Annotated in this window: 54 protein-coding genes, 1 other RNA gene and 2 pseudogenes (1 of these 57 only partly in view); 13 read left to right on the top strand and 44 right to left on the bottom strand. The window is 49.1% G+C overall.

Features of this window, described 5'->3' with window-relative positions:
* Positions 1–2,371 carry the 3' portion of a pullulanase-type alpha-1,6-glucosidase gene (gene pulA, locus IEX02_RS18855; protein WP_188698912.1) on the top strand. It extends 1,670 nt beyond the left edge of the window, so the window shows 2,371 of its 4,041 coding nt (coding positions 1,671–4,041); its start codon lies off the left edge, out of view; it ends in the stop codon at positions 2,369–2,371.
* A 131-nt stretch (positions 2,372–2,502) separates the two neighbouring features.
* Here pulA and dapB read toward each other — a convergent pair whose 3' ends face one another.
* The 6 genes from dapB to grpE form a co-directional block, all read right to left on the bottom strand.
* Positions 2,503–3,306: a 4-hydroxy-tetrahydrodipicolinate reductase gene (gene dapB, locus IEX02_RS18850; RefSeq protein WP_188698910.1), complete on the bottom strand. Its 804-nt coding sequence runs from the start codon at positions 3,304–3,306 to the stop codon at positions 2,503–2,505.
* 121 nt (positions 3,307–3,427) lie between these two features.
* A complete protein-coding gene (locus IEX02_RS18845; protein WP_188698908.1) occupies positions 3,428–4,141 on the bottom strand; it encodes a substrate-binding periplasmic protein in 714 nt (237 codons plus the stop codon).
* 1 nt (position 4,142) lies between these two features.
* Positions 4,143–4,946, bottom strand: coding sequence for a carboxylesterase family protein (locus tag IEX02_RS18840; protein ID WP_188698906.1), 804 nt, complete (start codon positions 4,944–4,946; stop codon positions 4,143–4,145).
* Positions 4,947–5,042: 96 nt separating this feature from the next.
* Positions 5,043–6,173, bottom strand: a complete 1,131-nt coding sequence (gene dnaJ / locus IEX02_RS18835; protein ID WP_188698904.1) for a molecular chaperone DnaJ — start codon at positions 6,171–6,173, stop codon at positions 5,043–5,045.
* Between the two features lie 136 nt (positions 6,174–6,309).
* Complete coding sequence (gene dnaK, locus IEX02_RS18830) at positions 6,310–8,229, bottom strand: molecular chaperone DnaK (RefSeq protein ID WP_188698902.1); 1,920 nt, start codon at positions 8,227–8,229, stop codon at positions 6,310–6,312.
* A 118-nt stretch (positions 8,230–8,347) separates the two neighbouring features.
* A complete protein-coding gene (gene grpE / locus IEX02_RS18825) occupies positions 8,348–8,938 on the bottom strand; it encodes a nucleotide exchange factor GrpE (protein ID WP_188698899.1) in 591 nt (196 codons plus the stop codon).
* Positions 8,939–9,126: 188 nt separating this feature from the next.
* On the opposite strand from grpE, the gene nadK reads away from it, so the two are divergent.
* The 3 genes from nadK (at position 9,127) to IEX02_RS18810 (ending at position 12,371) form a co-directional block, all read left to right on the top strand.
* Complete coding sequence (nadK, locus tag IEX02_RS18820; RefSeq protein ID WP_188698898.1) at positions 9,127–10,008, top strand: NAD(+) kinase; 882 nt, start codon at positions 9,127–9,129, stop codon at positions 10,006–10,008.
* A 109-nt stretch (positions 10,009–10,117) separates the two neighbouring features.
* On the top strand, positions 10,118–11,785 hold the full coding sequence (recN, locus tag IEX02_RS18815; RefSeq protein WP_188698896.1) for a DNA repair protein RecN: 1,668 nt from the start codon (positions 10,118–10,120) through the stop codon (positions 11,783–11,785).
* A gap of 235 nt (positions 11,786–12,020) precedes the next feature.
* Positions 12,021–12,371: an outer membrane protein assembly factor BamE gene (locus IEX02_RS18810; protein WP_188698894.1), complete on the top strand. Its 351-nt coding sequence runs from the start codon at positions 12,021–12,023 to the stop codon at positions 12,369–12,371.
* A 54-nt stretch (positions 12,372–12,425) separates the two neighbouring features.
* On the opposite strand, the gene IEX02_RS18805 is transcribed toward IEX02_RS18810, so the two are convergent.
* On the bottom strand, positions 12,426–12,779 hold the full coding sequence (locus tag IEX02_RS18805; protein WP_188698892.1) for an RnfH family protein: 354 nt from the start codon (positions 12,777–12,779) through the stop codon (positions 12,426–12,428).
* Positions 12,772–13,206, bottom strand: a complete 435-nt coding sequence (locus tag IEX02_RS18800) for a type II toxin-antitoxin system RatA family toxin (RefSeq protein WP_188698891.1) — start codon at positions 13,204–13,206, stop codon at positions 12,772–12,774. The genes IEX02_RS18805 and IEX02_RS18800 overlap by 8 nt, the downstream gene beginning before the upstream one ends.
* Positions 13,207–13,310: 104 nt before the next feature.
* Between IEX02_RS18800 and smpB the strand changes: the two genes are divergently transcribed.
* Positions 13,311–13,790 (top strand): SsrA-binding protein SmpB, encoded by a 480-nt coding sequence (gene smpB, locus IEX02_RS18795; RefSeq protein WP_188698889.1) that lies wholly within the window; start codon positions 13,311–13,313, stop codon positions 13,788–13,790.
* Between the two features lie 99 nt (positions 13,791–13,889).
* Positions 13,890–14,249, top strand: a transfer-messenger RNA (tmRNA) gene (ssrA, locus tag IEX02_RS18790).
* Positions 14,250–14,320: 71 nt separating this feature from the next.
* On the opposite strand, the gene IEX02_RS18785 is transcribed toward ssrA, so the two are convergent.
* The 14 genes and pseudogenes from IEX02_RS18785 to IEX02_RS18725 form a co-directional block, all read right to left on the bottom strand.
* Positions 14,321–14,785, bottom strand: a complete 465-nt coding sequence (locus IEX02_RS18785) for a DUF6491 family protein (protein ID WP_188698887.1) — start codon at positions 14,783–14,785, stop codon at positions 14,321–14,323.
* A gap of 146 nt (positions 14,786–14,931) precedes the next feature.
* Positions 14,932–15,978 carry a protein-glutamate methylesterase/protein-glutamine glutaminase gene (locus IEX02_RS18780; RefSeq protein WP_188698886.1) on the bottom strand — a complete coding sequence of 349 codons (1,047 nt, stop codon included), beginning with the start codon at positions 15,976–15,978 and terminating at the stop codon, positions 14,932–14,934.
* A gap of 9 nt (positions 15,979–15,987) precedes the next feature.
* Positions 15,988–16,602 carry a chemoreceptor glutamine deamidase CheD gene (gene cheD, locus IEX02_RS18775; RefSeq protein ID WP_188698884.1) on the bottom strand — a complete coding sequence of 205 codons (615 nt, stop codon included), beginning with the start codon at positions 16,600–16,602 and terminating at the stop codon, positions 15,988–15,990.
* Positions 16,599–17,423: a CheR family methyltransferase gene (locus tag IEX02_RS18770; protein WP_188698882.1), complete on the bottom strand. Its 825-nt coding sequence runs from the start codon at positions 17,421–17,423 to the stop codon at positions 16,599–16,601. The genes cheD and IEX02_RS18770 overlap by 4 nt, the downstream gene beginning before the upstream one ends.
* Positions 17,424–17,435: 12 nt before the next feature.
* A pseudogene (locus tag IEX02_RS18765) lies at positions 17,436–18,968 on the bottom strand (methyl-accepting chemotaxis protein); the annotation flags it as partial.
* Between the two features lie 42 nt (positions 18,969–19,010).
* Positions 19,011–19,211, bottom strand: a pseudogene (locus tag IEX02_RS20505) (HAMP domain-containing protein); the annotation flags it as partial.
* Between the two features lie 942 nt (positions 19,212–20,153).
* Positions 20,154–20,657, bottom strand: coding sequence for a chemotaxis protein CheW (locus tag IEX02_RS18760; RefSeq protein ID WP_188698881.1), 504 nt, complete (start codon positions 20,655–20,657; stop codon positions 20,154–20,156).
* Positions 20,654–22,516: a chemotaxis protein CheA gene (locus IEX02_RS18755; protein WP_188698879.1), complete on the bottom strand. Its 1,863-nt coding sequence runs from the start codon at positions 22,514–22,516 to the stop codon at positions 20,654–20,656. The genes IEX02_RS18760 and IEX02_RS18755 overlap by 4 nt, the downstream gene beginning before the upstream one ends.
* Before the next feature lie 12 nt (positions 22,517–22,528).
* Positions 22,529–22,897 carry a response regulator gene (locus tag IEX02_RS18750; protein ID WP_188698876.1) on the bottom strand — a complete coding sequence of 123 codons (369 nt, stop codon included), beginning with the start codon at positions 22,895–22,897 and terminating at the stop codon, positions 22,529–22,531.
* 7 nt (positions 22,898–22,904) lie between these two features.
* Positions 22,905–24,599: a fused response regulator/phosphatase gene (locus IEX02_RS18745; protein ID WP_188698874.1), complete on the bottom strand. Its 1,695-nt coding sequence runs from the start codon at positions 24,597–24,599 to the stop codon at positions 22,905–22,907.
* Complete coding sequence (locus IEX02_RS18740) at positions 24,586–24,870, bottom strand: STAS domain-containing protein (RefSeq protein ID WP_188698872.1); 285 nt, start codon at positions 24,868–24,870, stop codon at positions 24,586–24,588. Before IEX02_RS18740 ends, IEX02_RS18745 begins: the two co-directional genes overlap by 14 nt.
* A gap of 26 nt (positions 24,871–24,896) precedes the next feature.
* The gene (locus IEX02_RS20620) at positions 24,897–25,553 is read right to left on the bottom strand and encodes a methyl-accepting chemotaxis protein (RefSeq protein ID WP_229702296.1); all 657 of its coding nucleotides are present in this window, start codon (positions 25,551–25,553) and stop codon (positions 24,897–24,899) included.
* Between the two features lie 560 nt (positions 25,554–26,113).
* A complete protein-coding gene (locus IEX02_RS18730; RefSeq protein ID WP_188698870.1) occupies positions 26,114–27,289 on the bottom strand; it encodes a response regulator transcription factor in 1,176 nt (391 codons plus the stop codon).
* Between the two features lie 11 nt (positions 27,290–27,300).
* The gene (locus IEX02_RS18725) at positions 27,301–29,733 is read right to left on the bottom strand and encodes a hybrid sensor histidine kinase/response regulator (protein ID WP_188698868.1); all 2,433 of its coding nucleotides are present in this window, start codon (positions 29,731–29,733) and stop codon (positions 27,301–27,303) included.
* 164 nt (positions 29,734–29,897) lie between these two features.
* Between IEX02_RS18725 and IEX02_RS18720 the strand changes: the two genes are divergently transcribed.
* Complete coding sequence (locus tag IEX02_RS18720; RefSeq protein ID WP_188698866.1) at positions 29,898–30,962, top strand: sulfite exporter TauE/SafE family protein; 1,065 nt, start codon at positions 29,898–29,900, stop codon at positions 30,960–30,962.
* 135 nt (positions 30,963–31,097) lie between these two features.
* Positions 31,098–31,493 carry a DUF3718 domain-containing protein gene (locus tag IEX02_RS18715; RefSeq protein WP_188698864.1) on the top strand — a complete coding sequence of 132 codons (396 nt, stop codon included), beginning with the start codon at positions 31,098–31,100 and terminating at the stop codon, positions 31,491–31,493.
* A 70-nt stretch (positions 31,494–31,563) separates the two neighbouring features.
* Here the strand turns inward: IEX02_RS18715 and IEX02_RS18710 are convergent, their stop codons facing one another.
* The 11 genes from IEX02_RS18710 to yoaA form a co-directional block, all read right to left on the bottom strand.
* Positions 31,564–32,058, bottom strand: coding sequence for a YcgN family cysteine cluster protein (locus tag IEX02_RS18710; protein ID WP_188698862.1), 495 nt, complete (start codon positions 32,056–32,058; stop codon positions 31,564–31,566).
* On the bottom strand, positions 32,052–32,720 hold the full coding sequence (locus IEX02_RS18705; RefSeq protein WP_188698859.1) for a fumarylacetoacetate hydrolase family protein: 669 nt from the start codon (positions 32,718–32,720) through the stop codon (positions 32,052–32,054). The genes IEX02_RS18710 and IEX02_RS18705 overlap by 7 nt, the downstream gene beginning before the upstream one ends.
* Positions 32,698–33,699 (bottom strand): lytic murein transglycosylase, encoded by a 1,002-nt coding sequence (locus IEX02_RS18700; protein WP_188698857.1) that lies wholly within the window; start codon positions 33,697–33,699, stop codon positions 32,698–32,700. The genes IEX02_RS18705 and IEX02_RS18700 overlap by 23 nt, the downstream gene beginning before the upstream one ends.
* Positions 33,689–33,982 carry a YcgL domain-containing protein gene (locus IEX02_RS18695; protein ID WP_188698993.1) on the bottom strand — a complete coding sequence of 98 codons (294 nt, stop codon included), beginning with the start codon at positions 33,980–33,982 and terminating at the stop codon, positions 33,689–33,691. The genes IEX02_RS18700 and IEX02_RS18695 overlap by 11 nt, the downstream gene beginning before the upstream one ends.
* Positions 33,983–34,026: 44 nt before the next feature.
* On the bottom strand, positions 34,027–35,166 hold the full coding sequence (rnd, locus tag IEX02_RS18690) for a ribonuclease D (RefSeq protein WP_229702292.1): 1,140 nt from the start codon (positions 35,164–35,166) through the stop codon (positions 34,027–34,029).
* A gap of 109 nt (positions 35,167–35,275) precedes the next feature.
* Positions 35,276–36,931: a long-chain-fatty-acid--CoA ligase FadD gene (gene fadD / locus IEX02_RS18685; RefSeq protein WP_188698852.1), complete on the bottom strand. Its 1,656-nt coding sequence runs from the start codon at positions 36,929–36,931 to the stop codon at positions 35,276–35,278.
* Positions 36,932–37,047: 116 nt separating this feature from the next.
* Entirely contained in the window at positions 37,048–37,899 is an 852-nt protein-coding gene (locus IEX02_RS18680; RefSeq protein WP_188698850.1) for an alpha/beta fold hydrolase, read from the bottom strand.
* Between the two features lie 137 nt (positions 37,900–38,036).
* Positions 38,037–38,648 (bottom strand): Slp family lipoprotein, encoded by a 612-nt coding sequence (locus IEX02_RS18675; RefSeq protein WP_188698848.1) that lies wholly within the window; start codon positions 38,646–38,648, stop codon positions 38,037–38,039.
* Between the two features lie 156 nt (positions 38,649–38,804).
* A complete protein-coding gene (locus IEX02_RS18670; RefSeq protein WP_188698846.1) occupies positions 38,805–39,122 on the bottom strand; it encodes a hypothetical protein in 318 nt (105 codons plus the stop codon).
* A 103-nt stretch (positions 39,123–39,225) separates the two neighbouring features.
* A complete protein-coding gene (tsaB, locus tag IEX02_RS18665; RefSeq protein ID WP_188698844.1) occupies positions 39,226–39,912 on the bottom strand; it encodes a tRNA (adenosine(37)-N6)-threonylcarbamoyltransferase complex dimerization subunit type 1 TsaB in 687 nt (228 codons plus the stop codon).
* The gene (gene yoaA, locus IEX02_RS18660; RefSeq protein ID WP_188698842.1) at positions 39,909–41,837 is read right to left on the bottom strand and encodes a DNA repair helicase YoaA; all 1,929 of its coding nucleotides are present in this window, start codon (positions 41,835–41,837) and stop codon (positions 39,909–39,911) included. Before yoaA ends, tsaB begins: the two co-directional genes overlap by 4 nt.
* A 654-nt stretch (positions 41,838–42,491) precedes the next feature.
* Here yoaA and IEX02_RS18655 point away from each other — a divergent pair.
* From IEX02_RS18655 to IEX02_RS18640, 4 genes are all read left to right on the top strand, one after another.
* Positions 42,492–42,884 carry an H-NS family histone-like protein gene (locus IEX02_RS18655; protein WP_188698840.1) on the top strand — a complete coding sequence of 131 codons (393 nt, stop codon included), beginning with the start codon at positions 42,492–42,494 and terminating at the stop codon, positions 42,882–42,884.
* Between the two features lie 197 nt (positions 42,885–43,081).
* On the top strand, positions 43,082–43,999 hold the full coding sequence (locus IEX02_RS18650) for an AAA family ATPase (RefSeq protein WP_188698838.1): 918 nt from the start codon (positions 43,082–43,084) through the stop codon (positions 43,997–43,999).
* 26 nt (positions 44,000–44,025) lie between these two features.
* Entirely contained in the window at positions 44,026–44,964 is a 939-nt protein-coding gene (locus tag IEX02_RS18645; RefSeq protein ID WP_188698835.1) for a DUF58 domain-containing protein, read from the top strand.
* Between the two features lies 1 nt (position 44,965).
* Positions 44,966–46,981 carry a transglutaminase TgpA family protein gene (locus IEX02_RS18640; protein ID WP_188698833.1) on the top strand — a complete coding sequence of 672 codons (2,016 nt, stop codon included), beginning with the start codon at positions 44,966–44,968 and terminating at the stop codon, positions 46,979–46,981.
* Positions 46,982–47,023: 42 nt separating this feature from the next.
* Here the strand turns inward: IEX02_RS18640 and rlmM are convergent, their stop codons facing one another.
* From rlmM to IEX02_RS18620, 4 genes are read right to left on the bottom strand one after another with little or no spacing between them, the layout of a single operon-like run.
* On the bottom strand, positions 47,024–48,085 hold the full coding sequence (gene rlmM, locus IEX02_RS18635; protein ID WP_188698830.1) for a 23S rRNA (cytidine(2498)-2'-O)-methyltransferase RlmM: 1,062 nt from the start codon (positions 48,083–48,085) through the stop codon (positions 47,024–47,026).
* Positions 48,085–48,459 (bottom strand): DUF423 domain-containing protein, encoded by a 375-nt coding sequence (locus IEX02_RS18630; RefSeq protein ID WP_188698827.1) that lies wholly within the window; start codon positions 48,457–48,459, stop codon positions 48,085–48,087. Before IEX02_RS18630 ends, rlmM begins: the two co-directional genes overlap by 1 nt.
* A complete protein-coding gene (locus IEX02_RS18625; protein ID WP_188698823.1) occupies positions 48,456–49,070 on the bottom strand; it encodes an alpha/beta family hydrolase in 615 nt (204 codons plus the stop codon). The genes IEX02_RS18630 and IEX02_RS18625 overlap by 4 nt, the downstream gene beginning before the upstream one ends.
* Positions 49,057–49,965 carry a transcriptional regulator GcvA gene (locus IEX02_RS18620; RefSeq protein ID WP_188698821.1) on the bottom strand — a complete coding sequence of 303 codons (909 nt, stop codon included), beginning with the start codon at positions 49,963–49,965 and terminating at the stop codon, positions 49,057–49,059. The genes IEX02_RS18625 and IEX02_RS18620 overlap by 14 nt, the downstream gene beginning before the upstream one ends.
* A gap of 204 nt (positions 49,966–50,169) precedes the next feature.
* Between IEX02_RS18620 and IEX02_RS18615 the strand changes: the two genes are divergently transcribed.
* The gene (locus IEX02_RS18615) at positions 50,170–50,436 is read left to right on the top strand and encodes a hypothetical protein (protein ID WP_188698817.1); all 267 of its coding nucleotides are present in this window, start codon (positions 50,170–50,172) and stop codon (positions 50,434–50,436) included.
* Between the two features lie 132 nt (positions 50,437–50,568).
* On the opposite strand, the gene kdsA is transcribed toward IEX02_RS18615, so the two are convergent.
* The 7 genes from kdsA to prfA form a co-directional block, all read right to left on the bottom strand.
* On the bottom strand, positions 50,569–51,420 hold the full coding sequence (gene kdsA / locus IEX02_RS18610; protein WP_188698815.1) for a 3-deoxy-8-phosphooctulonate synthase: 852 nt from the start codon (positions 51,418–51,420) through the stop codon (positions 50,569–50,571).
* Positions 51,417–52,664: a DUF819 family protein gene (locus IEX02_RS18605; protein WP_188698812.1), complete on the bottom strand. Its 1,248-nt coding sequence runs from the start codon at positions 52,662–52,664 to the stop codon at positions 51,417–51,419. The genes kdsA and IEX02_RS18605 overlap by 4 nt, the downstream gene beginning before the upstream one ends.
* A gap of 33 nt (positions 52,665–52,697) precedes the next feature.
* Positions 52,698–53,516, bottom strand: coding sequence for a SirB1 family protein (locus IEX02_RS18600; RefSeq protein WP_188698808.1), 819 nt, complete (start codon positions 53,514–53,516; stop codon positions 52,698–52,700).
* 48 nt (positions 53,517–53,564) lie between these two features.
* Positions 53,565–53,942 carry a SirB2 family protein gene (locus IEX02_RS18595; RefSeq protein ID WP_188698805.1) on the bottom strand — a complete coding sequence of 126 codons (378 nt, stop codon included), beginning with the start codon at positions 53,940–53,942 and terminating at the stop codon, positions 53,565–53,567.
* Between the two features lie 144 nt (positions 53,943–54,086).
* Positions 54,087–55,646 carry a DUF3369 domain-containing protein gene (locus tag IEX02_RS18590; protein ID WP_188698991.1) on the bottom strand — a complete coding sequence of 520 codons (1,560 nt, stop codon included), beginning with the start codon at positions 55,644–55,646 and terminating at the stop codon, positions 54,087–54,089.
* 88 nt (positions 55,647–55,734) lie between these two features.
* Complete coding sequence (gene prmC / locus IEX02_RS18585) at positions 55,735–56,589, bottom strand: peptide chain release factor N(5)-glutamine methyltransferase (RefSeq protein ID WP_188698802.1); 855 nt, start codon at positions 56,587–56,589, stop codon at positions 55,735–55,737.
* Positions 56,579–57,667, bottom strand: a complete 1,089-nt coding sequence (gene prfA / locus IEX02_RS18580) for a peptide chain release factor 1 (RefSeq protein WP_188698800.1) — start codon at positions 57,665–57,667, stop codon at positions 56,579–56,581. Before prfA ends, prmC begins: the two co-directional genes overlap by 11 nt.
* Between the last annotated feature and the right edge of the window lie 4 nt (positions 57,668–57,671).

Genomic DNA, 57,671 nt, shown 5'->3' with positions numbered 1-57,671 from the left:
TGATATAGCGTCGATTCAGGAAGATACTAATCAACGAGTGGACATCAGCGATACCGTTGGCAGGCTATGTCAGTTTAATCCCGGCGCACCGGTTTGCGGGGTGGAAAACCCCACGACTCTATTGCTGGATGTCTTTGCCGGTTATACACCCGACAGCGCTGACGCACAGGCCTTAGTAGACGCGATGCGTGCCCTGGATGGCTTTAACTGGGGGTATGATCCACAGCATTTTGCGGCGCCGGAAGGCAGCTATGCCAGCGATCCTGACGGCGCGGCCCGTATTCTTGAAATGCGCGCCATGAACCAGGCCTTGCATAATATAGGACTGCGTGTGGTGCTGGATGTAGTTTACAACCACACGGCATCATCTGGCTTAAATGACAATTCGGTACTGGATAAGCTAGTACCAGGCTACTACCAACGTTTGAACGAACTCAGCGGACAAATAGAAAACTCCACCTGCTGTGAAAACACGGCCACCGAAATGACCATGATGGCCAAGTTAATGAATGACTCATTGGTGGTATTTGCCCAGCAGTTTGGTTTTGACGGTTTTCGCTTTGATCTTATGGGGCATATTCCCAGACAGGCTATTCTCAGCGCCCGCGAGGCGGTCAGAACCGTGGACCCCGACAGCTATTTTTATGGTGAAGGGTGGAACTTCGGCGAAGTCGTCAATAACAGGCGCTTTGAACAAGCCTCACAACTGGCGATGGCTGGCACCGAGGTAGGAACTTTCTCAGACCGTCAGCGAGACGCCGTGCGCAGTGGCGAGTTATTCACAGCGGGTGGCAGCTTGCACCAACAAGACACCACCCGTATAGGTCTTGTTGGCAACATCGGCAGTTTTGCCTTTGTGGCGGCCAGCGGCAACTATATGTCTGCCTATGACTACCAATGGAACGGCCAGCCTGCGGGGTATGCCAATGACCCGGCCGACACCGTTAACTACGTATCCAAGCATGACAACGAAACACTGTGGGATAAGCTGCAACTGGTTCTGCCCACCCAGTTGACTGCACAAGAGCGTGTACGTATACAGGCTCAGGCCCTGAGCTATCCACTGCTAAGCCAGGGCATACCTTTTCTGCATTTTGGCTCCGAATTGCTGCGCTCTAAGTCCATTGATCGCAATACTTACGATTCGGGAGATTGGTTTAATCGGGTTGATGTCAGCATGCAGGATAATAACTGGAATATAGGCCTGCCCCGCGAGGCCGATAACCAGCATAACTGGCCGGCTATCAGTGCAGCCAGTGCCAACCCCAACAGCCTGGTAGGCCCGACTGAAATTGCTTTTAGCGCCGCTTTATTTGAAGAGTTTGTGCAAATCCGCGCCAATAGTCCGCTGTTTCGTCTTACCGATGCTCAGCAAGTGCGTCAGCGGATTAAATTTCATAATACCGGGCCCCAGCAAGCTCAGGGGTTGATTGTAATGAGTCTGGATGACGGCCTGGGACTGACAGATCTGGATCCTGCCTATGATGCGCTGGTAGTCGTATTTAACAGCAGTGACAACCTCAAGGCATTTACTATTGATGAAGCAAATGGTTTTGTACTGCATCACGTTCAGCAAAGCTCAGCAGACACGCTCGTGCAGCAAGCGTCATTTGATACTCATAGTTTCCAGGTACCAGCCCGCACTACTGCCGTATTCGTCAAACCCCAGCAAGGTCAGCAAGGCTATGGTTTAAGCGCCCTCCCCCCTTATGGAGAGCAGCCTATCTATCTACGTGGCGACATCAATAGCTGGGATACCTCTTTGCCGTTTAGCTACCAAGGCGATAATAGCTATAGATTAGATGTCGTTCTGGATGCCGGTCAGTTTGAGTTTAAGCTGGCCGACGAGCACTACAGCACAGTCAATCTTGGCGGCGGCTTTAGCGTCACCTTGGGTGCTGCCCAGACGCTCTATCAACAAGGCAATAATCTTGCTGTGACTATTCCCCAGCCAGGCCAGTATCGCTTTGCCTTGCTTGCAACCACGCCCGATACTCCCTCCCTTACCATCATGCCCGATGATCCATCCGTCATCCCGGCCCCTTATGGTAATCACCAACTATATCTACGAGGCAGTCTGAACGATTGGGGGACGACTATGCCACTGGCATACATTGGTGGTGGCATATACGAAGCCTTGCTAAATCTGCCTGGCGGATCGCACCAAATAAAAATAGCGGACGCAGACTGGGGAGCAAACGGCGGTCCGAATCTGGGTGGCGCCTGGCAAATTACCTCAGGAGACACTGTGGCTCTGCAGCCTGGCAGTAGTGATAACCTAACACTGATATTGCCCTATAGCGGTAACGTGCGGGTTACCCTGAATGCTAACAATCAAAACGCACCGCTGTTGAGTATCAGTATGCTTTAAATGACGACAAGCAATACGCCCAGTTGAGTTAAACCTTAACTGGGCGTCAAGATAGCAAGAAAACACGCAAACTAACGAGCCCCGGTTGATAACGACGACGTGGGAGTCATGTCAGCCTGACATGACAGACTCTACCCTTCCAATCCCAAAACCTGCTGCATATTATATAAACCAGCGGGTTTATCTTTAAGCCATAACGCGGCGCGCACCGCCCCTTTAGCGAAGGTCAAACGGCTGCTGGCTTTATGGGTAAGTTCAATTCGCTCGCCAATATCAGCGAACATGGCTGTATGCTCACCCACCACATCGCCAGCGCGGATGGTGGCAAAGCCGATTTGCTGCTGCGGTCTGACACCCGTATGGCCCTCACGACCATATACGGCGCATTGATTCAAATCCCAGTTAAGTTCGTCGGCAATAGCTTCGCCCATGGCCATGGCAGTGCCGGATGGTGCATCGAGTTTGTTACGGTGATGCGCTTCCCAGATTTCAATGTCGCAGCTATGACCCATTACTCTGGCCGTTTGCTTTAATAAGTTCAGCATCAGGTTAACGCCTACGCTGTAGTTAGCAGCAAACACAACGGGGATCTGCTTGGCGGCTTGCTGCAAAACATCAAACTGCTGAGGATTTAATCCTGTGGTGCCTATGACAACCGGCTTGTTCTGAGCAACACACCAACTCAGGTTGGCTTCAAGAGCACCTGGCAGGGTGAAATCAATCATCACATCAATGTTCGCGGCTTGCTCGTCGGGTCTGTCACTGACCGCCAGGCCCAATTTACCGACACCGGCCAGTTCCCCAACATCCATGCCCAGCCAGTCAGAGCCACTGCGTACCAGTGCCGCGCTTAATTTTGCCTCAGGTGCCTGCTGCACCGCCTCAATCAATACCCTGCCCATACGGCCGTTGGCACCAAATATCCCCACATTCATGCTATTTCAATCCGATTCTGTTACCTGGCGAGGATTGTGCCTTAATTTAAGCCGCTAGTCAGCCATCTAAACGTCCACAGTGATTTATTGGCGAATTGGCAAGATGCAGCGCTGCTCTTGCTCATGGCCGGGGGCTATGCATCAAGAGCTTGATATCACCCCGCGCCTGCATACGCATAAGATGCTGATTAAAAGCTTTAATAATCTCGGGATCCCAAGCAGCAGCAGGATAAACCTGACTGGCAAATATGGGGTGAATACGAATTTTCCCTTCACCATACATTTTACGGCTGTAGTATTCCAACACCAGCCTATCGCCCACCACCACATCCACCTTGCCACTAAATAGCAAGTCGAACTGACGATCCCTGTCGACCATTTCCAGGTAATTCTGCGACTCAAGCACATTGGCAAAGGGTTGCCCCAACACATCTATGGCTTTTTGATAGGCCACTACCCGTTTGTCGCTTAAATCGTCCAGTTGTTCGATAGCCAGACCGGCACTGCTCAGGCTGGCGGCAACATCTTGGATTTCCATATACGGCAAACTTTTATGGGCGCCCGGAATATCAAAAGCAATAGGGCTAGCGAAATCCAACTCCCGCTGTTTAAACTTTTGCAGCATACGTTCATGGGAAAAAAGCTCAATCTGCACCTGATAGCCGGCTGCAGACAGGGCCTGATAGACGATATCGTGGTCAATCCCCTGCAAGCTACCCTGCTCATCCGCATAGGCCCAGGGGGCAGAGAAATTCAGTCCCACCCTAACCACTCGTTCGGCAGCAGCAAGGCTGCAACCCCAGCAACACAATATCAGTATGAGTCCAATTCGCACCTTATTGCTCCTGAACCGCGCCCTTGGCTGGCAAGGTATGAGAAAACAACCAAGCCAATAAGTCTGGTTCGGCAAAAGCCGGGTTCCAACTGTTATGCCCGACCTCTGGATACCAGGTCACTTTGGCCTGACCGCCAGACCTACGAATAGCCTCATACATGGTTTGGGTATAGGCAGGACTGACAACCTGATCCTGCTCACCATGGAACAGCCACACCGGCATACCTTTGCGATACTGAGAGGTCAATGCGGCGTCTCCCGCCCCACATATCACCAACGCTGCGGCAAACATAGCTGGTTTATGATACAGCAGCTCCAGAGTACCCATTCCCCCCATAGATAAACCACCTGCATATACCCGCGTTTTATCCACGTAGGGCCTGGCAGACCATTCTTCCATCAGAGCAATAGTTGCTGCTAACGCTTCGGTAGGTTTTGGATTGGCAGAAAAAACCGCGGTCAGCGGCTGCGTGCTGCGATCGAGCTTAACATTGGCCCAATACTGCGCCTTGGGCGCTTGGGGGAAAATCACAATAGCGGGATAATTGGCTCTCACCTTATCTTCAGCGAACAAGGTCGCTCCATGGGTCAGTTGTAAGCTGTTGTCACTGCCTCGCTCTCCTGCACCATGTAAGAACAGTATCAGAGGATAACGTTTATGCGGATCAAAGTGTTCAGGAAACAAAACACGATAAGGTAACTCACTGTTATTATGCTGAAAAACCAGACTTTGATACAACCTATGTTCCTGCCCATGCAACCCATAGCTCACTAACATCAAAATACTGACAACAAGTGCGCGCATGCTCATCCCTTGATTATTTTTTGGCTCATTCAAGCATGATGCTGCAGATAAAAAAAGCCCCGCATTATTCGCGGGGCTTTTTGATAACCAACAATCTTAATTGGTTAAGTCGTCAAAGAACTTCTTCACGCCGTCAAAGAAGCCTTTTTCCTTGGGACGGTATTTGGCAGCTTCCTCACCCGTGCCCATGGATTTATCCAACTCCTCAAGCAACTCTTTCTGACGGCTAGTCAGGTTAACTGGTGTTTCAACCACAACCTTGCACATCAAGTCACCCACCGAGCCACTGCGTACCGACTTCACGCCTTTGCCACGCAGTCGGAACATACGCCCGGTTTGGGTCTCGGGTGAAATTTTGAGTTTGACCTTTCCGTCCAGGGTCGGCACCTCAATTTCGCCCCCCAAGGCCGCACGGGTAAAGCTGATAGGCACTTCACAATACAGATTGTTGCCATCGCGAACAAAAATCGGGTGGTCTTTAATATGTACTTGTACATACAGATCGCCCGCCGGTCCGCCCATTTCTCCTGCTTCACCTTCGCCGCTCAGACGAATGCGATCACCGGTATCCACGCCTGCTGGCACTTTCACCGACAAGGTTTTGGTCTTTTCTACGCGACCATGGCCGTGACATTTACGGCATGGGTCGGCAATGATCTTGCCGCGTCCGGAACAAGTAGGACAGGTTTGCTGCACGGCAAAAAAGCCCTGACGCATCTGTACCTGCCCCTGACCATGACAAGTAGGACAAGTGGTAGGCGTCGTGCCTTTCTTAGCACCAGAGCCATCACACTCATCACAACCCACCAAGGTGGGTACTTTGATCTCTACGTTCTTGCCTCGGACCGCATCTTCCAGAGACATTTCCAGGTTATACCTGAGATCTGAGCCCTGGCGTGCGCGCGATTGACGGCGTCCACCACCAAAAATATCCCCGAAAACATCACCAAAGATATCGCCGAAATCGGCATGGCCGCCATGACCGCCGCCGCCACGATTAGGATCAACCCCGGCATGGCCGAATCTGTCATAGGCTGCGCGTTTTTGCTCATCGGTCAGGACCTCATAGGCTTCCTGAATTTCCTTGAACTTCTCTTCTAATGCCTTATCGCCCTGAGTACGGTCAGGGTGATATTTCATGGCCAATCGCTTATAGGCCTTTTTTATGTCGCGTTCGGCGGCGTCTTTCGCCACCCCCAGCACTTCGTAATAGTCTCGTTTGGACATATTGCTTATTAGCTCCCGAATACAGCTAAATGGGGTCAGAGTAAAATTAACAAATTGTCAGTGGCTGACGGATAATTTTACTCTGACCCCACTTAAGCGTGGCCGCATTTCGCGGCCACGTTAACAGGACACAAGATTACTTCTTGTCGTCTTTGACTTCTTCGAACTCGGCGTCCACAACATCGTCATCCGTGGCTTTGGCAGAACCCTGTTCACCAGCGTCACCCTGCTGTTGCGCAGCTTTGGCTTGCGCCACTTCCATCAGCTTGGCAGAGGCTTCAATTAATGCTTGAGTCTTAGCATCAATCTCTTCCTTGTCAGAGCCTTTAATGGCTGCTTCAAGTGCAGAACAGGCTTCCTCTACCTTAGCCTTGTCATCAGCGCCTAAGGCATCACCGGCTTCTTCCACCTGCTTACGGGTAGCATGCACCAGACCATCAGCCTGGTTGCGGGTTTGTACCAGTTCTTCAAACTTCTTGTCTGCTTCAGCGTTGGCTTCAGCGTCCTGAACCATATTGTTGATTTCGTCTTCCGACAAACCACTGGAAGCCTGAATAGTGATCTTCTGCTCTTTACCTGTGTCTTTGTCTTTGGCAGACACGTGCAAGATACCATCCGCATCGATATCAAAAGTTACTTCGATTTGCGGCTGACCACGCATGGCCGCACGAATACCTTCCAGGTTGAACTGACCCAGTGATTTGTTACCAGAGGCTTGCTTACGCTCGCCTTGCAGTACGTGTACCGTTACTGCAGACTGGTTATCTTCAGCAGTTGAGAACACCTGCGACTTTTTAGTCGGAATAGTGGTGTTTTTCTCAATCAACTTGGTCATCACACCGCCCATGGTTTCAATACCCAGAGACAAAGGTGTTACGTCCAACAGCAGTACGTCTTTCACGTCACCCGCCAAGACACCACCTTGAATGGCTGCACCTACAGCTACGGCTTCATCGGGGTTAACGTCTTTACGCGGTTCTTTACCAAAGAACTCGGTCACGTATTTCTGTACCAGTGGCATACGAGTCTGACCACCTACCAGGATGATATCGTGGATATCGCCCACAGACAGGTCTGCATCAGCCAGCGCTTGCTTTACAGGCTCCAGAGAAGCCTTAACCATATCTTCAACCAAAGACTCCAGCTTGGCACGAGTTACCTTGATGGTCAGGTGCTTAGGACCTGAAGCATCGGCCGTAATATAAGGCAGGTTCACTTCGGTTTGCTGCGCAGAAGAAAGCTCAATCTTGGCTTTTTCACCGGCTTCTTTCAGACGCTGCATGGCCAGAGGATCTTTACGCAAATCCATACCCTGGTCTTTCTTGAACTCTTCAACCAGGTAAGTGATCAAGCGGTTATCAAAGTCTTCACCACCTAAGTGGGTATCACCGTTGGTAGCCAGTACTTCAAAGGTGTGCTCACCTTCTACTTCGTCAATCTCGATAATGGAGATATCGAAAGTACCACCACCTAAATCATAAACCGCAACCACATTGTCACCTTTCTTACGGTCCATACCGTAAGCCAGTGCCGCGGCTGTGGGTTCGTTAATGATACGCTTGACTTCCAGACCGGCGATACGACCAGCATCTTTAGTGGCCTGACGCTGAGAATCGTTGAAGTAGGCCGGCACGGTGATAACCGCTGCAGTTACTTCTTCGCCCAGATAGTCCTCGGCGGTCTTTTTCATCTTTTTCAGCACTTCAGCAGAAATCTGCGGGGGTGCCATCTTCTTGTCATTCACATCAACCCAGGCGTCACCATTATCCGCCTTGATAATGCCGAACGGCATAATGTCGATATCGCGCTGTACTTCTTTATCTTCCCAACGGCGACCAATTAAACGCTTGATAGCGAACAGGGTGTTTCTGGGGTTTGTAACCGCCTGACGCTTGGCAGGTTGACCTACCAAGGTTTCACCGTCTTTAGTGAAGGCGATAATGGAGGGGGTAGTACGATCCCCTTCCGCATTTTCAATCACACGAGGTTTGTCACCGTCCAACACGGCAACACATGAGTTAGTTGTACCCAAATCAATACCAATGATTCTACCCATGACTTTACTCCGAAAATTCGTTTAAAAACTGATGCTTTCTTTGTGGGGATCGGCGCGATTGTTTTCAACAAGCGGGCGAAAAAAATTCCCCAAATAAAGTGTGTTTATTAGCTGTGGCTTATGCCTGAACGTCTACGCCATCTTCCGGTGCACGGGACACCATCACCATAGCCGGACGTAACAAACGACCATTAAGTTCATAACCTTTCTGCATCACTGCCATGACCGAGTTGGGCTCTAGCTCTGCACTTTCCTGCATGCTCATGGCCTGATGTAACTCAGGGTTGAACTGTTCGCCTTGTGGGTCGATAACCTTCATGCCAAATTTTTCAATGGTGGCAATAAAGGACTTATGCGTAATAGCAACACCTTCAACCAGTGATTTCACCGCCTCATTAGAGGCGTCAGCCACTTGCAGGGCTCGCTCCAGGTTATCAATCACGGTTAGCAGTTCACCGGCAAATCGCTCCAAGGCGAACTTTCTTGCTTTGTCGACTTCGGCTTCCGCGCGCTTGCGGGCATTTTCCATGTCTGCTCTGGCACGCAGTACAGAGTCTTTCTGTTCAGAAAGCGTAGATTCCGCTTGTACCAGGGCACTTTCTAACTCGGCAATCCGCTGCTGTTCAGGTGTCAACTCAGTCTGAGCCTGCTCCTGAATAACCTCTTCCTGTGGCTGCTGTTCTTGTTGTGGCTGCTGCTCGGTGCTCATTCGCCTCTCCGTAATACCTAAAAGAATGCCAAAAACGATTGGGTAAATGGGGATCGCCAGCGTCGATTCAAGGGCAAAGATGACATTTCCATGTAAATTATCCGGTTATGTACTTTAAACAGCGACTTTTGGCCGACTAACCCTTATTATTTTCAAGTAGATAGCCCGACGATTAGAAAACCCTGAATATGCAACAACGATTCGATTGTATTGGCCTGATTGGCAAGCCTCACCACGAGGGCGCAAATGAAAGCCTGCGGGCGCTTTATGCTTATTTGCAAGGCAAGGGCAAGCGCATAGTGGTAGAGGAACGAGTGGCCAGTGAATTGGATTTTGATGCGCAGGACGTGATGGACCTGGTTGGTATAGGCGAGCATGCCGACCTGGCGATTGTCGTGGGCGGTGACGGCAACATGCTTGGTGCTGCGCGAGTATTATCACGCTTTAACATCGGGGTGGTAGGGGTTAACCGCGGTAATCTGGGATTTCTTACCGACATCCACCCTGAAGATATCACCACTGAACTTGATGGTATCTTTGACGGTGACTACGCCACCGAACAACGTTTTCTACTGGAAGTGGAAGTGTTTCGACATGGCCAGTTGAAGAGCAGCAATGCCGCCGTAAATGAAGCGGTACTGCACCATGGCAAAGTTGCTCATATGATGGAATTTGAAGTGCATATCGACGATCAATTTGTCTTCAGTCAGCGTTCTGACGGATTGATTGTGGCGACTCCCACAGGATCAACAGCTTACTCCTTATCCGGCGGGGGCCCCATTCTCACGCCAAATCTGGATGCCCTCGCATTGGTTCCCATGTTTCCCCATACCCTAAGCAGTCGCCCCATAGTCGTGGATGCCAATAGCGTGGTACGTTTGGTGGTATCTCATGACAATACCGAAGCGCTGCAGGTTAGTTGTGATGGCCATGTGGTACTCAGTGTCTTACCCGGCGATGAAATACAAATCCGCAAGAATCCTTACACCCTGCGTTTGATTCACCCTAAAAGTTACAATTACTTTAATGTGCTGCGCACCAAACTGGGTTGGGGCAGTAAGCTTTATTAAGCGATGGCCTTCAGTCCCCCCGGTTCGAATATTTTTTCCCCACCCATCTGGACAAACAACAAATACTGTATATAGTTACAGAGAACTGTATAGATAAACAGGTTATACTATGCTGCTGCAACTCTCTGTACGTAACTTTGCTATTGTTCAGTCCTTAGATATCGAATTACATAGCGGTATGACCGCCATTACCGGTGAAACCGGAGCAGGTAAATCTATTGCCATAGATGCGCTAAGTTTGTGCTTAGGCGACAGAGCGGAAGCCAGTATGGTGCGTAAAGGCGCCGACAAAGCGGAAATCACTGCCTGTTTTGCCTTACATAATCTGCCACTTGCACAGCAATGGTTAACTTCTCAGGAGCTGCAGGAAGACGATCAGGAATGCGTTATTCGACGGGTTATCTCTTGTGAGGGACGCTCAAAAGCCTATATAAACGGGGCACCGGTTTCGTTACAGCAATTAAAAGGTCTAGGCCAGTACCTGGTTAACATTCATGGCCAGCATGCCCATCAGCAGTTATTAAAAGCCGATGTTCAGCGAGAGTTATTGGATAACTATGCCAACCATCCTGATTTACTGCAGGAGCTGCTGAACCGCTATCAACAATTGCAGGAAACCCGCAAACAATATCAGTTATTGCAAGACAATCAGCAACATCGGGAAGCCAGACGTCAGTTGCTGGCATACCAGGTTCAGGAACTGGATGAATTTGCCATAGAGGAAAGCGAGTTCGAGCAGCTTGAAGTAGAGCACAAGCGCCTAAGCCATAGTCAATCTCTGCTGGAACAATCCCAGACCAGCTTCCATCAGTTGTATGATGCAGACGACATCAATGCTTTATCTATTATTCAACATGCAATCGACAGGCTGTCGGAGCTACAGGAGCATGATGCCAGTTTAACTCCTATTGTTGACCTGTTATCAGAAGCCAACATCCAGGTAGATGAAGCCTCTCAGCAGTTGCGCGACTATATTGACGGCCTGGAAGTGGATCCGTTCAGGATGCAGCAGGTGGAAGCTCGCTTTTCAAAAGCCATGGAGCTAGCCAGAAAGCATCAGGTGATGCCAGAGGGGTTATATGAATACCACCAATCTCTGGTTCAGGAGTTCGCGCAATTACAGCAAGATGACAATCAACTTGAGGCATTGGCGCTCACACTGGAGCAATTAAAGCAAGCTTACATACAAACAGCAGAGGTCTTAAGTCGTTCACGTCAGACAGCGGCGCAAAAACTGGCAGAGCAAGTACAAAACGAAATTCGCCAGATGAACATGAGTCAGGCCAGTTTTGCCATTCAGGTACAGTTTGACCCACAAATGGCTATCAACCGGCAAGGGCAGGATGTTATCCGCTTTGTGGTGGCCACCAACCCCGGGCAACCTGCCGATTTGTTGGAAAAAGTCGCTTCAGGCGGCGAGTTATCACGTATCGGACTGGCGGTACAAGTTATCGCCAGTGCCAATCATAAAGTACCTACTATGATTTTTGACGAAGTAGATACCGGCATCAGCGGTCCTACCGCATCCGTGGTTGGGCAATTGCTACGAAGACTGGGGCAAGACGCTCAGGTGCTTTGTGTTACACACTTACCGCAAGTTGCAGCCTGTGCCCACCATCAGATGCTGGTAACCAAATTCAGTGATGGCAAAACCACAGAAACCCATATGATTCCCCTAGCACAGCAACAGCGCATAGAGGAGCTGGCCAGATTGCTGGCCGGCGATAAACTGACCGACACCGCTTTGGCTAATGCTAGGGAACTTTTAGGCCTGTAATTTTTCCAATCCATTGAAAGTTTGCTGCTGAACCCCATTTATTGTCACAGCAAATCGTTATTATCAGTTTAGCGTGTGGAGGAGCCCGGAACAGGTTAGAGCTTGTTTCGGGCGCTTCTTTATCCTGTGGGTCAGTTCAAACTGAACACAAAACCGACTCACTTAAATGTATGGAATTGGACAGCTACAAGCCAACTACGTTAGGATGCAGCCTTCCTCAGAGAATCAGAACAACATGAAGTACAAAAAACTCGCCATCAGCCTTTTAGTGTTGGCCAGCCTGCAGGCTTGCAGTAGTTGGATTTACCGTATTGATATACCGCAGGGCAATTACCTGGATCAGAAAGATGTAGACAAATTGCGCATCGAAATGAGCAAAGAACAGGTTGTCTATATTCTTGGTCAGCCTGTGGTTAATGATCCATTTAACCAGGATAAATGGTACTACGTGTACACCATGAAGCGCGGTATGAGTGATGAGCATATTCGCAAAGAACTGATCATTTATTTCGATGCTGGAAAAATCAGTAAGGTTGAAGGTGACTTTACCTTAGCTGAAACATTCAACACGCCTTTGGATCAGTGATCTCCACCAAACCGTTCTCACTTTACATACAGTGAGAACGGTTTGGATAGCAGCTTATTCATCTTTTTCTGCGCGAAGGGGATTTACCCTGCCGCCGGTGACCTTATCCGCTCGTCCCTCATCTTTAGCTTTCTCTGCGCGTCTTCGCCGTGCGTCCTTCGGGTCGGCAATTAGTGGTCGGTAGATAGCAATACGATCACCATCCTTTGGCTCGTCGGTAAGCTTACAGGTGCGATACCATATCCCCACCTTAGTTTCGTTCAAATCGATATCAGGAAAACGTTTGAGTATACCCGAAGCGCGAATAGCATCCTGCACCGTAGTGCCTTTTTCCACCACTACTTCCAATAAGGCTTGTTTATCAGCAAGCGCATAAACCACTTCAAGACGGATCTGCTTCTCAGTCACCGTAGACCTCCTTGGCTCGCTCGGTAAAGGCGGCCACCATATTACTCGCGATGGCCGAGAACGCTTTGCCAAACGCCATTTCCGCTAGTCGGCTGGAAAACTCAAACTCTAAATTAAGTTCAATCTTACAAGCATGTTCAGTCAATGGAATAAAGCGCCAGCCCCCACTCAAATGGGTAAAAGGGCCATCAATGAGTTGCATATGTATAAACTCACCACGTTTTAACTGATTCTGCGTGGTGAACCACTGTTTCAAGCCGCCTTTACTGACAAGTAACGAGGCTTTCATACATTCATTATCTGCTGCTAAGATGCGGGTTTCTGCACAACCAGGTAGGAAACGGGGATAAGCATTCACATCATTAACCAGATCAAACATGGATTCGGCACTGTAAGCAACCAGTGCACTGCGATTCACGTTTGGCATCAATTCTCCTCTGTCAGCCCTACTTAGGGCGAAAAATTGCCCGCCGATAAATATTTTATACGTCGTCGCAGACAAAAAAATTCGTTGCAGTATAATACGCCGCCATGAAAAAGAAGAACACCAAATCCAATCAAAGCGGCACCATTGCGCTGAATAAGAAGGCTAGGCACGAGTACTTCCTGGAAGATAAGCTCGAGGCCGGTATTTCCTTGCAGGGCTGGGAAGTCAAAAGTATCCGGGCCGGAAAGGTCAATATTGCGGATAGTTATGTCATTATTCAGAACGGCGAGGCTTACCTGTTAGGGGCAACAATTCAGCCCCTGAAGGAAGCGTCCAGTCACGTTATTTGTGATCCTGACCGCAGCCGCAAGCTCTTGCTGAACAAACGAGAGTTAAATCGTCTGCTTGGTGCCCGCGAGCAAAAAGGCTATTCCATCGTCGCAACGGCCATGTACTGGAAAAAATGCTGGGTTAAAGTTGAAATCTACCTGGCGAAGGGAAAGCAAAACCAAGATAAGCGGGATACCATCAAGGATCGCGACTGGCAGAGGCAGAAAGAGCGCCTTATGAAGCATAAAAGCTGATACTAATCAGCAGGTTGATACAAAGCGCAAGACAAGTGTAATTTTCTTGTGCTATGATCAGCTTACTCGCCTGATTATGCGTCTGGCGATACCCATTTCGGGGCTGATTTTGGATTCGACAGGATTCAGGACGCCCGAGGTGCATGCAGAGGTTGTGGCTGGCCTCTTAAAAAAGCCACTTTAAAGTAGTCGCAAACGACGAAAACTACGCACTAGCCGCTTAATAACCGGTTTAGTGCCCTTCCACTCTGGCCTTGTCCATGGGTAGAGGTTCGGAAGGTCATCATCATGGACTAGCGAGGGAAACTTCCTGAGGTTGAACCGCGAAATAGTATCAGGACAGCTACTAGGAATCCTGTCTGCCGGAGTCCAACGTAGTTAAATAAAAGACAGACTAAGCATGTAGTACCAACGGTTGACGCTTTCTGGACGCGGGTTCAAGTCCCGCCAGCTCCACCAAATAAAAGACCCGTGTAAATTACACGGTTTTTTTTATTGACGCCAATTTCGCCTACGTAAGCTAAAGCTGACTAAAAGCGTGTCGGAGCATTAATGTTGGTGTTATAGCGACGTTTTATATTTAAATTGGATAGCTCTTCGTATTGTACGCGATTCAATTTAAACAAGGTGTCGATAACACAACCTTGTTGCTCATAACCTACCCTGACAATTTGATCTCCAGCTGCGGCCACCTCTTTTTCTTGCTGTAGTATCCCAATACGTTCGGCAAATTCGAGCTTCGCACATGGTGCACTGGATAGTGAGGCTAAAAAGTACTTTCTATTTCGAGTTACCAAAGCCACATGTTGATCATCCAGAATCATATAGTCTGAAAGAATAAAGGGAGCGGCTTTATTGATACTTTTGAGCTCCTGATTAGCAATGAAATCCTGAAACAACGTTTCGCTGTTAAAGTCATTGGTTGAGCCACTGTTGGTGGAGTTGCAGCCACTTAACATCAGGGCAAAAAAGCCAAGGAGGCATTTGTATTTCATCGGTCTTCCCTTTTATGCATATTATTCCAATAATATTTTGATTTAACCCTCTGAGTATCATGATAATACTGGAGTCAGACCGCGCTATTATGCATGTAAAAAGTTCAATAAATGAACAGATCAATATATGGGTAAGCACCGTGAGGCTATAGGCGCGTACCGGCCCCTAACCGGCTCAATACCTCCAAGGCGGTTCTGCTGATTTCACCCAGCGGCAATACCTTATCTACCCCGCCCAGCCTTATGGCTTCCTTAGGCATACCAAAAACCACACAACTTTCTTCATCTTGTGCCAGCGTGGTGCCTCCGACTGCTTTAATAGCCTGCATACCAAGTGCGCCATCCTTGCCCATGCCGGTTAATATGACCGCCAACACATTTTTACCTGCACACTCCGCTAACGATTGAAACATCACATCAACGGATGGCTTATGTCCACTGACCCGCTCTGTATCAAACAGCCTTATCCGGTAGTCAGCACCATATTTTTCAATACACAGATGTAAGTTGCCTGGCGCTAAATATGCGTGGCCGGGGAGTACCCGCATACCGTCTTTTGCCTCACTGACAGAGAGAGCGCAAAGCCCGTCGAGCCTTTTGGCGTAAGTCGTGGTAAACCCCGGAGGCATATGCTGAGTGATAACAACAGCGGGGCTGTTGGCAGGCAAGCCGGTAAGCACTTCCTTGATAGCTTCGGTTCCTCCGGTCGATGCACCAATAGCAATGATCTTCTCTGTGCCAGTATTCACATAAGGGGGAGATGATACTGAAGCAGTTCGCTGCACTTTACGGACACGAGATGTGGCAGCCATGCGAATTTTATCCAGTATTTGCTGACTGTATTGTTCTATACCTTGGGCCACATCCAGCTTGGGCTTGGCAATAAAATCAACCGCCCCCAATTCCAGTGCTCTGAGTGTGGCTTCTGCGCCTGCTTCGGTCAGTGTCGATATCATCAATACTGGTGTGGGCCTGGCTTTCATTAACTTGTCCAGAAATGTCAGGCCATCCACCTTGGGCATTTCTATATCCAGAGTAATGACATCAGGCGCGCGTTGATTAACCAGATCCCTTGCCACATAAGCATCTTGTGCCACACCAACGAGTTGCATATCAGGGGCCTGGCGAATGATTTCACCCAGTAATTGCCTAATCAACGCCGAATCATCCACGACCAGCACTTTAATGCTCATAGACGTTTCCTAAAACAAGTCCACACCGCCACTTTTGGGCGCATGACGAATACGCATACGGTATTCACTCTCCCGGTCCATAATGGTGGTGTTGTGCAGAGACTTGATTTTTCGCACCATGACTTTGCCACTGCTCGGGAAGAAGTAAACTTTACGCGGATACTGATCTAACAAATCACTAGCAACAACTGGGATTTGCTCAATACGCAAGAACTCCAGCACAAACTCGCAATTTCGCTCTCCAACGGTATTTGAGGTGAGCCCACGAAGTACATTCCCTCCCCCAAACACTTTTGCTTCCAAGCTGCTGCGCTTAGCCCCTAGTTTAATCAAATGATTAATTAGTATCTCCATGGCATAAACACCATAGCGCGCCGAATCCGACCAGGCAGAATTGTCCGGCCCACCTTCATTTGGCAGCAGAAAATGGTTCATACCACCTACGCAGCGCACCGGATCGCGCAAACACACCGATACACAGGAGCCCAGGACGGTGACAATCATGATGCCGTCTGCTGTGACAAAGTACTCACCAGGTAGGATCTTTACCGCTTCGCACTCAAAGTGGCGATCAAAATAGCGATTGGGTGCCAAATGCTGATTATTCAGTTCAAAGGCATTCATGCTGATTGCACCCGAGCGGGATGATAAGTGGTTTTTCCCAAGTGCCGCACCAGATGAGTGGCATGGCTATAGTTTTCAGAATGGCCCGCAATGTAAAGCCCATCAGGCTTCAGCAGCCTCACCATACGCTGCAGAATTTCTAACTGAGTGGGTTTATCAAAATAGATCATCACATTACGACAAAAAATCACATCCACCGGCCCATCAATATCCCACTTGTGCTCCGTCAGGTTAATTCTTCGAAAGGTCACCATTCGCGCTAACTCCGGAACCACCTTGACATTCCCGGTCTGCGAACCTTTGCCTTTTAAGAAGAACTGCTTGCGCTGATGCGTGGCAATCGATTTAATCCTGTCCTCATTGTAGATACCGGCTTGTGCCGTTTGCAGCGCGCCGCTGTCGATATCTGAGGCAATAATTTCAATCCCCGCATCAAAACATCCCATAGTTTCAGCAACTGTCATTGCAATGGAGTAAGGCTCTTCTCCTGTACTGCTGGCTGCACACCAGATACGTTTTACACTATGGTGACTAAGATAATCGGCTAATACCTCGAAGTGATGAGACTCGCGGAAAAATGCCGTCAAATTGGTCGTCAGCGCATTGATAAAGTGCTGTACCTCCTCCTCATGCGTCTGTACAAAGTGCAAATACTGCGAAAAGCCCGGTATTTTCAACGCACGCAAACGCCTGACCAACCGGCTGTACACCATAGAATCCTTGCTGTCGGCCAAATGAATCCGGGTTAGTTGGTAAAGCAGCTTACGTACATTGTCAAAATCCGCCCTGGTGTAGGCAAATTCCTTTTCACCTGAGTTCACGCCCTTCCCCCGTCAGAAGCTTTCCCATTCGTCTTCTTCAGCAGAAGTGACCCGAGCAACGGCGGGTTTGCCTTTACGCGCTTCTTTGGGCAATCGCACGGCTTGAACAGTGGATTTCTTCGCTGCTGGCAGCATCGCCACAGCAGGTGCAGCACTGCCATCTAGTTTAAATACCGCCACTTGTCTGGCGAGCTGCTGAGCCTGTGACTGCAAGCTCTCTGAAGCCGCAGCAGCCTGCTCCACCAGCGCCGCATTTTGTTGCGTCATTTCATCCATCTGAGTAACGGCTTTACCTATTTCATCAATACCTGAAGACTGCTCGGCAGACGCTGCGGCAATTTCAGACATAATGTCGTTAACCCGTTTGATGGCGGTGACGATTTCTTTCATGGTGTCGCCAGACTGACTGACCAATTCATTACCATTTTCGATTTTGTTCACCGAGTCTGAAATAAGTGACTTGATGTCTTTTGCAGCATTGGCAGAACGCTGAGCTAAGGTTCTGACTTCAGATGCCACTACCGCAAAGCCCCGTCCCTGCTCTCCGGCTCTGGCGGCTTCCACCGCAGCATTTAACGCCAAGATATTGGTCTGAAAAGCAATACCATCAATGACCCCAATGATATCGGATATCTTTTGTGCAGATTCATTGATTGACGCCATAGTATTCACGACTTGCTGAATCAGCTCGCCGCCATCCGTTGCCACATTGGCCGCCTGAGATGCCAGCCCGTTTGCCTGTTTCGCGTTATCGGCGTTTAAGCGAACTGTACTGGTCAGTTCCTCCATACTGGACGCCGTTTCTTCCAGGCTTGCGGCTTGTTGTTCGGTTCTGGAGGATAAATCAGAATTACCCTGGGCTATTTCACTGGAAGCACTGCTGATGGTGTCTGTTGCCTCTCGGATCTGCCCCATGATTGCCGTCAGCTTATTTGATGTTTCATTACAATAGTCTTTGAGTTCTTCAAAGGTGCCTTGGTAGTCGGCATCGATACGCTGGGTAAGATCACCATCCGAAATAGCCATCAATACCTTGGCAATATCTTTCAGGCCGGTGTCCGTGATATTCACTAAACTGTTGATACCTTCAGCAATGGTCAGCATAAAATCGGCTTTATCTTTTGTGTCAATCCGCTCGCTGAAATCCCCCCGAGCCGCCGCCGATACAATGCGGGTCACTTCCTGCTCCGCCATAACTTCAGCCGTGCGGTTTAGCCACTCCACTACAGAGCCAAGACGTTCGCCACTTTCGGATACTATGGGGTTGGCGATTAAGCCAAAGTACAGGTTGCCAACCTTAATTTGCGCCTCGTAGGTGGTTTTGAGGTTTTCCAATAAAGAGGCCTGGTGTGCCGGGTTTTTATGAAAACTGTCCATACTGCGGCCAATCAGCCCATCAACCGCAAAGTTCGGCAGCGCCTTTTTGAGTTCCTGCTCTGCATCGCGAAGCATTTTGCTGACCGACTTATTCATGTAAATGATGTTCCTGCTATTGTCCGCAATCATGATATTGGTCGACGAGCTATCCAGCGCTTGTCTAACCCGCAGAGACTCTTTTGCCTGCACGGCAGCGTCCGCCAGCTTGTTACTCATATCAACCAGGGTATTGTTCAGTTGCCCCAGTTCATCTTTACGCTTGGCATCTAGCTGTGTATCAAATTGTCCATTAGCAATAGTTCTGGCCGCCATAATGGCATTATTAATCCCTTTGATAACTTCACGAATCACAAAAGCCGTTGCCGCTGCCGCAAGGGAAAAGAATATGAGCAAGCCTAATAGTGACTGCATACGCTCGGCTGACAAATTTTCAATTCGATGCTGCAGCAAGCCCGCTAATTCATTGGACAGCTTGTCTCCCTGATCGTAAAACCCGCCTAAAACCTGCGAAAACTCGGCAGTAAAGCGATCCGCCGCGTAATCGAGCTGGGGTTTGTCAATTACCTCTCTGCGCGCCATCATCAACAACACTTGGACACGCTCCTTGAATTGTTTGGCCGTGGAAGCGTAAGTCGAAAGTTGCCTATTTTGTTCGGCGGCGGCAGTCAGATTCTCTGCATAAACGTTTAGCGGTTCACTGACCTGCTCGATCAGGGAGACCATGCTCTGCTTTTCCGCCTCGGTCACCTGCCCAACAGCCAGTACCTTAGCGCCGATCCCCCGCACCTGAGCTAACACATCAACCAATAACGGCAGCGCATCATAGTTGGCAATAATCAAATGGTAGCTGGCGGGCTCAGGGTCATACGCCATGCCTGTCTGGCGCAAAATACCGCCTAAACTTGCACGAATCTCGGTGATGGTTTGTGTATGGGCATCAAAGGCCGCTTTAACCGAATCATTTCTATCCACCATGGCCACCGCGTTTTGCCAACTGCGTTGTACATTGTCCACAGTGAATTCTGTCGAGATAGCCAGCATCTGCCTTTCCAGCACCTTGATGCTGTCGTCTATCTGGCTACGCATGGTCAGCATCTCAGCATTCAACTGGCTATCCCCCTGCAATACCCGGGTAGATAAATTACGATGCAGGGATACGTTACGCATTAAATCCAACGCACCGTCTGCCGGTGCGGTACCAATCACTTCCTGCTCGGTGAACGCCTGGTCGCGATAGGAGTTATCCAACAATAAGTAAGTGGGTAGCGAAATTCCCACAATAATCAGCACGGCCACAACTAACATCTTTCTGGGAATGCTGATGTCATTAACCCAATTCAGCGTTTTCATTATCTACTCCTGTACATTGTTCTGCTTTTGCTCGAACAAGCTGAGCTCTTCACTGGATATCAGTTTTTCGATGTCGACTAAAATGACTAACTGCTCATCGATGGTTGCCAGTCCCACCAGATACTGACTGTCAAACGCCACGCCAAACTCCGGCGGTGGACGAACCTCTTCTTCAGCCAGCGCGATAACATCGGATACGCCGTCAACCACCACGCCGACAATACGCCCATCAACATTCAACATAATGACGATAGTAAATTCGGTGTAACTGGCCTCACCAACATTAAACTTCATACGAAGATCCACTATAGGCACAATGTCGCCGCGCAGATTCAGTACGCCCTTAATAAATGCCGGCGCATTGGCAATGCGAGTTACCGGTTCATAGCCACGAATTTCCTTCACCGCCATAATATCCAGGGCATAGTGTTCCTCCCCCAGTACAAAGGTCAGAAACTCGCGCTGGGCAACAGCATGGCTTAGGGCATGTTGCGCTGTTGATGTCATGATGCCTCCTGAACGGGTTGAGGGGCGCTTTTCACCTGAGTCGCTAAGGATTCAACATCCATGATCAGGGCAACACTGCCGTCTCCCATAATGGTTGCTCCTGCGACACCAGGCACACGTTTGTAATGTTGTTCAAGACTCTTGATAACGACCTGCTGCTGACCGACCAAGGCATCTACCCACAGCCCAAAACGCTTCTTGGCACTTTCAATCAACACCACTATGCCCTGCGTTACCTCTTTGTGCTGAGGCCTAACATCCATCTGTTGACCCAGGCTAATCAACGGCCAGTATTCTTCGCGCACCCAAAGCAACTTATCATTGCCCATACTTCTAACCTGATCCGCTAGCGGCTGAATAGACTCGATAATATTCACCAGCGGAACCACGTAAACCTGATCCCCAACCGACACACACATGCCGTCCAAAATCGCCAAGGTTAAGGGCAAACGAATATGAAAAGCCGCCCCCTTGCCCTGCTCTGATTCAATCTCGACCCGGCCACCAAGCGCTTCGATGTTGCGCTTGACTACGTCCATACCAACTCCCCGACCGGATACGTCGGTTACCTCTGATGCCGTAGAAAAACCGGGCGCAAATATCAGGTTCCACACTTCAATATCCTGAGGATTCTCGGACACCCAAATCGCGTTATCTTTGGCTTTAGCCAGAATTCGTGCGCGGTTAAGGCCAGCCCCATCATCAATGATGCTAATCAAAATGCTGCCGCCCTTGTGCGCGGCCCGAAGAATTAAGCGACCTTCACTGTCCTTTTTGCTTTGCGCACGTACCTCTGGCGCTTCAATGCCATGGTCGATGCTGTTGCGCACCAAGTGAGTTAAAGGATCAACCAGCTTTTCAATCAAGCCTTTGTCAATCTCGGTATTGCCGCCTTCAATTTGTAAATCAACAGATTTTCCCAGCTTGCCCGACAAATCCCTGACCAAGCGGGGAAAACGGTTAAACACAAAAGACATTGGCAGCATTCTCATCGACATCACCGCTTCCTGGATCTCCCTGGTATTACGTTGCAACTCAACAAGCGCCGCCTGGCGTCGCTCTTCAGCTTCCAATCCACCTTTGTCACCAATCATGGCCAACATAGACTGGGTGATCACTAATTCCCCCACCAAGTTAACCAAGGCGTCTATTTTTTGCGTATCAACCCGAATGGTGCTGGACTCCACCGACGCTGCGGGGGCTTTTCGCTCTACTGTTGGTTGATGGGGCTGGGAAGCTGTGCCTTTATCTTGAGCCTGGCTTGTTTGCGGTTCAGTGCTGGCGGGGACGACATCGGCTTTATCCCCTTCTGATGTCTCGCTGACAGCGGACTCTTCCATATCAAATAAACCGAAGCCCTCATCTTCAGCAACATCGGTGTGTTCCTCAAAAAAACCAAAGCTGTCATCGACTTTGCCGAGAACCGGCTGTTCAAACAGCCCGTAACCTTTTTCATCTGCTGGCTCTACCCCTTTGCTGAGCATCTGCTCCAATTGCTCGGTGCCTTGCGAAATGGCTGCCCAGTCAATGTCACCGCCACTGCGATAGCTATTCAAAATCCCTTTTAAAATATCGACCGTCGACAATAAGGTATCGACGATGGCGGTAGTTAGCTGCAATGTGTCTTTACGGGCCCTGTCCAATAGGTTTTCCATCACATGAGTCAAACCTGTCAGGGCATCAAAACCAAAAATGCCGCTACCGCCTTTTATGGAGTGCGCGGCTCTGAAAATACTGTTGAGCAGCTCCTTATCCGGCTGTTCAAGATCCAGCTCCATCAGGAATTGTTCCATTTCATCCAAGTGTTCCTGACTCTCTTCAAAGAACACATTGTGAAATTGCTCCATTTCAATTGACATAGCGGTCTCCCGTCACCCCATGACTTTAGCCGCAACTTCCAACAACTTACGCGGATCAAAAGGTTTAACCATCCAACCTGAAGCCCCTGCTGCACGTCCCTGCGCCTTCATTTCATCACTGGCTTCTGTCGTCAACATGACAATGGGTGTTCGGGCAAATGCCGGCAAGGTACGCAATGATTTAACCAAGGTCAGTCCATCCATCCTTGGCATGTTTTGATCCGTCAAAACAAAGTCGAAACGCTTTCCCCCATTGCAAATGTCGAAGGCTTCCTGCCCATCTTTAGCCGCTGTAACCCCATAACTGGCTGACTTCAGCGTCGCTTCCACCATTTGTCGAATTGAAGGTGAGTCATCAACAATTAATACCTGTTTACTCATAGTCTTATCACCTGATTAGTACATAAGTCTGGTTGCCCGGAGGCTGGCATTGAAAAACGCTGGCAAGCTGGCGCACTAGCTGCAGGCCGCGGCCCGATAAACTCTCTATATCTGCGGCACGGGGGCCTTGCTGGACATAGCCTTGTCCGGAATCTTTCACCTTCACTTCAACTTCGTTAGCCGGTGTATGCCAGTCCACCTCAATCTCTACCCAATCCTGCTGCTGTAAAGCGGCTACCCGCTCTTCCCGCTGCGCGAGGTAAGCGACAAAACCATCCACATCAGTCTTAAGGGCTGATTCGAGCTTTAACACACCATGGTCGATGGCATTACTGATAAGTTCAGCGCACACAGTAAAAACTTTTTGACGCAATTGAGGCGCCATGGGGCTGGCCTGTAGTAAGGTGTTAACCCAGTTTACGAGATCAATTTGAGCCAACTGATAACCACTAAGTCTGGCGTGGAAATGCTGATTACCGAACTGATAGTCGACATGCCCTTGTGCTTCCTTGTGGCTATTAAGAAACCCTTGGCAATCCAGTCGACAAAGCGAGACATCATCACTGTAAGGTAACGCTCCGCGGTGAAAGCGCAGCGCCTGCGCCATTTTCGATATTGTGTCTTGCCCCTGCCCTAGCTCAATCAATCTTTCCACTCGCTGCATGCCAAACGCCTCTCCTGACGCAGAGTCTTGCTCAACGAGTCCGTCGCTAAACATAAACAGTTGATTTGCACTATCCTGTAGCGCCAGCGTGTCGGTACTGGTATCAAATACCTCAGTATCTAGCACTCCCAGTGGCATATGCCGAGATGCAAAGCGATGGCAAACATGTCCCGCCCGATCACAGAGTAAGGCGTCCGGCATCCCGCCGTTCCACACAGACAGTTCACGTCTATATGGATCGACTTCGACTAATATCCCCGCCACAAACCGATCACCCGGCATTTCCCGAATTAATCGTTGATTTAACTCATAAGCCAGCATGGAGAGTGGATGGCCCTTGGACACCATGGCCCTGAAAATAGACACCACAGGTAAAATACTTATCGCTGCCGCCAACCCATGTCCGGTGGCGTCAAGCAGCATGACAAACAGATTGCCTCCAGGAGAGCAGCGGCTTAATAACAGATCGCCATTGAATTCACTGGACGGCTGCATCAAGGCTTGCAAATGCTCATGGCACAAATGTTCTTTGGTTGAGAGATGCTCAAAAACATGCTTGGCCAGGTGCTCTTCACGCTGTTTTTCGTTGAGTAAATCCTCTAGTTTGGCATTTTGCGTCTGCACGTTTTGACGCAACCAATAATTAAAAATTAAACGCTGGATCTTGAAAACCAACAGTGGCAGATGCAGGGGTTTGGGCATGAAGTCACTGATCCCCTGCTCGAAGCATTCCTGAATCAACTCATAGTCATCGTTGCTGGTAATCATCATGACCGGCACATCGATTCCCCGTTCTGCCAGAACATCCATTAAACCCAATCCCAACCCATCTGGCAGATGATTATCCACCAACACAATGTCGTAACTGTTGTGCGCTAGCCGCTCCCGGCCATGCGCCAAGGTTCGAACCGAATCACAATTAAATCCGCTTTGGGCAAAATAGCTCGACAACATCTTGTTATGCGCATCGCTGTCTTCAATCAACAAGACCTTGGTGTGCCCTTGAGGGTCATCAAGAATAAATTCAGATAAGGCCATAAATTTTATGCATGTTGGCCATATTCAAAATATCCTGCGCAGTGCCTTTAGCCCCCCGAATAGACGCCTTGATACCCGCCGCCGTTGCCCTTTTCTGCATTAACACCATCATACCCAGCGCGGAACTGTCTAAATACGCAACCCGGCTGAAATCCAAAATAATGTGCTTGATCTGAGCACTGTCGATAACGTCCTGATAGCCCGAAGTAAAAGGCCCGTGAAAACTAAAATCAAACCTCTCCGGCAGGGAAATAACATGGGTATCGGTCATGCGCATTTCTCCTATCTTGTTAGCGGTTAAAACAGCTCAACTTCACCGGCCTGAATAGTCGTTGAGGAGACCGGGTTTTTATGGGTTTGCCGATTAACCCGCGTCTTGTCGAGATAACTGTGCAGCTCACTCGCCAGTGTCGATAGGTCAGCCTCATCCAGATCACGCAGGTGTTCATGGGTGAACTTAAGCAAACTGGCATTGAATTGCAGGTTCTGCCCGTTTATGTCATCAAACTGCAGACCTCGTATGGCGTTGTGCAACGCCTCCTCCAATTCATGGGCGATGCCGTCCAGCGACTTAGTGGTCAGGTTATCCTCGTCAGCTTTGGTGACGATCATGTCAAGGGCCGTCTGGATCTCCTTTTTAGCTTCAATGACATAGCTCACATCCTGCGAAGCGACTTTTCCTACATCCTCGGTCAATGCTTCAATTTGTGTACTTATCGTGGTCAGTTGCTTTTGAATCGCTTCACTAAATTGTGCAGAGCGTGTAGACAATGCCCTGACCTCATCGGCTACCACCGCAAATCCACGTCCAGCATCGCCAGCTCTGGCAGCCTCAATAGCGGCATTGAGAGCAAGCAGGTTGGTTTGAGAGGCTATCTCGTCAATATCCTTCAGGGCTTTCATGACCTGAGGCATGGCGTCGTATATCTTGTTAACTTTTTCCAACAGGTCCATGGATGACGCTGACATATCCACTGTTGTTGCGATAAAGCGATCCAGCATCAGGCCGGTATTCACAGCAAAATCGTGCATTCGGCTACTGTTAAATTCTGCACTACCATCAGAACTGACCAACAAGCTGTGTATGCACTGACTTTGACGTTGCATCAACCCTTGTAGTTGGTCAAAAGAATGCCGAAGCAATGACACTGCGTCGGTTTGGGTACTGATGATATCGAGAAGACTGGCCTCACAGCTTTTCAATGCGGGCACCAGCTCGGATGCTAAAGCCTGAAGCTGATGGTTCCTCGATTCAAACAAGACAGACTGCGCAGGCTCAACACCTTCACCGTCTGCTCGCAAGCCACGAAAAAACAGCCAACTAAGCATACCGAGAGTCAGTACTGCGATCCCAAGATAGCCCAGGCCTTGCCATTCCAAGGTCAGACTGATGCCTACACAGCCAATCAACATCAGCCCATCTGAAACAACCAGTTTACGTTTCAACATGCTATCCAAGTCCCTGTTTCTGTTTCCACTGTAGGAGAGGAATTAGGAATGCGCTAATGAAGTGATTATTTTTTTAAACAAGGATTTTCATTTTCGCTTCCAAGTTTATTTAGAAGCTGCTGCATAACGGCCTTGTACTCAGATTCCTTACGCAAGCTTTCTTCAAAGATACTGGTAGCATCTTTGATCGCAGTACCTACGTGGGTCATCAGTGAGCGCTCCTCTTCCTCTAGCAGACTGAACTGAATCAACTCAGTAGCCAAATTGTTTTCCAGATTCAGAATGGTGCTTTCAAACCGGCCAGACAATGCGGACTTATCCTGCTCCATCTTCATCACCAGATTGGCTATAGCCTGGGCGACCTCTTTGGCGACCTTTTGCTTACGCTCGTTGTTGCGCTCCAGTAAAATGGCGTCAATTCGCGCATCGACACCGTTTAACAGCAAACACAGTTGGTCTTTGAGAACACCGTAGCGATCCTCATCATCAATGGGCATGTTACGAATCAGTACACTGAAATGCTGATAGTTAAAAAACGTAAATTGCTTCCAGCTATATATGCGTCCCTTATCCCTCGCCTCCCGCATGGATTCTAGTTCCAGGGACACATGCCGGCCGTCATCCCGAAAATACACCTGCTCGTCAAGCTCGATATACGCCGCGCCCTGCACCCCAAAGCTGGCCAATGCCGAAAAAATAAGCTCAGCCAGGGCCGCATTATTCGTTACCCGGTGCGTTGCTTCGACAAAACGCAAAATATCGCCCAGTTCAGAGCTGGTCTTCATGGCGTCAAACGCCATCTTCATCGCAGAGTCGAACTGATCCGAAGCCTGTCTTTGACTTTCGTACTGACGCAGCAAATGTTCTGCTTTTAGCAGCAATTCTTTTAAGCGCAGCGGTTTAATGAGGTAGTCATCAGCCCCCACTTCATAGGCCCGAAGGATATCGTCATCCTGCATCAAGCCTGAGGTAAACAATATCGGCACATCGGTATTCAGGTAGTCCTGTCGGAGCTGCTCGCAAATGGCATAACCATCTATCCCGGGAAGCTGCACGTCCAAAATCACCAAGTCAGGCTTTTGGGCTAACTTATCCCTCAGAGCACTTAACCCTTGCTCAGGAAATGCCTCCATGTGACAAACCTCATAACCATGGCCCGTCAAGGTCGTGGTGGTCAAATGAGCAATTTCCGGGTCATCCTCAAAATACAGGATCCGTTTACCCAACTCGTCTGTATTCATAATGGACTCCTTTATCCACTGGTTGTCGAAGATAGACCGATGTTTTCGCTCAGTAACTCGCCAATACGCTTTAGCAACGTGGCTGCTGAAACTGGCTTAATCAGACGCTTTTGATAGTGATGATTGTCATGCAATCGGGGATTAGACTTCTCACTGGCAAAACCGGTAATAAGCTGCACTTTGATTGCCGGATAATGACTTTCCAACTGCTCAGCTAAATACAAACCGCCACGACCCGGCATCACAACATCGGTCAACACCAAGTCAACATCCTGATCTTTGAGAAGCCCAAGCGCGGCCTCAACCGTATTAGCTTGTAAAACGCGATAACCCGCGGATTCCAGTACGGCCCGGGTGATACTGAGCAATTCCTTTTCATCATCGACCAGCAGAATGCTGGCACTGCGACGAAAAACAGGTATGAGGGGATCGGTTTTTGGCTCAACCAGCGGAACGTCTACCTCATGCTCGTCATAGTAACGAGGAAAATATAAGTCGAAGCGCGTCCCCTGCCCAACGCTGGACTCCAGAGCAACCCCACCGCCACTTCGACGCACAAAGGAATACACCTGTGCCAGCCCCAGGCCAGTTCCGTCTTTACCTTTAGTGGTAAAAAACGGCTCAAAGACATGCAGCTTGGTTTCTTCACTCATACCGCAGCCGTTGTCGATAACGCTCACCTGAATGTACTCCCCGGCTCTCAGATCCAGACTCTGGGCCTCCAGGCTGCCTATCATTTGATTGCGCACCGCCAGCACAATATTACCGCCCTCGTGCATGGCCTGACGCGCGTTGATAGCCAGATTGAGCAAGACATTTTCCAGCCCGCCTTTATCCACTTTCACCGACCACAGATTGTCCTGAATCTGATAGTGGAGATTGACTGAACGGGTTACCGCTTCGGTGAGCATCTCCTCCATGTTTGCCAACACATTCGCCATACTCAGCACTTGCTCCTGACCGGGCTTGCTGGATGAGAAGTCTAATAACTTGCGGGTCAGCACCGCAGCCCGTCCACAAGCCGACAATATCTTGGCTTGATACTGCCCGCCGGGCAGCTCCCCAAGCTCCATTTGCGTCAGCTCAGCGTAACCAGAAATGATGCCCAGAATATTGTTAAAGTCGTGAGCCACGCCGTTGGCCAGACTACCTACCGCACCGAGTTTTTGACTTAGTAACAACTGCCGCTCTTGCTCCTTAAGCATGGTCAAATCATGGCAGCAACCAAGAAAACGTCGTTTACCATCTTGTCCGGGAGGCAATTCAGATACTGTCAAGCGAACGGAGATGGCACTGCCGTCTTTATGTTGTGCGACAACTTCTCGGCCAATGCCGATGATCTTTGCAATACCTGTGCGAAGATAATTGCTGACATACCCATCATGTTCAGATGCGGTTTTCTGAGGCATCAGCATACGAATGTTCTGCCCGACCAATTCAGCCCGGCTAAACCCAAACAGGCTTTGCGTGCTGGGGTTGCAATGCTCAACAATGCCCTGCTCATTAATAGTGATAACCGCATCAACCATGCTATCGAGGATTTGCTCAAGCTCCGTACGCTGGTAACTGATATCTCGAAACCAGGTCAGGGTTTCCTGCTCGGCCTGCACTCTTGATGTGACATCCAGTACAATCATGGCCAAGGCTTGACGGCCGCCGTAGTGAAGTGGGTTGACCAACAATTCAAGCCATTTAGGCACCATCTCACCAGCCTGCTGACAATTAATTCGCCATACCCCCAACGTTCCTTGCTGACTTTTATCATCAGCAACACAGGCCAAACGGGTTTGAAATGACTCGCGATCTTGCTTTTGGAGTAACTCAATAAGACTGGTTTTGCGAATTTGCTCAATATCCATTCCCAGCAAAACGCGACTGGCTTGATTAGCAGCAAGAAAGTGGTAATGAAAACGCTCAACAATCCAAATGGAAACGGGATTGTCCTCAAACAGATCCAATACCAGGCTATTGATGGTAGGCAATTCGTAAGGCTCCAGCAAAAGCAAGGCGTCATAAGCTTGAAAACCATGCGCACAGGCGATACCGGATAATTTGCATGTCACTGTCGTCGTCGCATCCAGATGCAAATTAATTTGCTGGTGATACCCTTCTTGACTGTCGCGTAACTGGTGCAAAAAATGACTAATTTCGTTCCCTTCCTGCCAATCCAGAATACTCAGTTCATTATCTATCTCACTGTTTTCCCAGCCAAATAATCTTGAAGCAGCGCTATTAACCTGCTTTACCTTGCCGCAGCCTGTCACCCATACCAGTGGGAAACTGAAAAGTTGCAACAATGCCCGAGTGTTCTGCGACACCGCAGTTCCAATCAGGCCCTTATCGACTAAGGGTCTGATCAATTCCAACAAATCCAAGCCCGATTCGGTAAGTTGACTACGGCTGCCCGGCTCGGATGAACGACCTGTCAATATTGCCTTATCCATAAGTTCCGTCTGAAGGGTGTTAATTGAATAGTTATTAGCTTTCGTAAGTACAGCAAAAACTTGAATATTTGCCAGCCCAATAGAAAGTATCCTGCGGGTTAAATCTTGTCCGGTCAGGCAATATAGCTGATAGAATGCTGAAAATTTTTAACTAAAATGGTGTCATGTCGTTACATCCTGCCCCCAAACAACGGATTTGGGTTTGGTTTCTCTGGCTGGCTGGCTTTTATGCTGTCTGGTTGTGGTTGGTGGTCGGTAAAGGCTATTGGTCTGACGCTGCTGCGCATTGGCCAATGGCATTGGCCATGGCAATTGGCAGTTATGCCGCTGGCTCCACCCCCATGGGGGGCGGTACTGTGGGTTTCCCGGTGTTGGTACTACTGTTTGAACTACCCGCCAGTTTAGGCAGAGATTTTAGCTTCGCCATTCAAAGTATCGGCATGACCAGCGCCAGCATATTTATTCTGGCAAGGCGCCAACCTGTGGCCTGGGCGCTCCTGCATGGGGCCATGCTAGGTGCACTGGTGGGCACGCCGCTGGGCATCTTCTTTATTGCCCCCCATATTCCCGAGCTTTGGATCAAGCTGGTATTTGCCGTGGTCTGGGCCAGTTTTGGTTTGTTGCATCTATATCGTCTGGACGAAATAGCGGGTCACAGCGGTATGACTGAATTTGATGAAAATTGGGATTTCCGTCTCGGTCTCTGGCTGGGTTTGTTATCTGGCGCCACCGTAGCCGCCGTTACCGGAGTAGGCATAGATATGGTGGTCTATTCGGCACTGGTTTTGCTCTGCCGCGCAGATCTGAAAATCGCCATTCCCACTTCGGTATTGATCATGGCGTACACCTCGGTTTTGGGCGTAGCAACCAAGTTTCTGTTTGGCCATGGAATGCAAGCAGGCGTGTTTGAAAATTGGTTGGCAGCGGCCCCCGTTGTGGCTTTAGGTGCTCCGCTTGGGGTCTTTATCGTTGCCAGAATCGGCCGCAAACCGACCTTGCTGGTCGTCGCCGCCCTTTGTGTTGGTCAATTCATCTGGACCTTGTACGCCGAACGCAATGTGTTAGGCCTCAGCGGCATGCTGATAGCCCTGGTTGCTGTAGCTGCCTGTTTGGCTGGATTTGAAAAGCTTCGCCACTGGGGGGGCGAACTGGTAGGCGAGCAAACCTCTTCCCCTTCATCAACCTCAACAAGCAGCATAGTATCAGGGGTAAAAGAGCCTTATCCCTAATGTTATCAGTCTGGCGCAAATAGGTATAAGCTCTCATACCTAGGTACGATTTCACGGTCTTTTTGCTCCAGATCAATTTTCATACACTGCCTCTCGTCAAGACCGTTAACTCTTTTTTAACTTAGAGGCACCACAATGAAAAAGTCTACTTTAGCTATTCTGACAACCCTGGGCACCTTAGCGTTCGCACCAGCCAGCTTCGCTGATATCAACGAAGACCTGCAAAATATCTGCACCATTGTAAAGAACGATGACAAGTCAGAATTACGTAAAAAACTCAAGAAAGTCCAAGACGACTATAACCTGCGTCTGGGCGATTATTACACTGGCATCAGCTGTGGCGGTAGTAGCTTGATCCGCTACTCCATGGAGAACAACGCCATTGAAGTGGGTGTGTTTATGATCAAGAAAATGAGTAGATCTGATCTGAATCAGGCTGAACAAGATGGTATGCCTCTTCAACAATGGGCCGAAAGCAACGGCCACCTGGCTTCAGAAATAGGTAAAGAACTGATGGATCGTATCAGCTAATTGAATTTCCTATAAAAAATCCCGCTCTATGCGGGATTTTTTATGCCTCATTAGAGGCGACAACACCGGCCTAATCGAGATCCTGCAACGGCCAGATAGCAATATAGTCTTCCAGCTCGTCCACCGACATCCCATCATCCGACACCGTCTTTCCCCTAACCGACATGCCGGCTTTATGCATTGCAGTCTTTTTGCCTTTATTAAGCAATGGATGCCAGGAAGCTAGTCCACGTCCTTCATACAAACGCCGATAGCTGCAACTGGGCGGCATAAAGAAAATATCCTGCAAATTGTCTTTGGTCAGCTTAACGCAGTCAGGCACAAGCTCTGAGCGTTTTGCATACTGCGTACATTCACAGGTCTTGGTATTCAGCAAGTGACAGGCAACACGGGTATAATGCAGTTGTTCGCCGGGGCGCAGCTCATCGGTAGACGAACCGTCCCCATCCTCGTCTTCAATTATTTTGTGCAAACAACACTTCGCACAACCGTCGCATATGGCTTCCCATTCAGCGTCGTTCATGTCTTCAAGTGGCTTCAGCTGCCAAAAATTAGCGTCTAACAATCTGCCACCACTTGTGCACTCACCTGCAGATAATTAACAACTTCAGCCTCCAGCTGATCGCCTGCAGACAGCGGTCCGACCCCTTTGGGTGTACCGGTCAACACCACATCGCCGGGTAACAGAGTAAAGTGGTGGGAAATCTCGCTAATCAAGTCCGCAATGCGATGAATCATTAGCGCGGCGTCTCCTTGCTGACGCTGTTCGCCATTGACAAACAAATTGAATGCTAGCGCCTGAGGATCACTGACGTCGGATGCTGCGATATAACCGCTTAATGGACAACTGCCATCAAAGGCCTTAGCCCGTTCCCAGGGCTGGCCTTTAGCCTTCATCTTATCTTGTACATCACGCAGGGTCAGATCCAAGCCCAATCCGTAGCCCCATACCGCAGCCATAGCTTGTTCTGGAGAGGCCTTTCGTACTACATCCCCCATCAACACAGCAATTTCCAGCTCATTGTGACAAGCACCTAGCCCGGTAGGAATGGCTATCTGACCACTGAATGGCACCAACGCAGTGCTTGGTTTAATAAACAGCAGGGCCTGTTCTGGTACTTCATTATTCAGCTCATGAATGTGGTCTAAATAATTCCGTCCCACACAAACCGCTTTGCCCACTGGCAAATCAATGGGATGGCCCTTATTGTCCAGGTGTTGATACATGGCTATCTCTTAATTCTGCTTTAATTCGGTCGGATAAATACCCTACCGCACTGCCGAAATAGGTTGAACGGTTCCAGTTCATTAACGTATGGAAGTTCTCATACACCAGATAGATTCTGCCTTTTGCGTCATCAGGCATAATCAGACTAGCCTTTAACTCTCGACTTGGCAGGTCAGAGCCATCATAACGTCGAACACCCAAGGCTTGCCACTCACTAAGCGTTCGCATCTTGTTCTTATCTAACCCACTGAGTTTAGTATCAAAATCCTCTGGAATTTTAACCTGCCGCCCCCAGGTTTGAGAATCATCCCAGCCAACGGTTTTCAGATAGTTGGCAATAGAAGCAAACACATCAGCCTGATTTCCCCAGATATCTTTTTTGCCATCACCATCAAAATCATAGGCATAGGCTAGGAAAGAGCTGGGCATAAACTGGCTTTGTCCCATAGCTCCGGCCCAGGAACCGACAAACTTTTCTTGTTCAATATGGCCTTCATCAAGAATCTTCAGGGCCGCAAATAGCTGCTTTTTAAACATGGCTTCACGACGGCCTTCGTAAGCCAAAGTAGTGAGCGCAGAAACAACCGGAAACTTGCCCTGAATCCGCCCAAAATTACTTTCATTCCCCCACAGCGCGACAATAAAGCGCGGTTGTACACCAAACTTTTTGCCTACAGCCTCCAGTACTTCTTTATTTTCAGTGTACTTATCTACGGCTTGTTTCACTTTCCAATCAGGCACGCGGGTAGACAAATATTTATCCAGTGTAAGCTTAAACTCGGGCTGATTCTTATCTGAGCTAACTGCACGTTCATAAAACTCGACGTTAGCAAACGCCTGGTCCACAAACTCAGCGCTAAAGCCTTGCTCAACCGCTTCCTGCTTAAGTGTTACCACATATTGATTAAAATCCGGCTTAGCAACAACACTGAGGCTACAAAGCGCAAGCGCCGCGACCGATAAACGTCTAAGCATCATTCTGCTCCTTTGACTGATGAATTTGACGACGATGTTCGTCCAGCAGATTTTCTTTGGGAGGAGGCAACTGCAAATAAAAGCCAGTATCCGTCAAGGCCTGACATACTTTAGCAGCATCACTGATGGCCAGTTTGGTCGTGGGTGTAATAGACATCACCATCACTAGGGCTGGCGCACCAAAATGCTCCATCAAAGCCTGCGGGACATCAGAAAAATCGTCACGATTACGAATAAACAGGTAAGTTTCGTCTTTTTTAGTACTACGATAAATGGCGCACAACATAATGGCGATATGCACTCCGGTAACGGCTGTGTTAACGCTGGGCACTATGATCCGGGATGATCAATCGCCCCAACAATCTGGCTAAGGCCGTTTTGTAACAGCGGGCCTCGCCAGCCACACAGCAAATCAGGTTTAAGGTCTGTCAGTTTACCTTCTTCAAGGTCGAACCACAGCCACTTTAACAATTGATTGATCTGTTTTTTTGAGCCCAGCATCTCAACAGGCAGTGAGAGTTCAGTGGCAAGCCCCTCACAAAGCTGCCTAATCGACTGTGACACACGTTTATAAGCGCTGTAATCAATTAGGCGTTCAATCTTAGCCGGATAGTGCTCAGGTGCCACAACCTGACAGCGCTGAATGATTCCCAGCAGCTCATCACCATGACGGCGCACATCCTGAGGCGGTATACCCGGTACAGCAAACAAGGCATTTTTTTGACTGGGTTGACGTTTAGCCAGTTCGAGCAGGAACTGCTCCTTAAACACAAAGTTCAGAGCCAGATTCTTAGTCTTAGCTGTTTGTTGCCGCCACTTGGCCAACTCCTGAAGCACCAATAAGGCTTTTCCTTTGAGTTGCCAATTGTTCTTAATATTCAGATAGGCATATTCATCAGGTAATTCGCTGCGCTTTTTGTTCGCCAGTTGCGCCATCTCATCAAAGATCCATTGGGTACGTCCCAACGCCGCAACTTCTTCAGCCATCTGCGGGTATAGCGCATGTAAATACAATACGTCATTGGCTGCATAGTCTAATTGCTGCTCACTGAGGGGACGGGCCAGCCAATCAGTACGCGATTCCCCTTTATCCAAACTGACTCCCAGGCGCTGCTCGACTAACTTTGCATACCCTAAGGAAGGACCAAGATTCAAAAGCCCTGCGGCAAACTGGGTATCAAAGACAGGGACAGGAATAACCTGCATGGCCGTCCAAAAGGTCTCAAGATCCTCGGAGCAGGAATGCAACACCTTGACAACACTGGGATTAACGAGCAATTCGGTTAGCGCGGACAGATCATCCACCGCCAACGGATCCACCAGGGCCAGCTGCTCACCATCATAAAGTTGAACTAAACCCAATTGGGGATAAAGGGTGCGTGTGCGAACAAATTCAGTGTCAACGGCCAGAAAAGGTTTAGTCACCGCACGTTGGCAATATTCAGCCAACTGCGATGCTTGGGTAATCATTTGATAACTCATCAGCGAAAAGAGGTGCCTCGGTCAGGGTAGAAAAACAGGCAAAAACGGCGCTGAACGGAACTAGCCAACGTCAGCGCCAGGTGATCCTACAGCAAAACTACTCTTTAAGCTCTCTGCGTAAAATCTTACCGACATTAGTTTTCGGCAGCTCCGTGCGAAACTCAACCTTACGTGGCACTTTGTACGCAGTCAGATGCTGACGACAATGATTGATCAATTCCTCTTCCGTCAGTGCCGGGTTCTTCTTGACCACAAACAACTTCACCATTTCACCGGTTGCTTCATTGGGAACCCCCAAGGCGGCCACTTCCGCCACCCCTTCATGCATGGCGGCCACTTCCTCAATCTCATTGGGAAACACGTTAAAACCGGACACCAGAATCATGTCTTTTTTGCGATCGACAATGTAAAAGCGTCCCATCTCATCTACTTTGGCAATATCCCCGGTGGCCAACCAGCCATCGTTTAGCACTTCACGTGTCGCTTCTTCACGATTCAGATAACCTTTCATGACCTGTGGGCCACGCACGTACATTTCGCCCGGCTCACCAAAGCCAACCTCGTTACCACTGTCATCAAGCAGCTTTACTTCTGTAGATGGAATCGGCATTCCAATCGAGCCATTGTATTCGTTGGTTATGGTGGGATAGTTAATGCTGACCACAGGTGAACATTCCGTCAAACCATAGCCTTCCAGCAGCACATGCCCCGTCACTTTCGCCCATTTTTCGGCCACAGGACGTTGTACGGCCATGCCCCCGCCTAACGCGAACTTGAGGTTAGAAAAATCAAGCTCCTTAAAGCCAGGAGTATTGAGCAAGCCGTTAAACAGCGTATTCACACCGGTTAACACCGTAAACGGGTATTTCCCCAGCTCTTTCACAAAACCGGGCATATCGCGCGGGTTAGTGATTAATAGGTTACGGCATCCGTATTTAACAAAGGTCAGACAATTAGCGACCAACGCGAAGATGTGATAGAGCGGCAATGCCGTCACCACCACTTCTTCGCCATCCTTAATCACAGGCTCCAGAATCACCGAGATTTGCTCAAGATTCGCCACCAGATTGCGATGGGTTAACATAGCACCTTTGGACACGCCGGTAGTCCCCCCGGTGTATTGCAAGAAAGCAATATCTTCACCGGTAACATCAGGGCGTTGATAACTCAAACTGGCACCGCTGTGAATAGCCGTCATCAAACTCTGACTACCAGGTAAAGAAAAGGCTGGTACCATCTTCTTCACATGTTTCACTACCAAATTGACGATCCATTTCTTGGGCGCGGACAGCATGTCACCAAGTTGGGTCAGATAAACCTGCTTTATTTTTGTGTCCTGAATCACTTTTTCCAGAGTATGGGCAAAGTTTTCGACAATAATGATGGCTTTAGCGCTTGAATCATTTAGTTGGTGCTTTAATTCACGTGCCGTGTATAGCGGATTGACATTCACCACCGTTAACCCGGCGCGCAACACGCCAAAAATCACCACCGGATTTTGCAGCAAGTTGGGCATCATAATGGCAACCGCATCACCTTTGCTCAGCCCCTGGTGTTGTAAATAGGCGGCAAACTGCTTGGAATATTGGTCCAGCTCTCTGAAGGTCATTTCCTTGCCCATATTAATAAAGGCAACACGGTCGGCATACTTTTGAACAGACTGCTCAAAAATGTCCACTAGCGACGTATAGTGGTCTGGATCGATTTCGGAGGGTATATTGTCAGGGTAATGTTCTAGCCAAATCTTATCCACTGTGCCTCCTGAGGCATTCTTTTTACTTATTATAATCATCTCCGGGACGCCCCCGGGAACCAGTCAGTTCCCATAGTAGCCAAACCCCGGAAAAAGATAAATGATAAAAGTTGTAGCTAATGGGACGCGACCTGCTGCCAAAAGCAGCGAATATGCTCAGCTACCGTCTCTGGATTGTCCATATGTACATGATGCCCTCCCTGCGCATTCACGTCGCTAAGCTGGGCAATCAGTTCTCGCCTCCGGTTAAGGTTATTGCGTACCTTTTCAAACCCTTGCTCTCCCAGCACGGCCATTACCGGACATTGAATCGCGGCCAAGAATGCCTGAGCCTGAGGTTCGGTCAAACGCAGTGATGAAATCGTACGCAAACGTCTGTCGGTTCGCCACATCAGAACATCTTCTTGCTCAACCAGGTTTCGCTCCACCAAAAGCCGGGCAGCAGCCTTACTCAAATCGCCGGCCAGCAATCTTGCGGTAATGGCTTTTGCCAGGCTGGGAGGATGACGCGCAGGTTTCTCATCAATGGCCAGACGGCTGAGAACGGATTCTCGCAATTGCGTTACACTTGATTCCGGCTCCAATGACAGCGGACCAAATGCTTCTATCATGGTTAAGGACTGTACCTGTTCAGAAAATGTTGCGGCATACAAGGAAGCAATGATCCCACCAAGGGAATGCCCCAGAAAATGGCAAGATGACCAGCCCAGTCTATGTAACACCTCGTGAATATCTTGCACCCAGTCCAGCAAATGGTAGTGCGCATCAGCACTTCGATGCGCAGAATGGCCGTGTCCGGCTAAGTCCAGCGCCACCACATCCCAATCATTTAAGTAATCAGCCACGGGTACAAAGCTGGCAGCATTGTCCAACCATCCATGTAATGCCAATACTTTGGGGCCATTGGGGTTACCAAATCTTAGCGCTGATAACGTCAAATGTCTTAAGTCTAAAGATATTTCCTGCACACTTTACTCCTGAGCAGAGACAACGAGCCAAGAGCCCGGCTCAGTTCACACCGTTACGAAACAAAAAAGCGGCAATATATTGCCGCTTACCATGCCAAACTTTACCGCCCCTTAATTTAAGAGGCAAAAACTTGCCGCTAACGGGAAATCTTTTTAGGCACAGAAGTAGGTTTAACCGGTTGCGGGCTGTTCGCACCAGAGGGAGATCTATCCCTGATTATCACCCGTTCATGGTAAGGCCACATATGCCAACCATACCATCCATAAGGGTAAGGCCCATACATACCGTACCCACGAGTAGTAACTTCAACTTCCTGAATTTCTTTCCACAAGTGATAACCACTCGCCTGCAGCGCAGGGAACTGGTAATCAAACTCACCCACTTGCCCTTTTTCGATACCGGTAACCGTACCGGTTACAGTTAAACTTCTGCCGGGTTTATACACCATAGGATCAAGAAACCCATCCACCCGCACGCGGAAGCGCCCGATGCTCTCTTCACCGGAAGTGGGGCGGCCGTAGCTGCGAATCGGATAATGCACCATTTCAATTAGCGTGGCAGCTTTCTGATTTTTAATGTCAGCAATCACCCCGCCCCACAGAACCTGCTGCCCCGTGCTTTGCTCAGGATTCGCTGCCACTTCTTGATAACTGAGTAACTTGGCGCCTTCAGCGACCTTTAGTTCCTTAGGTAAGGAAGAGCATCCTGCCATCAATAATACCATGCCAGCCAGTATCAACTTTTTCATATTCACCTCTGCACAAACTCCGTCTTATTTCATTATCTGCCAGCTAACTGAACAGCTACTGAATCAGCTTTCAGCGTAGATTCAGTCAGTTTGGTTGATTGAACACATTGACCAATAAGCAGACACTTGGTTCCATTTTACTGCGGAACAATCACATCATACGTAAGTGTCGATACCCATGGACTGCTGAATTTCATCTTTCAACTGATTGCGCGCCAAACTTTGGTAAGCTTCAATAGCCTGCTGCCCTCGTGAATTTGGCTGATCGTAGAATTGTTGTTGCTGATCGCGGTATTTATCGGCCTGTACCCTACTATCCTCGTTGCCCTGTCGCACCACGACCTGACTACGAGGGTATTCGGTTGGCGAATCATCCTGAGGCTTACGAGCGGTCTCCTCCCGAGCAGGTCCCCTGACCGCAGGATTAACAACCAACCCTTGTTGCTGAGCGAGTATTGAGGATTCTATTTCCACTTAACTACCATGGATGATTGAGCTTAAGCTTGGACATATAGTAAGCCAAAGATAAGTTAACTGCTCACTGACATTATTCATACAAGAATCGTACCGTAAAATGCTACTCACGCCCCGGCAATTTTTTCCACGTCACGTTGTCTCGCAAGTACACAGGCTGCGCGTCTTCAACCGCTAATGCTTGCCCTGATTGCCAGGCTTGTAAAGCCAACGGCAACATAGCATGGGCCGCAGGATACAAAACATTGGTCAAGGGGGTAATGCGTTTGTCAGGATCCAACTGCGGATAAGCCTGCCATCCGGTACCAACACCAAACCAATCCGCCGACAGCTCATGTTCAGCCAATGCCAATTTCGGCGCAATCACCTGCTCAGCATCAATGACCTGCATGATGCCATCACGCTCTTCAAAGCGCCCAAAATAGACTTCATCCATTCGAGCATCAATAGCAGCAACTATGCGCTTATGACCATGTTCAATGAACGCTTGCTGGGCCATGGCTGCCAGGGTGGAAATGGCAATAACGGGTAACTCAGCCCCCAACGCCAGTCCTTGTATCATCCCCGTGGCAATGCGCACACCGGTAAAACTACCCGGCCCACGGCCAAATGCCAATGCATCTAACTGAGTCAGACTAATACCAGCCTCCGCCAACAATTCATCGACCATGGGCAATAATCGCTGGCTATGTTGTTGGGGACAGACCTCAAAGCGTGACAAGCTGCGCCCCTGATAAGTTAGTGCAGCCGAGCATGCCTCAGTGGCAGTATCAATGACCAATATATTCATGCAACCAGGTTCTCTTGTATTTCGGTTAAAAAGGCCAATGCATCCTCCAAGGTTCGGGTGCGGCGCATGGCGGGCAAACTGGCCAGAAAAATCTTGCCATAATCTCTTGTGACTAGGCGATTATCGCATATCACCAGTACACCACGATCGGCGTAATCGCGTATCAAGCGCCCAGCCCCTTGTTTCAGTGCAATAACTGCCTGGGGAATCTGTAGTTGCCCAAACGGATTACCGCCATGTTTACGGCAATCTTCGATTCGGGCTTCCAGTAAAGGATCATCTGGCGCAGCAAAGGGCAATTTGTCGATCATAACGCAGGTAAGTGCATCGCCACGTACATCAACCCCTTCCCAAAAAGCCCCTGTGCCCAGCAATACCGCATTTTCAGCTTCAAGATAATTATCAAGCAAAGCGCGCTTGCTGGTAGTCCCCTGCACCAAAATCGGATTATCTATGGTTCCTTCCAAGGCTTTAGCTACTTCTCTTAGCATTGCATGACTGGTGAACAATAGAAAACAACGGCCGTTACTGGCTTTAATAAGTTGCCTGGCTACCCCAACCAAGGTCTCTCGCATGGCAAATGCACTGGGTTCAGGTAAATACCTGGGGACACACAACATGGCCTGATTTGCATAATCAAAAGGACTGTCGAGGGACAGTGTTTTTGCCCCACTTAAGCCCATTTGCCGGGTAAAGTGCTCAAATCCTTCACCAACCATCAGTGTTGCAGAGGTAAACACCCAAGTTCGCTTGGGCTCAGCCATGTAATCGGCAAACTTCCTGGCAATAGACAGGGGGGTCAGATGCAGGATGATATGCTTGGGTGTGGTTTCGTACCACAAGCTGACCCCTTTTTTATCCACATCGGTCAGGCGCTCTAACTGCCCCCGGGCTTGTGCGCAGCGCTCATAAATCGCATCCAAGTCTTTGTCACGACCAAGATGTAACTTCACCACCTCGTAAACTACATCCAGAATTTCGTGCAACTTATCCAATTGCTGTTGCACGGTTTCGCGCTCCAGCGCCTGCTTCCAATTGCCTTTTTCCGGCGTTTCGGGAAACTGCAAACGCAAATCAGAGGTAACGTACTTGAGCTTTTCCGCCACTTTACTTAGCTGCTGTGCATCTTTGAGTTTGGTTCGATACACCAACTCCATATCCATACCGAGCTCTTGTAGTTGTCTGCTGGACAACGCCTCACCGAAGTACTCACTGGCTATATCCGGGATTTGATGCGCCTCATCAAATAAAATCACATCGGCATCGGGGATCAGTTCCCCAAAGCCGGTATCTTTTAGCGCCATATCGGCAAAAAACAGGTGGTGGTTAACCACCACCAAATCAGCATCTAAGGCTTGTCGTCTGGCCTTAACCAAATAGCAGTCTTCATAATCGGGGCAATCCTTCCCCAAACAGTTGTCTTGTGTGGAGGTAACAAAAGGCAGTACCCTGGCATCTTCGGCCAAGGTCTTCAGCTCTCCCATATCCCCCGACTTAGTGCTGCTGGCCCATTCTCTGACCACACTGAATTCGTTCAATAAGCTACTATCCGTCACCGAGCTACCGGCTGAGTGCTGTGACAATCTGTGCAGACACAAATAATTTGCACGCCCCTTGAGCAGCACTGTTTGTTTATTGGTTGCCAATGCCCGCTTTAATAAAGGTAAGTCGCGGTGGAAAAGCTGCTCCTGAAGATTTTTAGTGCCGGTCGAAACAATTACCTTCTTGTTGCTCAGCAAGGCTGGAGCCAAATAAGCAAAGGTTTTTCCCGTTCCCGTACCGGCTTCCACCACCAGTTGCTGTTTGTCTTTAATGGCTTGCTGAACGGCTTCGGCCATACTGGTTTGTGCTGCGCGTGGAATGAAGCCCTTAATCACAGTAGATAGGGCACCATCTTTGGCAAAAACTTGCTTGATTGTCGGCATGCTGTCTCCTCTAGGCGCGCAATTATGCCAAAAAGCCTTGATGGATACAGTGGTTTATAAATACAAAGCACAACCTCATCAGGCAAAGCCAATGTTTAAAACCAAACTTACGGGGCATACTTAACGTATTAAAAAAACAGCGAACTGAATAAAGGTTAACCTATTCGAAGTCCCACGGAATTCCTCGGGGCAAAAGTTTGTTAATTCGTGAATCGCTAATTAATCTTTAAATAGAAGGCATCTATCAAGTCCTAACAATCACCACAAGGTTATTCATCGCCTTTCTCCTTCCTGTAGTCATAACCAATGGCTAGGCTGTATCAACACAATTCGATTATGAACAAATTGTTAAATTTTGTAATAAACCCTGTCTATACCTTCATAAGTGCGTCGCTCATTACGGGAAAGTGGCTATTAATTAGGTGGTTAGCGCGTCAATATTTTGGCACTTTCAAATAAGTTAAGCTAAATTCAAATTGCGGACTAAATTTATCGCCCTATTCATTATTCTGAATGTTCAGAGTGAATTACCTTATCGGCCCATCAACTTGGCCGAACAATTTAATTTAGTATTGCAAATATATTAACTAGGCATTATTTTTGTATGGATACCCTATCAACTATTGTGACTCTGAATTTAGACAAGGTGGAAGAATGAGCGACTTCATTAATATTTTGACACACGCACGACGACTGCAAGCTGCAGTTAGAGAATTATCTGTTGCAGAGCTGGAACAGGTTGCAGAGAAATTAGCCGCTGTTATTGAAAACAAGAAAGAGCAGGAAGCTGAAAAAGAGCGTGAGCAGGAGAAGAAGCAAGCGCTGAAAGATGCCATTCTTAAGCAAATGCAGGAAGCCGGTCTGGGTTTGGAAGATTTAGCCGGCGCAGAAGCCAGTACAAGTAAACGTACTGGCCAGAAGCGTCCAGTTAAATATCGTTTCACCGACAAATCTGGTAAAGAACATACCTGGACAGGGATTGGTCGTATTCCCAAAGTATTTGCCGAACTGAAAGAGCAAGGGAAACTGGACAAGCATTCCGTTTAACTCTCTTCCTGTTTATTTTTAAAGGCCGGTTCACCCGGCCTTTATTATTTATACCTGATTATTGCCTCAGATAATCCATCCGCCTTCCTTATATGGCATGCTGCCTTTATCACTCAACAACGCCGGCATTTGTTGCTTTGCCTATAATCAATAGTCGTGCCTAATCGGGCGTTAGCAACTAAGAAGGAAGCGCAGGCATGCAGCCACAAATACAGCAAGCTGTTAAGCAGATTGGTCAGCTTATCATAGGTAAACAGCAGGAAATCCGTCTCGCCTTATCCTGTATGCTAGCCGGTGGTCATCTGCTGATTGAAGATCTGCCTGGCATGGGTAAAACCACCTTGTCTCACGCACTGGCCCAAATATTCGGTTTAGATTTCTCCCGTATCCAATTCACCTCAGATTTATTACCTGCTGATATGTTGGGAGTTAACATCTTTGATAATCAGCAACAAAGTTTCCAGTTTCATCCCGGCCCCATTTTTAGTCAGGTGGTGCTGGCCGATGAAATAAATCGTGCCAGCCCCAAGACACAAAGTGCTCTGCTTGAAGCCATGGAAGAACGTCAGGTGAGTCTGGACGGTCAGACACATACGCTGCCCTCACCTTTTTTTGTAATAGGCACGCAAAATCCACTGCACCAGGCTGGAACCTACCCCTTACCTGAATCACAGCTAGACAGGTTTTTGATGCGTATTCAATTGGGTTACCCAAATTGGCAGGCCGAGAAAGCCATGTTGCAACAACCTCACCATGAACGGGGTCAAACTCTGCCAACCATGATAGACAATATGCTCAGGGCCTCGCTGCAAAAGCAGGTCCATGACGTGCATGCATCAGATGCTATTTTGGATTACATTCTTCGCTTAGTGACCTTCAGTCGGGAATCCGAGCTTTTCGCCAACGCTCTCTCACCAAGAGCCAGTAAAGCACTGCTGCTAGCAGCAAGAGCTTGGGCTGTAACGGATGACAGGGACTATCTAATCCCCGAAGATATTCAGGCCGTTTTACCCGCAGTAGCAGAGCATAGATTACGCTCCTCTCAAGCCGACGGCTTAGGCGCAGCGAGCTTAAGCCATAAACTGATGGAATGCGTTGATACGATGGCAGCCTGATGATAGCGGGCTATATACAGCGCCGGATGACAGCCTGGCTGAGCAAGCGCATTCCACCAGCGCAGCAAATCTCACTTAACCGTGGCAACATTTTTATCTTTCCGTCGCGATTTGGTGCGCTTTACCTGGGCCTTTGTCTGGCCTTGTTTGTGCTGGGTACCAATTATCAGAATAATCTCATCCTGTTACTGGGTTTTTTCCTGTTAGCCTTGATGCTGGTCAGCCTGTTTGCCAGCTATCTGAATTTTTCCGGTCTCTCCTTGCAACTTGGCAAACTTAGCAACAGTTACGCTGATAGCCCCATACTCTTCCCGGTCTGGCTTGAAACGCAAGACACTAATAAAGCTGGCAAAGTGCATTTTGCCTGGTATGGCACTAAGACGATAAACACCGTTGAGCTGGATAATCTGACCAATCCTATTTCGCTAAATAGCACGGCAGTGCAAAGAGGGAAGTATTCCCCCCCCAGACTCACTCTGAGCTGTTATTATCCTTTGGGATTATTCCGCTGCTGGACACATATCGCCTTTAACTGTCAGGTCATTGTTTACCCGGCCCCGATGGCTAAACCCTGGCCCGTCACCACCAAACAGTGTGAACAGCAAGGTGAACAGGCAACACATCAATTCAGTATGGGATCAGGCCTGGATGAGTTTGACACCCTCACGGAGTACCAACCCGGCCAACCACTCTATCATGTGGCTTGGAAACAAGCGGCAAAAGGTCAGGGATTGCTGAGTAAAAGATTTGCGACAGAAGTGCAACAAAGCGGTTGGCTGGTATTGAACTGCGCTGATAAAGAGCTGGAGGAAAACCTCTCCAGGCTGTGTTTTAGCTGTATTGAGTTAGACGCAAAGGGTTGGGTGTTCGGCCTTGAGTTGCCAGGTACCTGCATTTCCCCCGGAAAAGGCCAGGCCCATTTACAAGCCTGCCTGACGGCGCTGGCTTTATTTAAGGCCAACTGACATGTTAAGGCTTAATCCCTCAGCCGCCAATCACGCTCATTTATTGCTGACTCTGGTTCTGCTTTTTCTTAGTTTGAGCCTCTATGAGCCTATACAGTTATGGGTGCTATTACTGGTTGTCTGCGCCGCCGTCATGCGCTTTAGCTTATATATGAACTGGCAGAAGCATCAACTCTCCGTACGCACCCTGAATCTGATGGCCGTGTTATGCGCTCTTGTGCTCGCCTATTTTGGTTGGGAACTAGGTCTATTGCTCGGTATGTTAAATCTGTTAGTCATGGCGAGCAGCCTGAAGATGATGTTACTGGCAACGCGCCGAGACTACTTCCAACTCATTGGCGTACAGTTCTTTCTGCTTGGCGCTGCACTGGTTTTTAATCAAAACATTGCATTCAGCTTATTGTATGCTGGCTTATGCTTACTGCTGCTGATGAGTTTGGCATTTCACATCAACCCGTCAGCCTCCTGGCTAGTCTTATCAAAACGAGTGGCGACACTCTGCGCCCAGGCTCTTCCCATCGCAGTGCTTATGCTGTTGGTGTTCCCCAAGCTAGGCCCGCTTTGGCAGATGCCCACAGGAAAAGGCGCACATACCGGCCTGACCGATAAAGTCTCTCCGGGAGATATAGCCCAATTAGCTCGTTCTGCCGACCTGGCTTTTCGGGTGACCTTTGAGCAGGAGGTTCCCCCGCCCGCCTCTCGATACTGGCGCGCCCTGGTTATGGAAGAGTTTGACGGCAACAGTTGGCAAATACATCCCTATCGCCAAAAGCTGATGCAAAGGCACTGGCGCACGGGCTCACCATTCACCCCACAAGTTAGCGGTGCGGCTTACCAATATCAGGTCATCGCCGAGCCTACCCAGCAGCGCTGGTTGTTCGCTCTGGACACTGCGGTGAGCAATGAACAACACCTGTGGCAAAATCATGATTACACTCTACAAAGTAAAATCCCGCTCCAATCGGCACTGGCCTATCGAGTGCGTTCCTATTATCAAAGCAACTTACCACCCGCTCTGGAACAGCTTGATTCGCATTTAAACTTGCAGTTGCCCGAACGCGCCAATCCCAAGACGCAAAAATGGGCTAAACAGCTGTGGCAAGCCAATCCCAGTCCCCAGCGCTACATCAACGCAATTGCTGCACATATGCGCCAGCAAGGTTTCAGTTATACCTTAAAACCCCAGCCTATGCCGGTTGACCCCATTGATACCTTTTTATTTGAGCAAAAGATGGGGTTTTGTAGCCATTACGCCAGTGCAACGGCCTATTTGCTGCGCCTTAACGGTATACCGGCCCGCCTGGTCACTGGGTATCTGGGCGGAGAAATGCGTGGCGAACGCTATATGAGCGTTTACCAATATGATGCCCATGCCTGGGTGGAATGGTTGTCTGATGATGGCTGGCAGCGACTGGATCCCACGGCTTGGGTGGCGCCGCTACGGGCTGAGTACGGATTAGAACAGGCGGTCGCCCATGAGCAGAGCTTTCTGGCCGATGCGCCTCTATCTGGACTGCGCGGTATCGCCGTATTCCAGGCGCTACGAGGGCTGCTAGATGACATGGACTATTTTTGGAGTCGCTGGATTCTGGGCTTTGACCGCCAGAATCAGCAGGATCTGTTAAAAGTACTGCTAGGTGATCTAAGCCCAGTGAAACTCGCACTTTTCGGCTTAGGCACACTGGCAACCGTTGTGCTGTTACTGGCGCTCTATCACATCAGGAGTTGGTTGCTGATCAAGGGCGATCTGCCCAATTGGTATTACCAAAAAGCGCTGGCACAGCTCGCCAGACAGGGAATACATCGCAACAAGGGACAAGGGCCTGCAGACTTCTGCACCCAGGTCGAAGCGCAGGTGCCCCCCCTTAGCGCACAACACTTTTCAGCCCTGACCCGCTGTTACACCAATCTGTGCTATCGCCAACTGTCATCCGAGCAACACAAACAACAACTGCGCCAAATGCGAGACTTACTCGCCAAGCTCAAACGCAGCCTGGGGCAGGGTCTGTTAACTTAGGGCGGTTTGTGCTTTGAACCTTACTTTGTTCAAACTCAGCCGTTAGTTTTTAAGCCGCAAATGCAAAGTGATTTCCTCACGGTCATGATATAAGTGCTTGGCCTGAATCTGGTAGGCTCGACTTCCCATCGCCCCTTCAATGGCCTGCAAGGCTTGCTGCACCGTTTCAAAGCGCCGCTTCATCGGCAACTTCAAATTAAAAATGGCTTCCTTACACCAACCTTCCAAGACCCATTCTGCCATCAACTTTGCCACTCTGACCGGTTGCTCCACCATGTCGCACACCAACCAATGGACGTTCTTTTTCTTGGGTCTGAATTTAAAACCGTCTTCGGCAAAATGGCGAACCTGTCCTGTTTCCATCAAACTGGGGGCCATGGCCCCATTGTCCACCGACTGAACAAACAGTCCCCGGCGCACCAGTTGATAGGTCCATCCGCCAGGACATGCGCCAAGATCCACCCCATGCATGCCGGGTTGAAAACGGCTTTCCTGTTCCGCCGGGGTGAGAAAAATTTGAATCGCTTCATCCAATTTTAAACTGGAACGGCTTGGGGCTTCTGCGGGGGTCTTTAAACGCATAATGCCAAGTGCATGAGGACTAACCGAAACTGGCTCCGCAAATCCCAGAAATAACTGCTGACCGCTGGTAAAAAAGGCAAACAAAACCGGCTTCTTCGGGTTTTCTTTTTGCGTTAGCTTACCGGCTTTACGCAATGCCTGACGAAGTGGTACCGAAAACTTTCGGCAAAATTTGGAAAGCTCTCGCCCTTCGGTGGTATCGGGATACTCAACCCGTAAATCGCCGCACAGTGGAAAAGCTTCACAAGCCGCCAGTATGGGGCTGATTCTGTCAGTGGGATCCAAGTCATCCAATACTGCCAGACAAGCAAATTGCTGGCGGGAAAAAATTACATCGCGCAGCGGCAGTTGGCGAGCCAAAAGTTCAACGTCATCTGGCTGATAACAATCAAACAGCACAAAAGCACTGTTTGCCTTAGTGCGGGCAAAGCCGAATATCTCCAACTGCGCCGCTTTTTCTTGCAGTTCATTGGCCAGGTCGCCCTCGAATCCAGCCCGGCAATAAGCCAATAATCCCGCCATCAGGCTTGCTCCCCCTTGAACGCCGCTAACAACAACAGTAACCATCCAAGGATAAAGGCCACGCCCCCTATCGGGGTGATAGGGCCAAACCATTTGATACCGGTCAGGGCCAGCAGATACAAACTTCCGCTAAACAACAACACTCCGAGACTGATACTGATAGCAGACCATTTGAGCAGTGCCAAAGGCTGTTGGCGATAAAGTAACACTAACAACACCAGCGCCAGCGCATGCCACAGTTGATATTGCACTGCGGTTTGAAAGGCATTGAGCAAATGTTCAGATAAACGCCCTTTAAGGCCATGGGCACCAAAAGCACCAAGCATGACGCCGGTCATACCATAAAAGGCTCCCAGTGCCAGGATCCACTTCATATATGCGCTCCGATAAAGTCTGCCATTTTTTCACAGGCAAACTGAATGTTGTCGTTAAGGGTTAAGCCCGACGCCTTGCGCGGCACGAAGCTGTGGTCACCATCCATAACAAATTGTACTGATACCCTGGGGTGCAAAGAATAATCTGCCACTTCGGCTTCTCGTCCAAAGGTATCCCGCTGCCCCTGTAAAATCACAACAGCTTTACCTGGCTTCTGCAGATGGGCAATGCGCAATTTGTCGGGTTTTCCCGGGGGATGAAATGGATAGCCCAGACACAAACAACCAGATACCGCCAGTTCATCAACCAACATAGAAGCCACCCTTCCCCCCATTGACTTGCCGCCAATAAAACGCGGTAACGTAGCGGGAACACTATCTAGGGCGTCACGCAGACTGTCTTGCAACACCGGCATAGGATTTGGCGGACGCTTTTTCCCTTCCTGTTCCGCTTGTTGCATATAGGGAAAGTTAAAGCGGTATACATCGATACCCAGTTGGCAAAGGCGCTGAGCCATCTGCTGCATAAAATCACTGTGCATGCCCGCCCCTGCACCATGAGCCAGCAATAAACTGGCCACAGGCCGTTCAGCCTTATCAACTAAAATCATCAGCTTCTTGTTCTTCTTTAACCTGTGTTAATACCCAATCACGAAACGTGGCAATCTTGCCCAACTCTGCCTGCGACTCATGGCACACCACATAATAGGCATTCTTAGTAATGAGTTTTTCGTCAAAAGGACAGATAAGACGGCCGGCTTGTATTTCGGGGCGCGCCAGCACCGAGTGGCCCAGTGCGATGCCCTGCCCCAGTGCCGCAGCCTGCAGCACCAACATGGAATGACTGAAAATAGGTCCTTGATTTACATTCACACCCAGCACGTTAAATTCACGGATCCAGTTTTTCCAAGGCTCTCGGGATGCATCATGCAACAGTAGGTGATAGCGCAGGTCATCTAGGGTATCCAGCGGTTTATCTGACTGAAACAACAAAGGGGAACAGATAGGTGTCAGATATTCGGTATGCAACTTATCGGCCTGCAAGCCAGGCCATTTTCCGCGACCGTAATAAATGGCCACATCCACATCATCGGTCAGGTGCCCTTCATCAAAATCCACAGCTTTGATACGTACATCGATATCGGGATACTGGGCACTGAATTTATGGATCCGTGGCACTAACCACTGAATAGCAAAGCTGGGTGGTAAGGCCACGGTAATGGCCCCCTTCGCCCCACGCGCCAACAGTCGCTGTGTCGCATCTTGCAAAGAACTGAATATATCTTTGATATCAAGATAATAGCCCTGTCCTTCTTCGGTCAGCAGTAGCGAGCGGTTTTTGCGCAAGAACAACTTAATACCCAGAAACTCTTCCAGGGCCTTAATTTGATGACTGACCGCGGCTTGGGTAACAAACAACTCATCCGCGGCACGGGTAAAGCTCAAGTGCCGCGCCGCGGCCTCAAAGGCTTTTAGTGAATTTAACGGCGGCAGACGACGTGACATCAAGATGACTCTTTCATTAGTTTTTCTAATCTATTTACCTAAATTAATGTCAATTTAACGCTTGCTTAAATTAGGTTATATTTTAACCGCGAGATAAAAAATCACTTTACAGGTAATAAGTTACAAAATTGTAGAGCAACATTTCTGTAACGAGAATCTCACGAAAGCGTAATTTTAACATTATTTTTACTTAAGGTATTGCAGATGAAAAACTCTATCAAATTTCTAAGCGTCAGCCTAGCATTGCTGACCAGCCAAATCGCTAACGCCAATCTTTTACTCGATAAAGAGTGGTTAGCAGAACAAACCGTCGCTCAGGTACAAGAAGCGGTGGCCGGTCTCGACTTACCCTTAACTAAACCCGTTATTGAAGAAGTTAAAAGCGTCTTAACGCTGACGACTGAGGATAACAACGCAGACCTCATCGTTAAAGCGGTTTCAAAACAGGAATTGCTCAGTAAAGCCGATTAATTTTTATCTGCAATTCCCTCAACCTAAGGTATTCGGTACCTTAAGTTCAGAATTACGCCCTGACGACGGGGTGCATTTACCCCGTCTTCTTGTGCCGTTTCCAAAAAATATCCGTGACAACGGCCAGTTGCACTAGCTGGCGCTAGTATCCAGCGGCGCAAACCCTTTAATCAACTCGTCCAACGCCTTCATCTGAGCCAAATACGGCTCCAATTTATCTAATTGTAATGCGCAGGGACCATCGCATTTAGCTTGATTTGGATCTGGATGCGCTTCGATAAACAGGCCCGCCAATCCGAGCGCCATACCGCTGCGCGCCAGTTGCGCCGCCTGCGCACGGCGTCCATCAGCAGAGTCAGTACGTCCTCCTGGCTTTTGTAATGCGTGAGTAGCATCAAAAATAACCGGTGCAAAGGCCTTCATTTCGTCCATCCCCAGCATATCAACCACCAGGTTGTTATAACCAAATGAACTGCCCCGCTCGCACAAAATCACCTTATCATTGCCCGCTTCCATAAACTTGTTAATGATATGACGCATCTCATGTGGGGCCAGAAACTGTGGCTTCTTCACATTAATTATCGCGCCGGTTTTGGCCATAGCCACCACCAGGTCGGTCTGACGAGCTAAAAATGCAGGTAACTGGATCACATCTACCACTTCGGCAACAGGTGCAGCCTGATGAGGCTCATGCACATCAGTGATCAATGGCACCTCAAACTGGCGCTTAATCTCTTCAAATATACGCAGCCCTTCTTCCATACCAGGTCCTCGGTAGGAGTGGACCGAGGAGCGGTTTGCTTTGTCAAACGAGGCTTTAAATACATAAGGGATGCCTAACCGCGTAGTGACCTCTTTATAATGCTCCGCAATACGTAGTGCTAGCTCACGGGATTCCAATACATTCATCCCTCCAAACAAGACAAAGGGCTTATCATTAGCGACTTGTACGCCAGCGAAATCTATCTGCTGCAGGTTACTCATCCTGCTACTCCTTTCATAATCAAACCACAAAGATAGGCCATGTAGGTGCCCAGACCATACCCCATCACAGCCAGCAAGATCCCAACCGGGGCCAGCGAGGGATGGAACGCCGCGGCAACCACGGGCGCAGAGGCCGCACCACCCACGTTAGCCTGACTACCTACGGCCATATAAAAAATTGGCGCTCGAATCAGCTTCGCCACACCCAGCATTAATCCAGCGTGGACGGCCATCCAAATAAGCCCCAATAGGAAAAATATTGGTGTTTCAGCAATTTTAGTAACATCCATATGCAGACCAATAGTGGTAACCAGGATATATACAAACAAGCTTCCCACCTTGGATGCACCCGCCTGTTCCAGGTGACGCAACGGACTGAAGGACAAAGCAATACCTATAGTAGTAGCGGTTACCACCAGCCAGAAAAACTGGCTATGCAGACTATACTGCTCTCCCCACGGCGCATACTCCACCATCCAGGGCTGGATAGTATCAGCCAGAAAATGGGCAATCCCACAGGCGCCAAAACCAATGGCAAAGATGGCCACCAGATCACTTAACTGGGGGATACGGCGCTTCTCGGCTTCATATTTCTCAACTTTGACAATGATATCCTGAATCGCGGAGGTGTCAGCCCCACTTTTAGCATCCAGTTGCTTCGCATTGGCCGCCATAATCAGCAGTACGGCCATCCATAAATTCGCGACGATAATATCGACGGTTACCATGGTAGAGAAAATACCGCCGCCGACCTCAAAAATCTCTTTCATGGCTGCCTGATTAGCTCCACCACCGATCCAACTGCCGGCAATAGTAGTCAAGCCACGCCAGACCTCGTCCGGTCCCTGACCATTCATGGCCTCTGGCGCTATCGCCGACATAATCAACAAAGCAATAGGTCCGCCGATGACAATGCCCACTGTACCGGTGAGAAATAAGATCAATGCCTTAGGACCAAGCGCAATAATAGACTTGAGATCCATGCTCAGGGTCAATAGCACCAGACAAGCCGGCAACAGATAACGAGACGCCACATAATAAGCATTGGACGTATGACCATCGACAATCCCAAAGGTATTCAACAAAGACGGCAAGAAATAGCAAAGGAGTAATGCCGGCACATAGCGATAAAAACCTTTGAAAAAAGGATGATTACTATGTGAGGTATAGAATACGCCGCCCAAAATCAGGGCAAGTAAACCGATCACCACAGCGTCATTGGTGACCAACGCGGAATGGGTCATTATGACCTCCTTATTCGATAAGGTAGCCGACACTTAATGCAGGATGGCCGGTTCCCTGAGGTAATGCTTCAGTTGTAGTTTCAACAGCATAGCCGCCGGGTCCTGTGGACACTGGCTAATGTAATAGCGATAGTCTGCCAGCGCCCCGTTATGACAATCAAGCTGTTGCAGTAAAAAGCCCCGATCACGGCGCTCATAAGGATCATCAGGGTGTAACTGCACCAGCATGTCACTGGCTTGCCAGGCTTGCTCAAACTTAAGCTCGTACATAAATGCACTTTTAAGGTTAAGTAGCAATCGCGTGACAATATCCTCCTGGCTGGCGGGCTCCAGCCAACGCAACCAAGGTAATGCCTCTTCGTCCTCTTCATCATCATGGTGAAAATCAGATAACAAGGCCTGACACTGCGACTCCAACTGCACCCAGTCCAACAACTTACCGGTCAAGGGATCATAAAATTGCAATCGTCCGGATGCCAAACGCAGACGGATCAGAAAATGACCGGGTAAGTTCACCCCCTGCAAATCGAACCCGAGTAGTTTGCCCAGATGGCAAAATAACAATGCCAGACAAATACAGCCACCGGTGCGATAAGCAATCACTTTGTCCATGCGGACCATATCTGAGGCAAACAGATCATGACCGGGCCCAAACGCCAACTCGGTATAAAAAAAACGCACATAAGCCGCAAATGGCTCGGCCTCACCGTCCAGTCGCTGGCGCCCCATCGCTGCCCACGCCTCTAACTGATTGAGAGAAGCATCAACATCGACAGGACCGAACAATTGCCCAAGCATTAACGCAGCGCACAGCGGCTCCGCCTGCTCAATACGGGATAATAAAGACGACACGTTCTACCTCTGGCGGTAACTACATCAGGGTCGACAAACCGCCAACCTTTAGGAGAATAATAACGGCTGCTTAAATACGGCGACCTTGGCGGCAAATACCAACCAACTTATCGCGCCGACAAATCCAATCCAACGAACGGTGTTAGTACGCCCTAGCTTAAGAGCAACCAATCCCATCAGGATATAGAGCAGCACCGCCATGACTTTCTCCGTTACCCAGGCATTCACAAAGGGGTATTGTGCAATCAATACGCATAATGTGAGGGCACTTGCCAGTAAAACGGTATCCACAACATGAGGAACGACTTTGACCCATTTTTTCTGCAACATAGGCGAACCTCGTTGCTTCCAGAAAAAACGTAAAATAAACAGCGCCAGGCTGATAGCAATGGCGGTGAGGTGAAGGTGTTTAACTAGCATGTACATAGCGCTAACCCGCTTATTGTAATTATATTGTCTGGAGCATCTTGCCCCGTTGCGCCACAACTTTACTGTGCTCACCGACCAAAAGCGAGCACAGTGTTAAGGGACAGTACTAACTCCATGATCGGGGGCGAAATTTATTGTTCGTTATAAACCAGGTAAATCATCAGGGTAGGCAAAGCAAATTGCTTCCAGCTTTTCCCGGTTAGCCAGCATAATATCCACCAAACAAGGGTCAAACTGCTTACCACGTTGCGACTGAATCAAATCCAGGACCTTATCCAACGGCCAGGCGTCCTTATAACAGCGTTTTGCGTGCAAGGCGTCAAAGACATCTGCTAAAGCGGTTATACGGCAGAATATATGAATCTCCTCGCCTTTAAGCCCCCTAGGGTAACCATTTCCATCCCAATACTCGTGGTGATCTCTGGCTAGCAATGCCGCCGCTTTGATGATTGGCCGGCGGGAGTCTTTCAGTAATTCATAACCAAACTCAGCATGAGTGCGAACAATTTCCTGCTCTTCTTCGTTCAGTTTGCCAGGCTTTAGCAAGATAGATTCGGGTACCTTCAATTTGCCAACATCATGCAAAGGTACTGCCAGTTTCAACACATCCAGATCGTCCTGGCAAAGGCCATATTCTCTGCCTAACATTTCGCTGATCAGTGTCATACGCTGAATATGTTTGCCGCCGCCCATCTCCTTTTCCAGGATCTGACCCAGTCGCTCAACGATTTCCCGCTGGGTATCTTCAATATCCTTAGTCAGCAGCACATTATCAAAGGCGATTTGCACGTTTTGCGAGAATATTTCCAGTAAGCGTTTATCCGTGTCCGTCAGGCGTCTTGGTAACCCTGACAGATACAACAGCGAGCCGCGCATGTTTTTACTGTTGCAATAAGCAACCAGGTATTCGTCGGCATAGACAATTTCCTGCTCGCGCAGCGCCTGACGACAGGAGTCCAGTTGTGCGCCGCTGAGCACCCTATCTAACGGGCGTCCCTCCAAATTAGCAAAGTCGCCCTTACCGGTGAAAACATAAAACTCTGAGGATACTTCATTATCGATAGGACGGGGCCCTGCTACCGCCGATGTGATGTAAGCAGCATCCTGTGTGCCCCCTAGCAATGAGGATAATTGCTGTACGATACCGTCTATAAAATTTTCGAGGGAGTGGATGCTGAAGAGGTCGGCCGAAGCGGCAATGATTTTTTCCAATCCCTTACGGTTTTCCTCAATCACCATAATGTCGCGGTAGGAGCGCAGTGTGGCAATCACCACGGTAAAGAGCTTCTGTGCGGTCAACTCGGTTTTGGATTTATAGTCGTTGATGTCGTAGTTGATAATGACGTGCTTTTCGGGGGCCTGGCCCGGCTGGCCGGTTCTGAGAATAATGCGGGTAAAATGATTGTTGGCCTCGCCACGAATAAACTCGGCAACCTGCAACCCCGCATCATCGGTCTCCATCACCACATCCAGCAATACAATGGCGATATCGTCATGTTCAAGGAATATGCGCTTAGCTTCAGCGCCGGTGTAAGCGCTGATAAACTCAATGCCCTTATCCTGAAAAACAAAGTCGCTCAGTGCCAGTTTAGTGACCGCATGTACTTCAGGTTCGTCATCAACGATCAGAACTTTCCATGTACTTCTTTCCTCTACGACTTCCTCTTCCGATTCATCCAGGAACAACAGATCGTCTGACATCATGGCGCCTCCGCGTCTACCCTTTAAGCTTTCTCTATTTTTAATGCTACCCCGTTAGCAGGATAGTCTGTCTGAGCAAGACGGCAACTTATGGCGTATTTGACCACTGCCCCAGGGTAACCCTGTCCAATCCGGCCAAATCTTTTATGGTATCAACACCGCTAAAACCGGCCTGGTGCATCAAGTCTCTTACCGCCTGCCCTTGTGCATGTCCATGTTCCAGTAGTAACCAGCCAGAATCAACAAGATATTGACTTGCCTGGGAAATTATTTTTTTCAGGTCGGCCAATCCATCGTCTTCAGCGGTTAAAGCACTGAGAGGTTCGAACCTGACATCCCCTTGCTGCAAGTAGGGGCTGTGAGGCTCCACATAAGGAGGATTACTGATAATCAATGAGAAACGTTGCTGACCAAGTGCCGCAAACCAGTTACTGGTAAAAAAACGCACTTGCTCCAGTTGGTTTTGCCGGGCATTGTGAGTCGCCAGTTCAACACTCTGCTCAATACGGTCAACCCCGATCACCGACCAGTTACGTCTTTCACTGGCAAGCGCCAGTGCAATAGCCCCAGTTCCAGTACCAAGATCCAATGCAGTGATGGGGCTCTCGTCAAACAAGGACAATGCCGTTTCGACCAAAAGTTCCGTTTCAGGGCGAGGGATAAGAGTATGTGCATTTACAGCGAGGATTAAGGTCCAAAAGTCCCGGGTCCCCGTCAGATGTGCCACTGGCACCCCTTCCTCACGCTGAAGAATAAGTTGTTGATACTGCAGCCAGGTCTGTGGGTCCAAGGGCTTTTCAGGCCAGGTATGCAGATATACAGCTGGTACTTGTAAGCAATGACAAAGTAATACCCGGGCATCCAGATTGGCGGAGTCGGAATCGACCAACCGGGGTTTTGCCCAATTTAACGCATCCTCAATGGTGGGCGTATCAGGCTTCATCAGACAAAGATGCCAACAAGTCGGCCTGATGCTCCTGACGAATAGGCGCTAAAATGCCATCCAGGTCGCCTTCCACAATCTCATCAAGCTTATACAAGGTCAGGTTGATACGATGGTCTGTCACCCTGCCCTGTGGGAAATTATAGGTTCGAATACGTTCGGAGCGATCGCCGCTACCAACCAGATTACGACGGGTACTGGCTTCTTCTGAAGCCCGCTTATCCTGCTCCATCTGATTTAACCTGGCTTGTAATACCGACATCGCCTTAGCGCGGTTCTTGTGCTGAGAGCGTTCATCCTGACACTCCACCACCAATCCCGTCGGCAAGTGAGTGATCCGAATAGCCGAATCCGTCTTGTTAACGTGCTGGCCACCTGCTCCGCTGGCTCTGAAGGTATCAACCTTCAGCTCAGCAGGGTTTATGGTAATGGCTTCCGACTCGGGCAACTCAGGTAATACCGCCACAGTGCAAGCCGAGGTGTGAATCCGCCCCTGCGACTCGGTTTCCGGCACCCGCTGTACACGGTGACCACCAGATTCGAACTTAAGGATACCGTATGCACCATCACCTATCACATTGGCGATCACTTCTTTAAAACCGCCATGCTCCCCCTCGTTGGCACTGACGACTTCTACCCGCCAGCGACGAGCCTCAGCATAACGGCTGTACATACGGAATAGATCGCCGGCAAAAATCGCGGCTTCATCGCCACCTGCACCGGCTCGAATTTCTAAGAAGCAGTTACGGTCATCATTGGGGTCTTTAGGTAACAGCAGCACCTGTAATTCGCTTTCCAGGCTGACCAGACTTTGCTTAGCCGATTTTATTTCTTCCTCGGCCATCTCACGCATCTCTGCATCGTCTTCTTTGAGCATTTCCTGGGCACTTTGCAGATCATCCTGTGCCTGACGATACGCGCGGAAGCACTTTACCAACTCTTCCAACTGCGCATATTCTTTGGACAAACTACGAAACTTTTCTTGATTGGAAATGATGCTGGCTTCCCCCAGCAGCGCTTGGACTTCTTCAAAACGCTCCATCAGGGATTCAAGTTTAGCTAATACGGATGGTTTCATAATA

It is taken from the genome of Bowmanella pacifica, assembly GCF_014645355.1.
GTDB lineage: Bacteria > Pseudomonadota > Gammaproteobacteria > Enterobacterales > Alteromonadaceae > Bowmanella > Bowmanella pacifica.
This window is presented reverse-complemented; position numbering and strand designations above follow the sequence as displayed.

Bases quoted from the DNA above. Each gene is read 5' to 3' on its own strand.
- dapB (WP_188698910.1), bottom strand. From the start codon at position 3,306: ATGAATGTGGGGATATTTGGTGCCAACGGCCGTATGGGCAGGGTATTG.
- IEX02_RS18840 (WP_188698906.1), bottom strand. From the start codon at position 4,946: ATGCGCGCACTTGTTGTCAGTATTTTGATGTTAGTGAGCTATGGGTTG.
- dnaJ (WP_188698904.1), bottom strand. From the start codon at position 6,173: ATGTCCAAACGAGACTATTACGAAGTGCTGGGGGTGGCGAAAGACGCC.
- dnaK (WP_188698902.1), bottom strand. From the start codon at position 8,229: ATGGGTAGAATCATTGGTATTGATTTGGGTACAACTAACTCATGTGTT.
- grpE (WP_188698899.1), bottom strand. From the start codon at position 8,938: ATGAGCACCGAGCAGCAGCCACAACAAGAACAGCAGCCACAGGAAGAG.
- nadK (WP_188698898.1), top strand. From the start codon at position 9,127: ATGCAACAACGATTCGATTGTATTGGCCTGATTGGCAAGCCTCACCAC.
- recN (WP_188698896.1), top strand. From the start codon at position 10,118: ATGCTGCTGCAACTCTCTGTACGTAACTTTGCTATTGTTCAGTCCTTA.
- IEX02_RS18810 (WP_188698894.1), top strand. From the start codon at position 12,021: ATGAAGTACAAAAAACTCGCCATCAGCCTTTTAGTGTTGGCCAGCCTG.
- IEX02_RS18800 (WP_188698891.1), bottom strand. From the start codon at position 13,206: ATGCCAAACGTGAATCGCAGTGCACTGGTTGCTTACAGTGCCGAATCC.
- smpB (WP_188698889.1), top strand. From the start codon at position 13,311: ATGAAAAAGAAGAACACCAAATCCAATCAAAGCGGCACCATTGCGCTG.
- IEX02_RS18785 (WP_188698887.1), bottom strand. From the start codon at position 14,785: ATGAAATACAAATGCCTCCTTGGCTTTTTTGCCCTGATGTTAAGTGGC.
- IEX02_RS18780 (WP_188698886.1), bottom strand. From the start codon at position 15,978: ATGAGCATTAAAGTGCTGGTCGTGGATGATTCGGCGTTGATTAGGCAA.
- cheD (WP_188698884.1), bottom strand. From the start codon at position 16,602: ATGAATGCCTTTGAACTGAATAATCAGCATTTGGCACCCAATCGCTAT.
- IEX02_RS18760 (WP_188698881.1), bottom strand. From the start codon at position 20,657: ATGACATCAACAGCGCAACATGCCCTAAGCCATGCTGTTGCCCAGCGC.
- IEX02_RS18755 (WP_188698879.1), bottom strand. From the start codon at position 22,516: ATGTCAATTGAAATGGAGCAATTTCACAATGTGTTCTTTGAAGAGAGT.
- IEX02_RS18750 (WP_188698876.1), bottom strand. From the start codon at position 22,897: ATGAGTAAACAGGTATTAATTGTTGATGACTCACCTTCAATTCGACAA.
- IEX02_RS18745 (WP_188698874.1), bottom strand. From the start codon at position 24,599: ATGGCCTTATCTGAATTTATTCTTGATGACCCTCAAGGGCACACCAAG.
- IEX02_RS18740 (WP_188698872.1), bottom strand. From the start codon at position 24,870: ATGACCGATACCCATGTTATTTCCCTGCCGGAGAGGTTTGATTTTAGT.
- IEX02_RS20620 (WP_229702296.1), bottom strand. From the start codon at position 25,553: ATGGACCTGTTGGAAAAAGTTAACAAGATATACGACGCCATGCCTCAG.
- IEX02_RS18730 (WP_188698870.1), bottom strand. From the start codon at position 27,289: ATGAATACAGACGAGTTGGGTAAACGGATCCTGTATTTTGAGGATGAC.
- IEX02_RS18725 (WP_188698868.1), bottom strand. From the start codon at position 29,733: ATGGATAAGGCAATATTGACAGGTCGTTCATCCGAGCCGGGCAGCCGT.
- IEX02_RS18720 (WP_188698866.1), top strand. From the start codon at position 29,898: ATGTCGTTACATCCTGCCCCCAAACAACGGATTTGGGTTTGGTTTCTC.
- IEX02_RS18715 (WP_188698864.1), top strand. From the start codon at position 31,098: ATGAAAAAGTCTACTTTAGCTATTCTGACAACCCTGGGCACCTTAGCG.
- IEX02_RS18705 (WP_188698859.1), bottom strand. From the start codon at position 32,720: ATGTATCAACACCTGGACAATAAGGGCCATCCCATTGATTTGCCAGTG.
- IEX02_RS18700 (WP_188698857.1), bottom strand. From the start codon at position 33,699: ATGATGCTTAGACGTTTATCGGTCGCGGCGCTTGCGCTTTGTAGCCTC.
- IEX02_RS18695 (WP_188698993.1), bottom strand. From the start codon at position 33,982: ATGTTGTGCGCCATTTATCGTAGTACTAAAAAAGACGAAACTTACCTG.
- rnd (WP_229702292.1), bottom strand. From the start codon at position 35,166: ATGATTACCCAAGCATCGCAGTTGGCTGAATATTGCCAACGTGCGGTG.
- IEX02_RS18675 (WP_188698848.1), bottom strand. From the start codon at position 38,648: ATGAAAAAGTTGATACTGGCTGGCATGGTATTATTGATGGCAGGATGC.
- tsaB (WP_188698844.1), bottom strand. From the start codon at position 39,912: ATGAATATATTGGTCATTGATACTGCCACTGAGGCATGCTCGGCTGCA.
- yoaA (WP_188698842.1), bottom strand. From the start codon at position 41,837: ATGCCGACAATCAAGCAAGTTTTTGCCAAAGATGGTGCCCTATCTACT.
- IEX02_RS18655 (WP_188698840.1), top strand. From the start codon at position 42,492: ATGAGCGACTTCATTAATATTTTGACACACGCACGACGACTGCAAGCT.
- IEX02_RS18650 (WP_188698838.1), top strand. From the start codon at position 43,082: ATGCAGCCACAAATACAGCAAGCTGTTAAGCAGATTGGTCAGCTTATC.
- IEX02_RS18645 (WP_188698835.1), top strand. From the start codon at position 44,026: ATGACAGCCTGGCTGAGCAAGCGCATTCCACCAGCGCAGCAAATCTCA.
- IEX02_RS18640 (WP_188698833.1), top strand. From the start codon at position 44,966: ATGTTAAGGCTTAATCCCTCAGCCGCCAATCACGCTCATTTATTGCTG.
- rlmM (WP_188698830.1), bottom strand. From the start codon at position 48,085: ATGGCGGGATTATTGGCTTATTGCCGGGCTGGATTCGAGGGCGACCTG.
- IEX02_RS18630 (WP_188698827.1), bottom strand. From the start codon at position 48,459: ATGAAGTGGATCCTGGCACTGGGAGCCTTTTATGGTATGACCGGCGTC.
- IEX02_RS18625 (WP_188698823.1), bottom strand. From the start codon at position 49,070: ATGATTTTAGTTGATAAGGCTGAACGGCCTGTGGCCAGTTTATTGCTG.
- IEX02_RS18620 (WP_188698821.1), bottom strand. From the start codon at position 49,965: ATGTCACGTCGTCTGCCGCCGTTAAATTCACTAAAAGCCTTTGAGGCC.
- IEX02_RS18615 (WP_188698817.1), top strand. From the start codon at position 50,170: ATGAAAAACTCTATCAAATTTCTAAGCGTCAGCCTAGCATTGCTGACC.
- kdsA (WP_188698815.1), bottom strand. From the start codon at position 51,420: ATGAGTAACCTGCAGCAGATAGATTTCGCTGGCGTACAAGTCGCTAAT.
- IEX02_RS18605 (WP_188698812.1), bottom strand. From the start codon at position 52,664: ATGACCCATTCCGCGTTGGTCACCAATGACGCTGTGGTGATCGGTTTA.
- IEX02_RS18595 (WP_188698805.1), bottom strand. From the start codon at position 53,942: ATGTACATGCTAGTTAAACACCTTCACCTCACCGCCATTGCTATCAGC.
- IEX02_RS18590 (WP_188698991.1), bottom strand. From the start codon at position 55,646: ATGTCAGACGATCTGTTGTTCCTGGATGAATCGGAAGAGGAAGTCGTA.
- prmC (WP_188698802.1), bottom strand. From the start codon at position 56,589: ATGAAGCCTGATACGCCCACCATTGAGGATGCGTTAAATTGGGCAAAA.
- prfA (WP_188698800.1), bottom strand. From the start codon at position 57,667: ATGAAACCATCCGTATTAGCTAAACTTGAATCCCTGATGGAGCGTTTT.